The organism is Isoptericola hypogeus (genome assembly GCF_039531145.1).
Taxonomy (GTDB): Bacteria; Actinomycetota; Actinomycetes; order Actinomycetales; family Cellulomonadaceae; genus Isoptericola; species Isoptericola hypogeus.
This window is the reverse complement of sequence record NZ_BAAAPM010000003.1, coordinates 46,279-102,782: the sequence shown is the minus strand read 5'-3', so window position 1 is coordinate 102,782 and position 56,504 is coordinate 46,279. Positions and strand designations below refer to the sequence as shown.

Sequence of the window (56,504 nt, the reverse complement as noted above, 5' to 3'; positions counted from 1 at the left end):
TCGAAGGCCGCGCAGAACATGGCGACGACCTGTCTGGCCCACGAGCTCGCCCCGCAGGTACGGGTGTGGGCGGTACATCCGGGAAGGCTGGCGACGGGCATGGGCCGATCAGGCGCCGCAGGCGATCCCATCGACGCGGCGACGAAGCTCCTCGAGCTGGCCGGCTCCACCGAGACGCACAGCCCCCGGTTTCTCGAACTCGCGCACGGAGAGCTCGAGTGGTGACCGCGCGCTGCTCTGCTCGTCGAACCCGGCGAGTCCGTGAGCGAGGTCACAGCGGCGCGTGCGGGCGTCGAGGTTAGGCTCGCCTCACCATGACTGAATCGCCGAAGCCCGACACTGCCGGCGGGCCGCCGGCACGCAAGCGCACCCCCCGGCACGCGACGGTCACGGCCGTGCGCCGTCTGACCCCGCACATGGTCCGCGTGACGGTCGCGGGCCCGGAGCTCGCGGCGCTCGACCCGGGCGCGCACACCGACGCCTACGTCAAGCTCGTGCTCGGCGAGCTCGCCGACGGCCGCCCCCTGCTGCGCACGTACACCGTGCGCGCGGTGCGCGACGTCGCCGGGACCGTCGAGTGGGACCTCGACTTCGTCGTGCACGGCGACGCGGGCGTCGGCGGGCCGTGGGCCGACCGGGTCCGGCCGGGGGAGGCCGTGACCTTCATGGGCCCGGGCGGGGACTACGCACCGGACCCGACGGCGCCCTGGCACCTCCTGATCGGCGACGACTCGGCGCTGCCGGCGATCGCGGCGGCGGCGGAGCGGCTGCCCGCCGGCGCCGTCGTGCACGCGTTCGTCGAGGTCCACGGCCCGGAGGACGAGCAGGCGATCGACAGCCCGGCCGACCTGCGCCTGGCCTGGGTGCACCGCGGCTCCGGCACGCTCGAGGAGGCCGTGCGTGCCGCGCACGCCGCCGGGTCGTTCCCCGCGCAGGCCCCACAGGTGTTCCTGCACGGCGAGGCCGGGTGCGTGCGCGACCTGCGCCGCTGGGTGCGCACCGAGCTCGGCGTGCCACGGGAGCTGCTGTCCGCGTCCGGCTACTGGCGCCGTGGCACCGACGACGAGGGCTGGCGGGCCGCCAAGCGCGACTGGGTCGCCGCCGTCGAGCTGGACGACGCCGCGCTCGTCACCGGCTGAGCCGACCCGGGACCGATAGTCTCGTATTCCGACCGACTCTGTGGGATATGCTCCCGGTGCACCGGCCGCGGTGCACCGGATCGGCGACCGAGAGGATCCCGCATGCGTCTCGTCCTGGTGGGCGACATCGGCTGGAGCGACCTGTACCACCTCGGCGACGAGGCGATGACGGAGCGTGCGCTGGAGGCGCTCGCCGTGCGCGGCGTCCGGGACGTCACGCTGGTCGCCGGGAGCCCGGAGCACGCCGCGGCACGGTACGGCGTCCGCACCGTGCCGCGCCTCGGCTTCAAGGACCGGCGACGCCGCGGGTGGAACGTGGCCCGGCGGGACCAGGTCCTGCAGGAGGTGCGGACCCCCGGGGTGCTCCCGGCGTCCGACCCGGCCCATCAGGTGATCGAGGCCGTCCGCGCGGCGGACGCGGTGCTGGTCGCCGGCGGTGGCAACCTCACGACGTTCTTCGCCCAGCACGTCTTCGAGCGCACGACGCTCTTCGCGGTGGCGCGCGAGCTCGGCGTGCCGTTCGCGCTGACGAGCCAGACCGTGGGCCCGCTCCTGAGCCGCGCCGACATGGACGAGCTGCGCCCCATGCTCGCCGGCGCCGTCGCCGTGGGGGCCAGGGAAGGGGCGACCGCGGCGCTCGTCTCGCAGGTCACGTCGGGTTCGGCCACCGTCGTGCGCACGATGGACGACGCGTTCGGCCTGGCGCCGACCGCCGCCGACGAGGACGCGGTCGCGCGGCTGGGCCTCCCGTCCTGGTACCTGATCGCCAGCTTCACGCAGAACCCGTCCACGCCCCTCGTCGACCAGGACGCCTACCTCCGCCTGGCGGCGCGCACGACGTCCGAGCTCGCGCGCGTCCACGACGCCGACGTGCTCCTCGTCCCGCACGCCGGCAACCCCGGTGACGGGCCGGGCACCCGTGACCAGGTCACGAACGACCGGATCGCGCAGCTCGCCGACGACGTGCGGGTCCGGCCCACGCCCCTGCTCACGGCGCGGCAGGTCGCGGCCCTCACGGCGAGGGCGGGCCTCGTCGTCGGGACGCGCTACCACCCGGCGATCATCGCGGCGCGGTCCGCGGTCCCCGCCGTCGCGCTCGCACCGACCCTGTACTCGTCGGTGCGGATGCGCGGGGCGGCGGCGAACGTCGGGATGCCGCAGCACGTGCTCGGGCTCGACTCGTGGCGGTCGGGGGACCTCGTCCGTGCCGCGACCGAGCTCCGGGACGACGCCGTGGGGGTGCGCCAGCACCTGGAGCGGGTCGGGGCGGTGCGGCGGGCGGAGAGCGACGCCTGGTGGGACGCCCTCGTGGCGGCGCTGAGCACCGGCTCCCGGGTCGACGCGGCGGACCTCGCGGACGTCGAGCCCTATCTGTCGCCCGGGTCGTGGCCCGCTGCTGCTGGCCACCTCCTCGACGCGACCGAGCGGTTCGACCGCGAGCGGCTCCTCGCGGCCTGGGAGCGGGAACGCCTCACGGAGCGCATCGCCCGGCTGGAGGCGGCCCGCGCCGATACGCCGGCCGCGCCCACGGCGCCACGGTCGCCGGTCGAGCGGACCGGCGGGCGCGGGCTCGTCCGCGGGGCACTGCGCAGTCTCCGGCGCGAAGCGCCGGTGCCGTGACGCCTGGCGGCGGCGCGGTCTCGACAGGCTCGACCGGCGGCCGGCTCAGAGCCCGAGCGCGACCCGCAGGTCTGCCTTGACCCGGTCGAGCTTGGCGTGCGCGGCGACGCGCATCCGGCCGACGTCGTACGACGACGCGTCGGGCACGACCGGCTCCACGACCTCGAGGTAGCACTTGACCTTCGGCTCGGTGCCGCTGGGTCGCACGACGACGCGCGTGTCGTCGGCGGCCAGCAGCACCACACCGTCCGTGGGCGGCAGCCCGTCCACGCCCGCCGACAGGTCGAGGACCTGCGCGACGCCCGCCCCGCCGAGGGAGCGTGGCGGGGCCGACCGCAGCCGCGCCATCGTGTCGCCGATGCGCTCGAGGTCGTCGAAGCGGGCGGAGAGCTGGTCGGTGAGGAACAGGCCGTTCTCGCGCGCGACGTCGTCGAGGGCGTCGATCAGGGTGCGGCCGGCGGCCTTGAGCCGGTCCGCGAGCTGGGCCACCAGCACGGCGGCGCTGATGCCGTCCTTGTCCCGCACGCTGTCGGGGTCGACGCAGTAGCCGAGCGCCTCCTCGTACCCGAAGACGAGGCCCGGCGTGCGCGAGATCCACTTGAAGCCCGTGAGGGTGGTGGCATGCGCGGCGCCGTGGTGCGCCGCGATCGACGACAGCACCCGGGACGACACGACGGACGACGCCAGGACCGGCCGACCGCCGCCCGGGGCCGCCTTCCCCCTGCTCCGCATGACGATCTCCCGCCCGAGCAGCGCGCCGACCTCGTCGCCGTGCAGCATCCGCCACCCGTGCGAGCGGGCGGTCTCCGCGCCCTGGTAGGTGCCGGTCGTGGGGTCGATGACGGCGACGGCGCAGCGGTCGGCGTCGGGGTCGTTGGCGATGACGATGTCGGCCTGCTCGTCCGACGCGAGGCCGAGCGCCATGTCGATCGCGCCGGTCTCCTCCGGGTTGGGGAACCGTACCGTGGGGAAGTCGGGGTTCGGGTCGACCTGCTCCTCGACCGGCACGACGTGCGTGAACCCGGCGTCCGCGAGCGCGCGCGCCAGCACCCGGCCCCCGACCCCGTGCAGGGAGGTGGTGACGACGCGCAGCGTGCGCGGCGCGCCGTCGGACAGGGCGCGCACCGAACCGAGGTAGGCGTCCACGATCTCGCGGCCCAGCACCGTCCACCCGTCCTCGGCGCGCGGTACGTCGGCGGCCGGCCCGACGGCGGCGATCCGCTCGGCGATCCCGGCGTCGTGCGGCGGCACGATCTGTGCCCCCTGCCCGGCGTCCGTCACGACCCGCCCGCCCAGGTACACCTTGTAGCCGTTGTCGGCGGCGGGGTTGTGGCTCGCGGTCACCATGACGCCGGCGTCGGCCTGCAGGTGACGCACCGCGAACGCGAGCACGGGCGTGGGCAGCGGTGCGGGCAGCAGCAGCACGTCGGCCCCCGCGGCCGTCAGGACGGCCGCCGTGTCCGCGGCGAAGTCGGCCGACCGGTGGCGGGCGTCGTAGCCGACGGCCACGCGCGGCGTCGCGCCCCGGCCGAGCGCCGCCGCGAGGTAGGCGCCCAGCCCGGCGGCCGCCCTGGTCACCACGACGCGGTTCATCCGGTTCGGGCCCGCCGCCATCGTGCCGCGCAGGCCGGCGGTGCCGAACTGCAGCGGCCCCGCGAACCGGTCGCGCAGCTCGGCGACGGCGTGCTCGGCCGTGCTGTGCCGGTGGGAACCGGCGGCCTCCGCGAGGCGGGCGAGCTCCGCCTTGTCGCCCTCGTCGACGTCGTGGCGGATCCAGCTCTCCACCTGGTCGAGCAGCAGGTCCAGGGGGACGGTCGGCCCGTGGGGCCCCGCGTGCGGGTCGAACGCCGGGTCGTCGGTGTCCAGGCTCATGGCGGACGCTCCTTCGGGCCGCGCCGTGCGGCGGGGGACGGGGTGGGCGGTGGCAGGGGTCAGAGGGACTTCACGATGCGCGCGAGCAGGTCGCTGATGCGCGGGCCCGCCTTCTGCCCGGCCTCCAGCACCTCCTCGTGCGAGAGCGGCTGGGGGCTGATGCCGGCCGCGAGGTTGGTCACCAGCGAGATGCCGAGCACCTCCATACCGGCGTGCCGGGCGGCGATGGCCTCGAGCGTGGTCGACATCCCGACCAGGTCGGCGCCCATGAGGCCGGCCATCTTCACCTCGGCCGGCGTCTCGTAGTGCGGCCCGTGGAACTGCGCGTACACGCCTTCGGGCAGCTCGGGGTCCACCTGCCGGGCGACCGCGCGCAGGCGCGCGGAGTACAGGTCGGTGAGATCGACGAACGTCGCGCCCTCGAGCGTGGAGGTGCCCGTGAGGTTGATGTGGTCGGACAGCAGCACCGGCTGCCCCGGCCGCCACGAGATGTGCAGGCCGCCGCAGCCGTTGGTGAGCACGACCGTGTCGCAGCCCGTCGCGGCCGCGGTGCGCACGCCGTGGGCCACGCGACGCACGCCCTTGCCCTCGTACAGGTGGGTGCGCCCGCCGAGGACGAGCGCGTGCCGCACCGACCCGTCGGGACGCTCGACGCGCACCGACCGCGTGGTGGTGCCGTGCCCCACGACCGACGGCCGGGCGAAGCCGGGGATCTCGTGGGTGGGGATCTCCGCGACGACGTCGCCGACGAGCTCCGCCGCGCCGCCCCAGCCCGAACCGAGCACCAGCGCGACGTCGTGCCCGGGCACCCCGGTGGCCTCGGCGATGTGGTCCGCGGCGGCGCGGGCGACGTCGAACGGGTCGGCGGCCGGGTCGTCGAGGTCGGGCACGGGGCGCGTCGTGGTGCTCATGGACCCGAGAGTAGCCCGGCGCAGGGGCCCCCGCCGCGCTGGTTTCCACGGCCGGGAGCGGGGCCGTTCCGACCAGCACCGCGGGGCCTGACAGAATGGGCGCGTGCCCACCGTGAACACCCCTTCGAAGGACACCCCTGCCCCCGTCGCCGCACCCGGCGCACCGGTGGCGGACGCCCGGAGCCAGCGCGTCGTCGTCGTCGGCGGCGGCCCCGGCGGCTACGAGGCCGCCCTCGTCGCGCGCCGCCTCGGCGCCCGCGTGACGGTCGTCGAGCGGCAGGGCCTCGGCGGCGCCGCCGTGCTCACCGACGTCGTGCCCTCCAAGACGCTCATCGCCACCGCGGAGTGGCTGACCACCGCGGAGCAGGGGCCCGAGCTGGGCATCCGGTCCGAGGCGCTCGCGGAGGCCGAGCCCGGCGCCGAGGCGCAGGCGCGCAGCACCCGCGCCCGCCGCGAGCTGGTCGACCTCGAGGCCGTGAACGCTCGCGTGCTCGCGCTCGCCGAGGCGCAGTCGGCCGACATCCGTGCGCGGCTGGAGCGCGAGGGCGTCGAGATCCTCGCGGGCTCCGGGCGCCTGGACGGCCCGTCGAAGGTCGTGGTCGAGGGTGCCGACGGCGCCACGACGGCGCTCGGCGCGGACACGATCCTGCTCGCCCTCGGCGCGACGCCGCGGACGCTGCCCACGGCCGTCCCCGACGGGGAGCGCATCCTCACGTGGACGCAGCTGTACCGGCTCACCGAGCTGCCCGAGCGGCTGATCGTCGTCGGCTCCGGCGTCACCGGGGCGGAGTTCGCCGGGGCGTACCACGCCCTCGGCTCCGAGGTCGTGCTCGTCTCCTCGCGCGACCGCGTGCTGCCGGGGGAGGACATGGACGCCGCCGAGCTGCTCGAGGGCGTCTTCCGCGCCCGCGGGATGACGGTCATGTCGCGCTCGCGCGCCGCGTCCGCCGAGCGCACCGCGGAAGGCGTCGCCGTGACGCTGTCGGACGGGCGGGTCGTCGAGGGTTCGCACGTGCTCATCGCGGTCGGCGCCGTGCCCTCGACCGCCGGGCTCGGCCTCGAGGAGGCGGGCGTGCGGCTCACCGAGTCCGGTCACGTCGCCGTGGACAAGGTGTCGCGGACGGCGGTGCGCGGCATCTACGCCGCCGGGGACTGCACCGGGGTGCTGCCGCTGGCGTCGGTCGCCGCCATGCAGGGCCGCATCGCGATGTCGCACGCGCTCGGCGACGCCGTGGCGCCGCTGCGGCTCAAGCAGGTCGCGGCCAACATCTTCACCGCCCCGGAGATCGCGACGGTCGGGTACAGCGAGGCCAGGCTGCGCGAGCAGGGGTCGCGCTACGTCACGACGATGCTGCCGCTGGCGCGCAACCCGCGCGCCAAGATGCTCGGGATGCGCGACGGGTTCGTCAAGCTCTTCGCCCACCCGGAGGCCGGCGTCGTGCTCGGCGGCGTCGTCGTGGCCCCGCGCGCGAGCGAGCTGGTCTTCCCCATCACGCTCGCCGTGGCGCACCGGCTCACCGTGGACGACGTCGCAGACGCGTTCACCGTGTACCCGTCGCTGTCCGGGTCGATAGCCGAGGCCGCCCGCGTGCTGCACAGCCAGGTGCGCTGACCGGGCGCTACGCGGCGGGCGGCTCCAGCAGCGCGAGCAGGTCGGGCAGGGCCGCCCCGAACGCGGGCAGCAGCGGCAGCCGGCCCAGCTCGTCGAGCGCCACCCAGCGGACCTCGAGGCTCTCGGGGTCCGCCGCGAGCGGGGTGAACCGCGCCCCCGGGACGACGTCCGCGACGACCGTCGTGTAGGACCACGGGCCGTGGTCCAGCAGGTGCGTGCCGACGACGTGCACCGCTTCCGGCGGGATAGCCGCCTCCTCGCGCGACTCGCGCAGGGCGCCGTCGACCGCCGACTCCGCCGGGGCGAGCGCGCCCCCCGGAACGCCCCACGTGCCGCCCTGGTGGGACCACAGGGCCCGGTGCTGCAGGACGACGTCCGTCACGGGGCCGTGCGTTCCGCCGCTGCGCCCGCCGCCGGGCTCGCCGGCAGGCGCCGCCCGGCGGGCCAACAGCAGCCCGGCGGCGCCGTGCAGGCCCCAGTGCCGGTGGTCGCCGCAGGCCACCCACCCGTCGCCGGCGTGCCTGTGCAACGTGTCACGTCGGCCGTCGCTCGGGGGAAATGGGCTGGGCACGCGGTCAGGCTACCGGCGAGCATGGACGGGTGAACGATGCGACCGCCGATGAGTCCGACGCCGCCTACAGGTCTTCCGCTGACATGAGCACCGCCGAAGCCCAGACCCCGGGCGAGCAGCCCGCCGACACGGCTCCCGCCGACGAGATGCCCGGCTGGAAGCGGAACGTCACCGTCTTCCTCACCGGCCAGACCGTGTCGCTGCTCGGCTCGATGCTGGTGCAGTTCGCCGTGATGTGGCACCTGACGATCGTGACCGGCTCCGGAGCGGTGCTGATGTTCAGCATCGTCTTCGGCATGCTGCCGCAGGCGTTCGTGTCGATCTTCGGCGGGGTGTGGGCCGACCGGCACTCCCGCAAGCTCCTCATCATCGGCGCGGACACGTCGATCGCAGTCATCACCCTCGCGCTCGCGCTCCTCATGCTGTCGGGCGTCGACGACCTGTGGGTCATCTACGCGGCGCTCGCGGTCCGGTCCACGTTCGCCGGGATCCAGACGCCTGCGGTGAGCGCGATGCTCCCGCAGATCGTCCCGACGTCGCAGCTCATCCGCATCAACGGGATCAACCAGACGATCCAGTCGGGCATGATGCTGCTCGCGCCGGTGCTGGCCGCGGCGATCTACGCCAGCTTCGACATCGTCGCCGTGTTCTTCGTGGACGTCGTCACCGCGCTGATCGGCGTCGGCCTGCTGCTGCTCGTCACCGTCCCACGACTCGTCCGCTCCGACGCCGAGGAGCGCCCCAGCTACTTCGGCGACCTGGCCGCGGGCGTCCGGTACATCGCCGGGCACGGCCCCGTGAAGTGGCTCATGACCATCTTCGCCGTCGCGATGGTGCTCATTGGGGCGCCGTCGTACCTGACGCCGCTCATGGTGCGGCGGACGTTCGGCGACGAGGTCTGGAAGCTCACCGCGAACGAGCTGTTCTGGGCCGCCGGGATGCTGCTCGCTGGGCTGCTGATGGCGGTGATCGGCCCCCGGATCAGGAACAGGATCGCGCTCATCATGGGGGCGGTCACCGCCGCCGGCGCCCTCACGACCGGCCTCGGCCTGTCCACGAACATGTGGGTCTTCTTCGGGATCGGCTTCCTGGTGAGCGCGACGTTCGCCCTGATGTCCGCCCCGAGCGTGACGATCCTACAGGAGACGGTCGAGCCCGAGATGCTGGGCCGCGTCTTCGGGTTCGTGGGCATCGTCATGACCGTCGCGATGCCGCTGAGCATGGTGGTGTTCGGGCCGCTCGCCGACGTCTATTCGGTCGAGTCGCTCCTCGTCGTCGCCGGGTTGCTCCTGGTCGCGTTCGTGGCGGTGGTGTTCATGGTGCCGTCCGCGCGCCGCTCGCTCGCGGCGATCTCGCGTCCGGCGGCCGAACCGGCGGACGGAGCACCTGCCGAGGTGTGACCCGTCGGCACCTGCCCGCGCCGACGGTGCCGTCGAGTCGGTCAGAATGGCGGAGGGCGAGCCCGTCAGTCCAGGACCGGAGCGGAACCGGCGTGCCGAGCGAGCCAGTAGCGCGATCCGTCGGCCTCCCTGCCCAGCATCCCGAGATCCACGGCGAGCCGGCGTAGCCCGGACGGGTCGAAGAAGACCATGGCGAGGCGAGCGTTCAGCTCGACCTCGGTCATCCATCCGCGGCCCTCACCCAGGAACACGCGATCGACGACGGCCTGGGCGAGTCCCGGTCGATCCTGCTCGCGCGCGGGCCACTCGGAGATCGGGCCGTACGCCAGGAGCCCTGCCTCCGAGAGCAGGGTGCCGATCAGGGCGTGGTCGTCCGCCAGGAGGTCCAGGTCGACCTTGCCGTCGTCGAGCCACCGCAGCCTCTCGAGCTGGGGACTCGTGCCCTGCGGGCCCGGCTCGGCTCCGGAGAGCGCGGCCACCAGGTCCTGGCGCAGCTTCGGCGCGCGCATCACGCCGATCATCATCCGGCACCGCTTCAGGACGTCGCGGGCCCTCTCGTCGACGAGCAACGTCAGTCGACGATGTCGCAGATGGCGGCGCCGGCGGTCACGCCGGCGCCGGGCTCCAGGGCGAGCGAGCGGACCGTGCCGGAGCGGTGCGCCAGCAGCGGCTGCTCCATCTTCATGGCCTCCAGGACGACGACGAGGTCGCCCTCGGTCACCTGGTCGCCGTCGGCGACCGCGACCTTGACGATGGTGCCCTGCATCGGCGAGGCGAGCGTGTTGCCGCTCGCGCCGCCGGTGGCCTTCGCGGCGCTGCGGCGTGCCGGCCGCCGCGCCGCGTTGGCACGCCGTGCCCGGCCTGCGGCGACGCCGAGCCCGGCGGGCAGCACGACCTCGAGCCGCCGTCCGCCGACCTCGACGACGACGCGCTCCGCCAGCTCCTCGGGCTCCTCCGCCTCGTCGGCCACCGGCGCGGCGGCGGCGGGGCCGAGCGCGGCGACGGTGTCCGCGAAGTCGGTCTCGATCCAGCGCGTGTGCACGCGGAAGTCGCCCGCGTCGTCCGACGCCGGCACGAAGTCCTCGGCGTCGAGCACGGCGCGGTGGAACGGCACGACGGTCGGGATGCCCTGGATCTCGAGCTCGCGCAGCGCCCGCCGCGCACGCTGCGCGGCCTGCGTCCGGTCGGCCCCCGTGACGATCAGCTTCGCGATCATCGAGTCGAACGCGCCGGAGACGGCGTCGCCCTCGACGACGCCCGTGTCGACGCGCACTCCCGGGCCCGTGGGCCAGCGCAGCGTCGAGACGGTGCCCGGCGCCGGCAGGAAGCCGGCGGCCGGGTCCTCGCCGTTGATGCGGAACTCGAACGAGTGGCCCCGCACCTGCGCGGCGTCGTAGCCGAGCGGCTCGCCCGCGGCGATGCGCAGCTGCTCGCGGACCAGGTCGATGCCGGTGACCTCCTCGGTCACCGGGTGCTCGACCTGCAGGCGGGTGTTCACCTCGAGGAATGACAGCGTGCCGTCCACGCCGACGAGGAACTCGCACGTGCCCGCCCCGACGTACCCGGCCTCGCGCAGGATCGCCTTCGACGCGCGGTCGAGCTCGGCCTCCTGTGCCGCGGTGAGGAAGGGCGCCGGGGCCTCTTCGACCAGCTTCTGGTGCCGGCGCTGCAGCGAGCAGTCGCGGGTGGAGACCACCACGACGTTCCCGTGCGCGTCCGCGAGGCACTGCGTCTCCACGTGCCGCGGCCGGTCGAGGTACCGCTCGACGAAGCACTCGCCGCGCCCGAACGCCGCCGTGGCCTCGCGCACCGCCGACTCGTACAGCTCGTCGATCTCGTCGGCGCTGCGGGCGACCTTGAGGCCGCGGCCGCCACCGCCGAAGGCCGCCTTGATCGCGACCGGGAGCCCGTGATCGGCCGCGAAGGCGTGCACCTCCACTGCGCCCGTCACCGGGTCGGGGGTGCCCGGGACGAGCGGGGCGCCGGCGGCATGCGCGATGTGCCGCGCGCTCACCTTGTCGCCCAGCGCCTCGATGGCGGCGGGCGGCGGGCCCACCCACACCAGGCCCGCGTCGATGACGGCCTGGGCGAACCGCGCGTCCTCGGACAGGAAGCCGTACCCCGGGTGCACCGCGTCGGCGCCGGAGCGCCGCGCGACGTCGAGGAGCTTGTCGACGTCGAGGTAGGTCTCGGCGGCGCGCTGACCGTGCAGCGCGAACGCCTCGTCGGCGAGCCGCACGTGCAGCGAGTCCCGGTCGGGGTCGGCGTAGACGGCGACGGAGGCGAGGCCGGCGTCGGCGCACGCGCGGGCGATGCGGACGGCGATCTCACCGCGGTTGGCGACGAGGACCTTGCTGATGGTGGGCACGGCTCACGGTAACGCCTGCGTCTCGCGGCTCCGGCACTCGCGACGCCCCCTCGCCGAAGTCTGTGCCCGGTGCCAACGCCGTTCGGGGCCGTTTGGAGGGATCCGACATGGACCGTGCCGGTTGAGCCTGTCGGAAGGGCCTGTGGTTGAGGGTTTCGACAGGCTCAACCCGCGACGACAGGCTCAACCCGCGTCGACAGGCTCAATCCGCGTCGACAGGCTCAACCCGCGTCGACAGGCTCAACCCGCGTCGACAGGCTCAACCCGCGTCGCGCAGTGCGCGCCAGGGGACGTCGAGCTCGCCGAGCAGCTCGCGCAGCAGCGGCAGGCTCAAGCCCACGACGCCGTGGTGGTCACCCTCGATCCGCTCGACGTACGGGCCGCCGAGGCCGTCGATCGTGAACGCGCCCGCGACGTGCAGCGGCTCGCCCGTGGCCACGTAGGCGTCGATCTCCGCGTCGTCGACGTCGGCGAAGTGCACCGTGGTGGACGACGTCGCGCCGAGGGTCGCGCCGGTGCCACCGTCGTCGGCTTCGCGGGCGTCCACGAGCCAGTGCCCGGAGTGCAGCACCGCCGCCCGCCCGCGCATCGCCCGCCAGCGGGCGCGTGCCTCGTCGGCGTCGGCGGGCTTGCCCACGACCTCGCCGTCGATCTCCAGCATGGAGTCGCAGCCGACGACGAGCGCGGAGACGCCGCTCTCCTCGACCTGGCGCGTCACCGCCTCGGCCTTGGCCTGGGCCAGCGCGAGCACGGCGTCGACCGGCTCGAGCGGGGTGCCGAGCGCGGCGGCTCGTTCGCGGGCGCCCGCGAGGACGGCGGGCTCGTCGACGTCGGACACCACGACGGTGGGAGTCACGCCCGCGGCGGCGAGGGTCGCGAGACGGGCGGGGGACCTCGAGCCGAGGACCAGGTGGACGGACGGGTGGACGGACGCGGGGTCTGACGTGTGCGGCACGGTCCGAACCCTAGCCACCGTGCAGCAGCAGCGTCGCGACGACGAGCACCACGGGGGAGGCGAGCGTCGTGACGAGGATGGTGTCGCGCGCCAGCAGCTCGGCGGTACGGAAGCGGGCCGCGTAGTTGTACACGTTCTGCGCGGTCGGCAGCGCGGCGAGCGTCACGGCCGTCACGACGCCCGCCTGGTCCAGCCCCGCGGCGTACCGGGCGAGGACGAAGGCCAGCACCGGCATCGCCACGGCCTTGAGGACGGCGGCCACCAGGGCGGCGCGCCGGGAGGTGCCCGGGGCCAGCGGACGCGACCCGTGCAGCGACATCCCGAACGCAAGCAGGATCATCGGGATCGCCGCGCCGCCGAGGATCTCCAGCGGAGCCATCACCACGTCCGGCGGCGTCCAGCCGGCGAGCGAGACCACCGCGCCCGCGAGGGAGCCCAGGATGATCGGGTTGCGCACCGGCTGGGCCAGCACGAACCGCACCGAGACCTTGCCCGTGGTCAGGGCGTCCAGCAGGAGCAGGACCACCGGAGCGAGCACCAGCAGCTGCAGCAGGATGACCGGCACCACGACGGTCGGGTCGTCGAGCACGTACACCGCCACCGGCAGGCCGATGTTGTTCGCGTTGACGTACCCCGCCCCGGCCGCGCCGACCGTCGCCTCCGCTGCCGGGCGCCGCAGCCACAGGGCGTTGACGACGACGAACAGGGCGGCCGTCCCGACGGCCGCCCCGGCCTGCACCAGCAGCGGCGCCTGGAACAGCTCGGTCACGTCGGCGCGGGCGACGACGGTGAACAGCAGCGCGGGGCTGGCCACGAAGAACCCGATGCGGTTGAGGGTCGCGCGGGCGTCGGGGCCGCCGAGCCGCAGCCGCGCGGCGAGGTAGCCGACCGCGACGACGACCCCGATGATCGCGAAGCCGGTGAGGATCCCGCTCATGCTGCGTGCACGCCCGGCCGGCCGCCCCCCGACCCGGGCGTGCCTCCGGTCACCGCGCTCAGACCAGCGCCCCGCGCAGCACGTCCAGACCCACGGACCCGAGGGAGAGCGCGCGGGCGTGGAAGGCCTTGAGGTCGAAGTCCTCGCCGCCCGCCTGCGCGGCCGACCGGGCGTCGTCGCGCGCCTGCTCCCACAGCCGCTGGCCCACCTTGTACGACGGCGCCTGACCGGGCCAGCCGAGGTACCGGTTGAGCTCGAAGCGCACGAACGACTCCGGCATGTTGACGTTCGCCAGCAGGAACGGCCACGCCTTCGTCGCGTCCCACACGCCGCCGCCCCACTCCTCGGGTGCCCGCTTGCCGAGGTGCACGCCGATGTCGAGGACGACGCGCGCGGCGCGCATCCGCTGCGCGTCGAGCATGCCGAACCGGTCGCCCGGGTCGTCGAGGTAGCCGAGGTCGGCCATGAGCCGCTCGGCGTACAGGGCCCAGCCCTCGCCGTGCCCGGAGACCCAGCACATGAGCCGGCGCCAGGAGTTGAGGGTGTCGCGGGCGACGACCGCGGCCGCGCACTGCAGGTGGTGGCCCGGGACGCCCTCGTGGTAGACCGTCGTCTTCTCGCGCCAGGTGTTGAACTCGGTGACGTCCGCGGGCACGGACCACCACATGCGGCCCGGGCGGGAGAAGTCGTCGCTCGGCGGGGTGTAGTAGATGCCGCCGGTCTGCGTGGGGGCGATGCGGCACTCGATCGTGCGCACCGGCCCGGCGATGTCGAAGTGCGTGCCGCCCAGGTCGGTGATCGCCGCCTCGGCGGTCTCCTGCATCCAGCGGCGCAGCGCGTCGGTGCCGTGCAGCGTGCGGGCCGGGTCGGCGTCCAGCGCGGCGACCGCGTCGGCGACGCTCGCGCCCGGGCCCGCGATCTGGCGGGCGACGGCCTCCTGCTCCGCGACGATCCGCGCGAGCTCGTCAAGCCCCCACTCGTACGTCTCGTCGAGGTCCACCTCGGCGCCGAGGAACTCGCGCGAGAAGAGCGCGTACCGCTCCCGCCCAACGGCGTCCCGCTCGGGTGCGCGGGGAGCCAGGTCGCGCTCCAGGAAGTCGGCGAGCCGCGCGTACGCCGAGCGCGCGGCGTCGGAGCCGCGCTCCAGCTCGGCGCGCACCAGGCTGCACGCGGACGACTCGTCGAGGACGGCCTCGGCGTCCTCGCTGCGGGCGAGGCCGCGGAAGAAGGAGTCCTCGCCGGCGAGCTCCCGCGCCTGGGCGACGCCCTCGCGGACCTGGCGGACCGCCGCGACGTTGCCGCGTCGTGCCGCCTCCGTGAGCGAGGCGATGTAGCCCTCCACGGCCTCCGGGATCGCGGTGAGGCGCGACGCCACGTTCTCCCACGCCTCGACCGAGCCGGTCGGCATGAGGTCGAAGACGTCGCGCAGCTGCTGCACCGGCGACTCGATGTTGTTGAGGCTGGCGAGCGGCTCGCCGGCCTCGTGCAGCTCCAGCGCGAGGCCCAGCCGCTCGCGCATCGCGGCCAGCGTGACGCGGTCGACGTCGTCCACCGGGCCGCGCCCGTCGCGCTCCAGCGCGTCGAGCTCGCGCAGCGTCGCGTGGTCGGCCGCCGCGCGTTCCTCGTGCCCGGCGGGGGACAGGTCCGTCATGCGGTGGTCGTACCCCGGGACGCCGATCGCGGTCGCCGTCATCGGGTCGAGGTCGGCGGCGCGCAGGACGTAGGCGTCGGCGACGGCGTCGATGGCGGTGGGCGTGCGGGGCGCGGCGAGGTCGTCACGTGCGGTGTGCTGAGTCACACGCCGCAGCGTAGACCCCGGGTCGGGAACCGGTCAGACCGGCGGCGGCGTGCGGTCGTCGTACCGCTCGACACGGTGGCTGGTGTGCGCGCGCTGGCGGTTCTGGACGAGCCCGAGAACCAGGGCGAGGATGCCGGCGCCGATGCAGATGTAGCCGACGATGTTGAGGTCGACGACCTCCCACGCGTCCGGAGCGATCGCGAACGCAAGGATGGCGCCGACGACGATGAGGAAGATGCCCAGTCCGATACCCACGGTCGTGCCTCCGTCCGGAGGCGTACGGTCGCGCCTCCTTCTTCGATCCTCACCACCCGGTCGGATGCTCGCAGGTCGCGCGAGCTCGCGAGACGGCCGCGCCGGGGTCCGCCGGAGTCGCTAGCCTCGTCCTCCGTGCACGACGACGTGAAGAACCCAGACCCGCGACCGCTGCGCGTGGTCGTCGCCCCCGACTCGTTCAAGGGCTCCGCGAGCGCCACGCAGGTGGCGCACGCGCTGGCCGCCGGCGCCCGGTCGGCCCTGGGCGAGGCCGCCACGATCCGCGCGATCCCGTTCGCCGACGGCGGCGAGGGGACGCTCGACGCGGTGCTCGACGCCTGGGGCGTCGTGCCCGGCACGGCCGCCACGACCGACGCGCTGGGGCGTGCCGTGACCGCCCGGTACGGCGTCTCGCCCGACGGCCGCACCGTCCTCGTCGAGGCGGCCGAGGCCTACGGCCTGCCGCTCGTCGCCGACGGCCTGCGGCCGCTGGAGGCCACCAGCCACGGCGTCGGCACCCTCGTGCTCGCGGCCCTGGACGGCGCGCCGACGGCCGAGGAGGTGGTGCTCTTCGTCGGTGGCTCGGCCACGACCGACGGCGGCGCGGGCCTCCTCGAGGCGCTGGGTGCGCGGTTCCTCGACGGCGCGGGCTCGCCGGTGCCGCCGGGCGGCGGGGGCCTGCGCGAGCTGGCCCGCGTCGACGCCTCCAGGCTGCACACCCGAGCCCGCGACCTGCGCTGGCGCATCGCGTGCGACGTCGACAACCCGCTGCTCGGCGCGCGCGGCGCCGCCGCCGTCTTCGGGCCGCAGAAGGGTGCGACATCCGGCGACGTGGCGGCGCTGGAGGCGGGCCTCGCCCGGTTCGCCGACGCGCTGGCCGCCGCCACCGGCAGCGACGTGCGCGACCTGCCCGGGGCGGGGGCCTCCGGCGGCCTGCCGGCCGGGCTGTCCGCCGTCCTCGGCGCCGAGCTGGTGCCCGGCGGCATCCTCGTCGCGGAGGCCGTCGGCCTCGACGCGGCGCTCGCGGACGTCGACCTGGTGCTCACCGGGGAGGGCCGGCTCGACGAGCAGTCGCTGCACGGCAAGGTGGTCGACACCGTCGTGCGGCTCGCCGGGCCGGGTGCGATCGTCGTCGTCGTGGCCGGCGGGGTCGAGCTCAGCCCCGCTCAGGTCGCGGCCGCCGGCATCGCCGCCGCGTTCTCCATCGCCCCCGGCCCGCGGACGCTCGCGGAGCTGAGCCGGGACGCCCTGGTCGAGCTGGAGCACACCGCGGCCCACGCCTGCCGGCTGGTCGCCGCGGCCCGCGGCTGACGGTCAGCGGCCCTTCGCCCGGCGGCGCACCGCGTCGGCCCAGTCGCGCTGGTAGCGCACGACGACGGTGTCGGTACCCGGCGCCCACCACACGGCGACGGGGTCGCCGTCGCGCGGCGGCTCGGGCGCGTCGTCGTCGCGGGCGGCCAACATCATCGAGAACGTGTCCTCGGCGGTGCCGTCGTCGGTCGGGTACGTGACGAGGCCGGAGACCAGCCGCCCGGAGGCGGTGGAGCGCTCGCGGACGAGCACCGACCCGGTGACCGACCGGGCGCCGGTGCCGAAGGCGGCCGCGGCGCGGGCCTCGGCGGCGGAGCGCTGGTCGTCGCGATAGCGCACCAGCGCGGCGACGGCGGTGACCATGAGGGCGGCGAGCATGCCCATGAACAGCCACAGCTCCACCTCGCCGGACGGGTCGTCCAGCGTCCGCCGCGCGACGTACAGGCCCGCGGCCGCGACGAGAGCCGGCGCCCAGAGCCACCGACGCACCCAGCCGGGCCGGGCGGGGGTGGGGAGCTCGCCGAGCGGGGCCTCGACGTCGTCCGCGCGGTCGACCTGCTGCCAGAGGACGCTCACGAGTGCAGGCTCCAGCGCCACGCGTCCGCGTGGTGCCGCCCCCACCGGCCGCCGAAGCTCTTCGCCGTGACGCCCGCGCCGTTGCCGCGCACCGTGCGGGCGCGGTTGGTCCACTCCTCGACGGGCGCGTCGTCGTCGGGCAGCCCGCCCGCGGAGGCCACGGCGGCCAGCCCGGCCACCAGCGCGGCCACCTCGACGTCGTCGGGCTCGCCGCGCACCACGCGCACCTCGGGGCTCACCGGTCCTCCTGCTGGTCGGTCGGGCCGTCGTCGTCGGTGCCCGAGAGGTCGTCGAAGCCGTCGTCCTCGTCCGCGTCGTCGCCGAAGTCGACGGCCGCGCCGCGCGACGTCGCCCACTCGGCGACCTCGTAGCCGCCGTCGAACAGGCGCTGGGCCACGTCCGTGCCCGCCTCGTCGAGCAGCTCGATCACGCCGTCGAGCGTCATGCTGGCGCCGGGCACCGGGTCGGCGACGACGAACCCGAGGTAGAAGACCTCCGCCGGCACCGCGCCCTCGGGGGCGTCGTGCGCGTCCTCGGGCTCCTCGCCCTCCTGCGGCTCCCAGACCGAGCTCGTGAGGTCCGGGTGCATGCCCAGGGAGTCGTGCAGCGCGTCGAAGACGGCGGCGTTGAGCTGCCCGACGCGGTTCTCCAGCGCGAGCACCCGCGGGTCCTCGTCCGCCTCGGCCGCGCCGAACTCGGCGCGCACGCCGACCGCGGTCTGCACGTACTGGTGCAGCGCCTCGGCCAGCGCGTCGACGGCACGGTGCATCGGCTCCGGTTCGACCGACCCGAGCGGGGCAGGTCCGTGGGTGGCGTCCTCGTGGCTCATCGGGTCATTCTCTCCCTCAGTTCCTGAGCCTGTCGAAGGGCCGCGGGTCTCGACCCTCCCACGGGCTTAGGAGGGCTCAGGGGGGCGCAGGCTCGGCCGGCGGCCGTCACAGGGGGATGTTGCCGTGCTTCTTCGGGGGCAGGCTCGCCCGCTTGCTGCGCAGCGCCCGCAGCGCGCGCACGACCTGCACGCGCGTCTCCGAGGGGCGGATGACGGCGTCCACGTACCCCCGCTCGGCGGCGTCCCACGGGTTGACGATGGCCTCGGTGTACTCGTCGGTCAGCCGCTGGCGCTCTGCCTCGACGTCGCCGCCGGAGTCCGCGACCTCCTTGAGCGCCGAGCGCTGCAGGATGTTCACTGCGCCGCTCGCGCCCATGACCGCGACCTGCGCCGTCGGCCACGCGAGGTTGACGTCGGCGCCGAGCTGCTTGGAGCCCATGACGATGTAGGCGCCGCCGTACGCCTTGCGCGTGATGACCGTGACCAGCGGGACGGTCGCCTCGGCGTACGCGTAGATGAGCTTGGCGCCGCGGCGGATGATGCCCTGGTGCTCCTGGCCGACGCCGGGCAGGAAGCCGGGCACGTCGACGAACGTCAGCACGGGGAGGTTGAAGGCGTCGCAGGTGCGCACGAACCGCGCCGCCTTCTCGGCGGCGTCGATGTCGAGGGTGCCCGCCATCGACAGCGGCTGGTTGGCGACGACGCCCACCGACCGCCCCTCGACGTGCCCGAAGCCCACCATGACGTTCTGCGCGAACAGCGGCTGTACCTCGAGGAACGACTCGGGGTCGAGCACCGCCTCGACGACCGCGCGCATGTCGTACGGCTGGTTGTCGCTGTCTGGGACGATGGCGTCGAGCGCCTCGTCGTCGGCGGTCACCTCGAGCGGCAGGTCGTCCTCGGGCGGGAACGACGGCGCGTCGCCGAGGTTGTTCTGCGGCAGGTAGCCGATGAGGTGCCGCACGTAGTCGATGGCGTCGTCCTCGTCGGCGCCCAGGTAGTGCGCGACGCCGGACGTGCTGTTGTGGGTGCGCGCGCCGCCGAGCGTCTCGAAGTCGACGTCCTCGCCGGTGACGGTGCGGATCACGTCCGGGCCGGTGATGAACATGTTCGACGTGCCGTCGGCCATGACGATGAAGTCCGTCAGGGCGGGGGAGTACACGGCGCCGCCCGCGCTGGGCCCCAGGATCAGCGAGATCTGCGGGATCACGCCCGACGCCGCGACGTTGCGCCGGAACATCTCCGCGAACTGGGTGAGCGCCGCGACGCCCTCCTGGATGCGCGCGCCGCCGCCGTCGGAGATGCCGATGATCGGCACCCCGGTGCGCAGCGCGAGGTCCTGGACCTTCGCGATCTTCTGCCCGTGCACCTCGCCGAGCGACCCGCCGAAGACGGTGAAGTCCTGGCTGAACACGCACACCTGGCGGCCGTCGACCGTGCCGTGGCCGACCACGACGCCGTCGCCCGCGACCCGTCGCTTGTCGAGCCCGAAGTTGCGGCTGCGGTGCTTGGCGAGCGCGTCGAGCTCGACGAAGCTGCCGTCGTCGAGCAGGGCCTCGATCCGCTCGCGCGCCGTCTTCTTGCCGCGCGCGTGCTGCCGGGACCGGGCGTTCTCCTCGGCCTGCGTCGTGGCCTCGGCCCGGCGCCGCTCGAGGTCGGCGAGCTTGGCGGCGGTGCCGGCGAGCCGGGTCGGCTCGAGGGCGTCGGTCGGGGCCGTGGTCGCGTCGTTCACCCGATCGACCCTAGATGGTGGGATGCCACCGATCGATGGGCGACAGGCCGCCGCCGGGCGCCGAAGTCTTGGAGGTTCCCCACAACTGCGCTGCCTTCGGTCCGCGTGCGGGCCGCCGTGCGGGAGGATCGGGGGGTGGACCGATCCCCGCTCGACGTCGCCACGTTGCGCCGTGCGCTCCTCGCGCCGGCCGGTCCGCTGGGCCGGCTCGACGTCGTGGGCGCGTCGCCGTCGACGAACACCGCGCTCGTCGATGCCGCCCGCCGCGACCCTGAGGCCTGGCCGGCGCCCGCGCTCCTGGTCGCCGAGCACCAGGTCGCGGGCCGCGGTCGCGCCGGCCGGTCGTGGGAGACGCCGCCGCGGGCCGCGCTCACGGCCTCGGTGCTGCTGCGGCCCGACGTGCCGGCCGGAGCGCTCGGCTGGCTGCCGCTGCTCGCCGGCGTCGCCGTCGTCCGCGCCCTGGATCCGCTGCTGGGGCCGGTCGGCGTCGAGGCGTGCCTCAAGTGGCCCAACGACGTGCTGCTGCCCGCCGCCGGGGCCGTGCCCGGGTTCGGCGCGTACCGCAAGGTGGCGGGGATCCTCGCCGAGGTCGTGCCGCACGTCCCGCGGGCGACGGCGCCCGACGGCTCGCCGGCCGTGCGCCCGTCCGTCGTCGTCGGCGTGGGGCTCAACGTCTCGCAGGCGGCCGCCGAGCTCCCGGTGCCCACCGCGACGTCGCTCGCGCTCGCGGGCGGCGCGCGGGCAGGCCAGACGGGCGACGACCGCACCGCGCTGCTCGCGGCGCTGGTCGGGGAGCTGGTGGCCGCCGTCGGGCGCCTCGAGGCCGCCGGCGGCGACGCGGCGGCGGCCGGGCTGGCGGGCGAGTACGCGGCCCGCTCGGCGACCCTCGGCACGCGGGTGCGGGCGGAGCTGGCGGGCGGGTCCGGGGTGGTCGAGGGCGAGGCGGTGCGGGTCGCGTGCGACGGGTCGCTGGTCGTCGCGGCGCCCGGCGGCGAGCGCGTCGTCACGGCGGGCGACGTGCACCACCTGCGGGCGACGGGCTCCCAGCCGCCGCCCAGGTGACGCGCACTACAGTTGTCGCGTGACGAGCGACACCACCACCGGGAACCCCACCGACGACGGCGCGCCGGAGGTGCCGGGCGCTCCGTCGGCGGGGCCGGGGGGCGTCCGTCCGGGCGACACGGCCGCCCGGCTCGACGAGGAGATCCTGGGCGGCCCGCGGCGGTACTCGCTGACGGACCTCGTGACCGGGACCGGCCTGTCCCGCGAGTTCATCGAGAACTACTGGCGCTGGCTCGGCCTGCCCGTCACCCACCCCACGGAGGTGTGGTTCACCGACGCGGACATGCTGGCGCTGCGCGAGATCGGCCGGCTCGTCGACACCGAGCAGCTCGACGAGCAGGCTCAGATGACGTTCATCCGTTCCCTGGGGCACACCACCGACCGGCTCGCGCTCTGGCACGTCGAGGCGCTCGTCGAGCTGATCCAGCGCCGGCACGGCCTGGACGACGTGAGCGCGCGGCTCGCGGCCCTGGACCGCGTGCCGGAGCTCGCGGACCTGATGTCGCGGCAGCTCGAGCACGCCTGGCGGCGCCAGCTCGCCGCGCTCACGGGGCGCCTCGCCACGGAGTTCGGCGGCGCCCACGGCGCCGCGGCCGCCGGCGCCGTGGACGAGCTGCCGCTGCGCCGGGCCGTCGGCTTCGCCGACATCGTCTCGTTCACCAAGCGCACGGCCGGCCTGGGCTCCCAGGAGCTGGCCGAGTTCGTGCAGCTCTTCGAGTCCCGGGCACGTGACGTCATCACCGAGGCGGGCGGCCGCGTGGTCAAGACCATCGGCGACGCCGTGCTGTTCGTCGCCGACGACGTGACGACGGGCGCCGAGGTCGCCCTCGGCCTGGCCGCGCCGCATGCCGCCGACGACGAGATCCCCGTGCGCGTGGGCTTCGTCTGGGGCCGCGTGCTGTCGCGGTTCGGCGACGTCTTCGGCCCCGACGTGAACCTCGCGTCGCGGATCACGGAGCTGGCCGAGCCGACGTCGGTGCTGGTCGACCCGCCGACTGCCAAGCTGCTCGCGTCGTCGGCCCGCTACGCCCTCACGGCGCAGGCGCCCCAGGAGGTCCAGGGGATCGGGGAGATCACCCCGGTGCGGCTGCAGCGGGCGTACACCGGGGGCTGACCGTCCCTCAGGCCCCGCCCGTGGCGACCACGTCCGGGTCCCGCGGGTCGGGGTCGGGCTCGATGAGCGAGGGCCGGTTGTTCTGCACCGAGCCGACCGCGTCGCCGACGGGGACCGTGGCCATGCCGACCTGCGGGCCGGTGACGACGGCCATCGCCTCGTCGGCCCCGACGGCCGGATCGAGCCAGGCGTCCCAGGCGGCGCGGGGGAGGACCACCGGCATCCGGTCGTGGATGCGCTCGAGGTCGTCGGACGCCGCGGTGGTGATCACCGTGGCCGAGACGAGCCACCGGTCGGGGTCGTCGTCGGCCTTGGACCGGTCGCGCCAGAACTCGTACAGGCCCGCGAGCGCCGCGACGTCGCCGTCGTCCGGGTGGATCCAGTACGGCTGCTTCGGCACCTTCGCCTTCGCGGGGGCTCCCGGCGGCAGCTCGAGCTTGCGCCACTCGAAGTAGCCGTCGGCCGGCAGCAGGCACCGCCGGACGCCGAGCGGCTTGGCGAACGCCGACTTCTCCAGGAGCGACTCCGACCGCGCGTTGATCATCCGCGCCCCGACGCCCGGGTCCTTCGCCCACGACGGGACGAGGCCCCAGCGCGCGACCCGCAGCGAGCGCGTGATCTCGCCGGTGTTCTTCCCGTCGATGCGCCGCGGCCGCTCCACCACGATCCGCACGGGGTCCGTGGGGGCGACGTTCCACGACGGCGGCAGCAGGCGCGCGTCGTCGGCGATGTCGGCGACGGCGAGGTCGTCGGCGAGGTCCTGGGCGTCGCGGAACGACGCGTAGCGGCCGCACATGGGTCCATCGTCGCGCACGCCGCCGACAGCGGGCCAGGCGTGCAGGGTGAGAGGGCTCACCACGTGGCCCCGGAGATTTCCCGTGCCTCGGTCGTATCGTTTCGATAGGATGGCGGCCATGCCCGCCGACTCTCCCGCGACACCCGTGCGCGCCCGTTCGCCGTACCGCTGGGTGCTCATGCTCGGGGCGCTCGCCGCGCTGCCCGCCTTCACCGTCGACATGTACCTGCCGTCCCTGCCGGAGGTGGCGGCGGACCTCGGCTCCACCGCCTCGTTCGCCCAGCTCTCCGTCTCCGTCATGCTCATCGGCGGCGCCGCGGGGCAGCTCGTCATCGGCCCGCTGTCCGACCGCTACGGTCGCCGCGCCCCGCTGCTGTGGGGCCTGGGCCTGCACGTCGTCACCTCGCTGCTGTGCGCGTTCGCCCCCAACATGACCGTCCTCATCGGGCTGCGCCTGCTGCAGGGCTTCTTCAACGCGGCGTGCGGCGTGGCCGCGATGGCGGTGGTGCGCGACCGCTTCGTCGGCTCCGAGGCGGCCCGCATCCTGTCCCGCCTCATGCTCGTCATCGGCGTCGCGCCGATGCTCGCGCCGACGTTCGGGTCCGCCGTCGCCGCGGCGGCCGGATGGCGGTGGGTCTTCGCGGTGCTCGCCCTCGCGGGCGTCGCGATGGCGGTCGTCGTGTGGCGGCTCATGCCCGAGACGCTGCCCGAGCCCCGGCGGCAGCGGGGCGGCATGAGCAGCGTCTTCGCCGGGTACCGGGTGCTCCTGCGCGACCGGCGCTTCATGGCGCTCGCGGTCATCCCCGGCCTCGGCCAGGCCGTGCTCATGAGCTACGTCGTCGGTTCGCCGTTCGTGTTCCAGGAGGGCTACGGGCTCTCCCACTCGCAGTTCGCCCTGCTCTTCGCGCTCAACGGCCTCGGGCTGGTGGTCTCGGCCCAGATCAACGCCGCGCTGGTCCGGCGGGTGGCGCCCATCCGCCTGCTGCGCGCCGCCCTGGCGATCCAGGGGGTGTTCGCGGTCGGGCTGCTCGTCGTCGCACTCACGGAGGCCGGCGGGCTGATCGGCCTGCTGGTCCTGCTGTGGATCGTGCTCGCCTTCCAGGGCCTCATCCCCGCGAACGCGTCCGCCATCGCGCTGTCCCGGCACGGCGAGCGGGCGGGCACCGCCGCCGCCGTCATCGGGGCGGTGCAGTCGGGCATCGCCGGCGTGGTCTCGCCGCTGGTCGGCGTCCTCGGCGGCGGATCCGTCGCGATGGCGTCCGTCATGCTGGCCGCCCTGTGCTGCGCCCTGCTGGTGCTCGCCCTCGCCACCCCGGCCTACCGTCGCGACGGCTGGGTGGAGCTCGCGCACTGAGGACGGCGTCGCCGTTCACCCAGCCGACGCCGGGACGCCACGCTCAGTTCTTGCGAGCGTCGCCGGGCCTCGGTGGGATCGGTCCATGAGACGCTCACCGCTGCTCCGCACCGCCGCGGCCGGTACCGCCGCGGCCCTCCTGCTCACCACCGCGGGCTCGGCCGCCGCCGTCGCCGGCGGGCGGCCGGGCGACCGGCACGACCCCGGCCCGCAGGCCGGGAGCTCCTGGCACCTGGAGCCCACCCTCGAGGGGCGGGCGACCCTGTCCGCCGACTTCCTCGCCGAGGGGCCGGCGTCGGGCGCGCAGGCGTCCGCCGCCAACGGGCGCCAGGGCCCGTGGGACGGGCAGGTGATCCCCGGCTTCTCGGCCATGATCGACAACGGCGACGGCACGTTCTGGGCCCAGCCTGACAACGGGTTCGGGTCGAAGGGCAACTCCGCCGACTTCCTGCTGCGCAGCTACCTCGTGGAGCCGGACTGGGACACCGGCGGGGGTCGCGACGGCTCGGGCGAGATCGAGGTCCTCGACCACGTCTCGTACGACGACGCGAACGACGTCCTGGACTTCGACATCGTCCACGAGGGCTCGGACGAGCGGCTGCTCACCGGCGCCGACTTCGACATCGAGTCCGTGGTCCGGGCCGACGACGGCACGCTCTGGGTGGGCGAGGAGTTCGGCCCGTTCCTGCTGCACTTCGACGCCGAGGGGACGCTGCTCGAGAAGCCGTTCCCGCTGCCGGGCGGGCTGAAGTCCCCGCAGAACCCGTATCTCGACGACGGCGAGGAGCCGACGGTGCGCGCGAGCCGCGGCTTCGAGGCGATGGCACCCGCCCGCGGCGGCCGCTACCTGTACCCCGTGCTCGAGGGCGCGCTGCCGGGCGACGACGACCAGCGCCGCCGCGTGATCCGCGAGTTCGACACCCGCCGCGGCGAGTACACCGGCCGCACCTGGGACTACCAGGCGGACCAGGAGGGCAACGTCCTCGGCGACGCCTTCGCCGTCGGGAAGGACTCGTTCTGGATCGTGGAGCGGGACGACCTCGAGGGTCCGGCGTCGGTCACGAAGCGCGTCTACGAGATCGACCTGAGCGAGACGGACAGGGACACCCCCCGCGGTGAGGGGTACGTGCGCAAGGAGCTCGTGCTCGACGCGCTGCGGGTCGAGAACCCGCGCGGCATCGACGCGGGCGAGGGGTACGGCCTCGGCGAGACCTACGCCCTGCCGGTGCAGTCGTTCGAGACGGTGCTGCGGCTGCGCGACGGTCGCATCCTCGTCGGGAACGACAACAACTACCCGGGCAACGCGGCGCGCAACCCCGGGACGCCGGACGACACCGAGATGGTCGTCATCGACCTGGAGCGCGAGCGCACCCGCGACGACGGCATCACCGTCGTCGGGCACCGCGGCGCCTCCGGGTACCGGCCCGAGCACACGCTCGCCGCCTACGAGCAGGCCATCCTGCAGTGTGCCGACTACATCGAGCCCGACGTCGTGCCCACGTCCGACGGCGTGCTCGTGGCCCGGCACGAGAACGAGATCAGCGGCACGACCGACGTCGCGGACCACACCGAGTTCGCCGACCGCCGCACCACGAAGACGATCGACGGCACGGCGGTGACCGGCTGGTTCACCGAGGACTTCACGCTCGCCGAGCTGCGCACGCTGCGCGCGGTCGAGCGGCTGCCGCAGGTGCGGCCCGGCAACACCGCGTTCGACGGGCTCTACCAGGTCCCGACCCTCGACGAGGTGCTCGACCTCGCCCGGCACTCGGAGACCTGCGACGGCGAGCCCGTCGGCGTGTACCCCGAGACGAAGCACCCGACGTACTTCGACTCGGTGGGCCTGTCGCTCGAGGCGCCGCTCGTCGAGCAGCTCGACGCGAACGGCTTCGACTCGCGCCGCGACCCGGTGATCGTGCAGTCCTTCGAAACCGGCAACCTGCGCGAGCTCGACGACGCGACCGACGTGCGCCTCGCCCAGCTCGTCTCCTCCAGCGGCGCACCGTACGACCTGGTCGCCGCCGGCGACCCGCGCACGTACGCCGACCTGGTCACGCGCTCCGGGCTGCGAGAGATCGCGCGCTACGCCGACGGCGTCGGGCTGGAGAAGAACGTCATGATCCCGCGCGAGGCGGACGGCACGCTGGGCGAGCCCACCCCGGTGATCCGCGACGCGCACCGGACCGGCCTGGAGGTGCACGGCTGGACGTTCCGGGCGGAGAACCAGTTCCTGCCGGCGGAGTTCCGCTCGTCGGCCGATCCGGCCGCCCACGGCGACCTGGCCGGCGAGCTCGACGCGTTCCTCGACGCCGGGATGGACGGGGCCTTCTCCGACCACCCGGACGTCGCGGTCGCGGCGATCGAGGCGCGCCGCTGAACCCGTCGGTCGAGCCTGTCGAGACCCCGGCCCCGGCAGGCTCGACCAGCGGGTGAACTGGCCTCCCCTCGCGCGAACGCGCTGCTCACGGCCTAGGCTCGCGGTGTGCAGCGGACCCCACCGCGCCACGCGCACGCCCTCGTGACGCACGGCGTGATCCGGACGACCGCGCTCGTCGCCACCGGGCTGGTCGCCCTCGTCGGGGTGGCCGCGGTCGCGTCGTTCGTCGACCTGCGGTCCCAGATCGGGGTGTCCGACGTCGAGCCGCTGCTCGGCGACGACACCGACCGGCCGCCCGCGGTGGCGGCCGAGCAGGACCCGAGCGACCCGTTCGCGGGCAAGGCCCTCAACATCCTCGTCATGGGCACCGACTTCCGCGACGAGGCGAACGCCGAGATCGCGGGGGCGGGCGACGAGTTCCACTCCGACACGACGCTGCTGGTGCACGTCTCGGGCGACCGCAGCCGCATCGAGGCCGTGTCGATCCCGCGTGACTCCCTCGTCGACATCCCGTCGTGCAGGCTGCCGGGCGGGGGGCAGACGGCGGCGCAGCCCGGCGCCATGTTCAACACCGCCTTCACGCTCGGCGGCGGGGCCGACAAGGACGTCACCGGCGCTGCGGCCTGCACCATCCGCACCGTCGAGAGCCTCACGGACGTGCGCGTCACCGACCACGTCGTCGTCGAGATGACCGGGGTCATCGGGGTCGTCGACGCCATCGGTGGCGTGACGATGTGCCTGCCCGAGCCGGTCGTCGGGCGCAAGGTGGACCTCGACCTCGACAAGGGGAAGCAGAAGCTCGACGGGTACACGGCGATCAACTTCCTGCGTGCCCGCCAGGGCGAGGGCATGGGGCTGGAGATCGGCAGCGACCTCAAGCGCATCGAGCGGCAGCAGGCGTTCTTCGACGCGACGATGCGCGAGATCCTGTCGCAGAACGTCATCACCGACTCGCCGCGGCTGTACCGGATGGTGCGCGAGATCCTCGGCTCCATCTCGACCAGCCCTGACCTCGCCAGCCCGGCGGCGCTCGCCGGCCTCGCGTGGAGCGTGCGCGACCTCGAGCCGGGGCGGATCGTGTTCACGTCCGTGCCCGTCGTCGAGGCGCCGACCGACCCGAACCGCGTGGTCTGGACGTCCGAGGCCGACGAGATCTGGGAGCGGATCCGCGCCGACGAGGCGCCGCCCGGCAGCCCGGCCGTCCAGGCGGGCGAGAAGGGCCCCGCGTCCACCGGAGCGACCACGGTCGACGACGACGTCACGTCACCCGGCACGGACGACACGGGCGCCGTCGGCGGCGAGGACGGCGACGGCGGAGCCCGCGGAGGCGGCGGCGGCAAGGCCACGCCGAGCCCGTCGCTGCTCCCCGGCGTCTGCGCCTGACGCTCGCTGGTTGAGCCTGTCGAAACCACCGGCTCGGGTCTCGACGAGCTCGACCGGCGAGGGACGACCTCAGCGCTGCGGGAGCACCCGGGCGGCCTCGGCGACCAGGGCGTCCGAGACCCGGTCCAGCACGTCCGAGCGCAGCTTCCACTGCTGCAGGTAGATCGGGACGTCGACGACGGCGTCGTCGTCGAGCAGCAGCACGCCGCCGGGGTCCGACGGTGCGTCGTCCGGCCCGCCGTCGAGCAGCGCGAAGCGCCCCCCGGGCCCCGGCAGGGGGCCCCACATGCCCCACCCGAGGCCGCGCCGGATCGCGTCGACGTACTCGGACGTGCTGGGGACGTGGTGCCGGGGCGGGTCCGGGACCTGGGCCCCGGCGGCCGCAGCGCGCTCGCGCAGCCACGCGTCCTGCAGGTCGTCGGCGCGGTTGAACACGAGCATCGGGGCGCGGCCGAGGGCGTCGACCGTGGCGCCGTCCGGGAACCACCTCTCGATCACGGACCGCGCCGCCGCCGGCCGGTACCGGGTGACGCCGAGCGGCACCGACGTGCACCCCTGCACGGGCTCGCGCTGCGAGGTGATGGCGGCCATCACGACGCCCGCGGGGAGCAGGTCCACGGTGCGGTCCTGGTCCTCGCGGTACAGGTCGAAGCACACGCCCTCCACCCGCGCCAGCGCCGGGACGACCCACGTGGCCAGCGAGTCGGCGTTGACGGCGAGCGGGATGGTCACGGGGCGCCGGTCCGCCGCGTCGCCACCGCCGGCGTCGCCCGCCCCCGGGCCGAGCGCGCGGCTGGCCTCGGCGCCCAGCAGCTCCACCTGGCGGGCGAGCCGCAGCAGGGTGCGGCCGGGCTCGGTGGGCGCGACGGGACGGGTGCGACGCACCAGCACCGACCCGGCCGCGTTCTCCAGGGCGCGCACCCGCTGGCTCACGGCGGAGGGCGTGACGTGCAGGGCGTGGGCCGCGGCCTCGAAGGTGCCCTCGGTGATGACGGCGGCGAGCGCCTCGAGCTGTCGGGAGTCCCATCGCATGGGCCGAGCCTAGATGAGGCAGTGCTTCATCGGATGAAGAAACTGCAGATGGACTTCATCGCCGGGCGTGCCTACCGTCGAGGGGTGCTCACGTTCCTCGCCGGCCTCGGGTTCGGCCTGTCCCTCATCGTCGCCATCGGCGCGCAGAACGCCTTCGTGCTGCGCCAGGGCGTGCGACGCGAGCACGTGGGCGTCGTCGTGGCGGTGTGCGCGGCGTCCGACCTGGTCCTCTACTTCGCGGGCACGGCGGGGCTGGGCGCGCTCGTCGTGAGCCACCCCGCGGTGGTCGAGGTCGCGCGGTGGGCGGGCGCCGCGGTCGTGCTCGGCTACGGCGCGCTGGCCGCGCGGCGGGCATGGCGCGGCGACGAGTCCGGCCTGGCGGCGGCGTCCGACGGCGCGGTGGTCGACGCGGGCCGGCGGCTGCGCCCGGTGCTGCTCACGGCGCTCGCGCTCACCTGGCTCAACCCGCACGTGTACCTGGACACGATCGTGCTGCAGGGGTCGCTCGCGGCGTCGCACGGCGACCTGCGCTGGGCGTTCACGGCGGGCGCGGCCGTCTCCAGCGTCCTGTGGTTCGTCGCGCTGGGCTACGGCGCGCGGCTGCTCGCGCCCGTGCTGGCGCGCCCCGGCGCGTGGCGGGTCGTGGACGGCGTCGTCGCGGGGATCATGCTGGTCGTCGCGGTGACCCTGGTCGCGCCGGCCCTGTAGGCCGCCAGGCCGCCGGGCTACCGCGCGGGCTACCGCGCCAGGCGGGCGAGCCGCCCGACGGCGTCGCGCAGCACGTCCTCGCGCTTGACGAACGTGAACCGGACGCGCGAGCGGAGCGCGTCGGACGTCGCGGAGCCCGCGCGGCAGAACGCCGACACGGGGACGGCGACGACGCCCGCGAGCTCCGGCAGGCGGTAGCACAGGTCGTGGCCGTCGTCGAACCCGAGCCGGGCGCCGTCGGCGATGACGAAGTAGGTGCCCTGCGGGACGACGACGTCGAAGCCGGCGGCCGCCAGCCCGTCGCACAGCAGGTCGCGGCGGGACGCGAGCGAGGCGGCCAGGGCGCGCGGGGTCTCGTCGTCGGCCAGCGCGGCGGCGATCGCCGGCTGGAACGGCGCGCCCGAGCTGTAGCTGAGGAACTGCTTGACGGTGCGCACCGCCGTGACGAGGTGCGCGGGCCCGTGCACCCAGCCGACCTTCCACCCCGTGAGGCTGAACGTCTTCCCGCTGGAGGAGACGGTGAGCGTGCGGTCGGCCATGCCCGGCAGCGTGGCGAGCGGGACGTGCGCGGCGTCGTCGAAGACCAGGTGCTCGTACACCTCGTCGGTGAGGACGATCGCGTCGGCCTCGCGCGCGACGGCCGCGACCTGCTCGAGCTCGGCGCGGGTCAGCACGGTCCCCGTCGGGTTGTGTGGCGTGTTGACGACGATCATCCGCGTGCGGGGCGAGACGGCGGCGCGCAGGGCGTCGGCGTCCAGGCGCAGGTCGTCGGTGGTGAGTGGCACCGGGACGTGCGTGGCGCCGGACATCGCGACCGCCGCGGCGTGCGAATCGTAGAACGGCTCGAGCGTGATCACCTCGTCGCCGGGGCCGGCGAGGGCGAGGATCGACGCGGTCAGGGCCTCGGTGGCGCCCGTCGTGACCAGCACCTCGGTGTCCGGGTCGACGTCCAGGCCGTAGTGCCGGCGCTGGTGGTCGGCGACCGCGCGGCGCAGCTCGGGCACACCGTCGCCGGGGGCGTACTGGTTGCGGCCCGCGTCGATCGCGGCCTTCGCGGCCTCCTTGACGTAGCCCGGGCCGTCGACGTCGGGGAAGCCCTGGCCGAGGTTGATCGCGCCCGAGCGGACGGCGAGCGCCGTCATCTCGGCGAAGATCGTCTGCGCCACGGAGCCGTCGGGGGCGAGGAGGCCCGTCGCGCGGGCGACGTCGTGCCAGCGGCCGGGCGGGGGAGTCGTCGGCATGGGCCGACCCTAGCCGCACCGGCCTCGGGTCTCTCGGCGCGGTCGCGAGCCGGGCGACACGCCCGCCGGAGCGTGAGGTGCGTCACATCCTGTTCGTCGGCGTCGGCCGGACGAAACGGGCGGACGGAAGGCGCGGAACCGCGGGACCTGCGGGTTCGGACGGGCTCCGCGCGAACCCGGACGGGCGGCCCGACGCGGTTGTCCACAGGGTGGCGCCGCACGGTTGCCCGGGTCCCCTACTCTGGGCCGCCTTCGAGCAGGCCGCCGTGGCCGCACGACGAGAGGGAGATCAGTGCCGATCGAGACGTTGGCGACCCGCGACGCCACCGCCATCCTCGAGCACGAGGTGCGCGAGCTCGTCCGCCGCCGGGCGATCGACCCGGTCCGCGACCGGTCGGGCCTCGACCGGCTCGTCGCCGAGGCCGTCGCCGACTACTCCGACCGCGCCACCCTCGGCGTCGTCCCCGCGCTGCCCGACCCGCGCGACGCCGCCCGGTCCGTCACCGACGCCCTCGGGGGGCTGGGGCCGTTGCAGAAGTACCTCGACGACCCCGAGGTCGAAGAGGTCTGGATCAACAGCCCGGCCCAGGTCTTCGTGGCACGCCGCGGCGTGCCCGAGCTGACCACGACGATCCTCACGGACGCGCAGGTGCGCGACCTCGTCGAGCGCATGCTCAAGGCGTCCGGCCGCAGGCTCGACCTCAGCTCGCCCTTCGTGGACGCCTCGCTGCCGGGGGGAGAACGGCTGCACGTCGTCATCCCTGACATCACGCGCCGGCACTTCGCGGTCAACATCCGCAAGCACATCGTGCGGGCCAGCCACCTCGACCACCTGGTCCGGCTCGGCTCGCTCACGGCCCACGCGGCGGCCTTTCTCGACGCCGCCGTCCGCGCCGGCCTCAACGTGCTGGTCAGCGGGGCCACCCAGGCGGGCAAGACGACCATGCTCAACGCCCTGGCCGGCTCGATCCCGGTGGGGCAGCGGGTGATCTCCTGCGAGGAGGTCTTCGAGGTGCGGCTCGCGGCGCGCGACCACGTCGCGATGCAGTGCCGGCAGCCGAGCCTCGAGGGCACGGGCGAGATCCCGCTGCGCCGGCTGGTCAAGGAGGCGCTGCGGATGCGCCCTGACCGCATCGTCATCGGCGAGGTCCGGGAGGCCGAGAGCTTCGACATGCTCGTCGCGCTCAACGCCGGCATCCCGGGGATGTGCACCGTGCACGCCAACTCCGCCCGCGAGGCCGTCACCAAGATGTGCACGCTCCCGCTGCTCGCGGGGGAGAACGTCTCGGACCGGTTCGTGGTCCCCACCGTCGCGTCCGCGATCGACCTCGTCGTCCACCTCGACGTGGCGCCCGACGGGGCTCGGCAGGTCCGCGAGATCGTCGCGGTGACCGGCCGGGTCGAGGGCGACCGGGTCGAGACGGCGGGCCTGTTCCACCGGCTGCCGGCCGACGCCGGCGGTGACCTGGTGCGCGGCGACGGCTTCCCGCCCGGCGAGGAGCGGTTCGCCCGCGCGGGCGTCGACGTGCGGGCCCTGCTCGTCGGGGCGCGCTGATGGGCGTGGTCGTCGGCCTGCTGCTCGGGGCCGGCCTGCTGTGCGTCTGGCTGTCCTGCTGGGAGCCGGCCGCGCGGCGTGGGCGCCGCGGGGCCCGCGGCGCCGTCGTCCAGGACCTGCTCGTCCAGGCGGGCGCGCCTTCGGTCACGCCGCGGGCGCTGTGGTCGTTCAGCGCCGCGACCGGGGTCGTGGTGCTGCTGGCCGGCGTCGCGGTCACGCGGTCGCCCGCGATCGCCGTCTGCTTCGCGGTCATGGCGGCGCTCGCGCCCGAGGTGCTGGTGCGCGCCCGGGCACGCAAGCGGCGGCGGGACCTGCGGGAGGTCTGGCCGGAGGTCGTCGACCACCTGGCCTCCGGCGTGCGCGCGGGCCTGTCGCTGCCCGAGTCCGTGGCCCAGCTCGGCGAGCGGGGCCCGGCCGAGCTGCGCGAGCCGTTCGCCCGGTTCGCCGCCGACTACCGCGCGACCGGCCGGTTCGGCGAGTGCCTGGACCTGCTCAAGGCGCGGCTCGCCGACCCTGTGGCAGACCGCATCGTCGAGGCCCTGCGCCTCACCCGGGAGGTGGGCGGCACCGACCTCGGGCGCCTGCTGCGCACGCTCTCGTCGTTCCTGCGCGAGGACGCCCGCACGCGCGGCGAGCTCGAGGCCCGCCAGTCCTGGACCGTGAACGGGGCGCGGCTCGCCGCGGCGGGGCCGTGGGTTGTGCTGGCGTTCCTCGCGACCCGGCCCGAGACCGCGCAGGCCTACGACTCCGCCGCCGGGGTCGCGGTGCTCGCCGCCGGCGCCGTGGTCTCCCTGGTCGCGTACCGGCTGATGATGCGGATCGGCCGGCTGCCCGAGGAGGGGCGGGTGCTGCGGTGAGCGGCGGCTGGGTCTCCCTGCCCGGAGCGATGATCGGACTGGTTGGTGGCCTCGGCATCCTGCTCGTGGTCTCGCGCCTGCGGGCGCGCCGGATCACGCTGGACGAGCGGCTCGGTCCGTCGCTGCGGCCCCGCGACGCGACGTCGGGCCTGCTGCGCGAGCACGAGGTGCGCACCCCGTTCGGCGTGGTCGAGCGGTTGCTCGCGCCGTGGGTGGCCGACGCCGCGCACTGGTTCGAACGGCTCGGGTCGCCCCGCGCGGAGCTGCGGCGCCGCCTCGACCGGGCGGGTCTGGTGCAGAGCGTCGAGTCGTTCCGCGCGCGCCAGGTGGTGTGGGCGGCGCTGGGGCTCGCCGCCGGGCTGGCGCTCGCCCTGCTGCTCGCCGCGGCTCGCGGCTCGTCACCGGTCCCGCTCGTCGCGCTGGTGGTCCTGTCGGGGGCGGTCGGCTTCGTCCTGTGCGACCAGCAGCTCGGCCGCGCCGTGCGCCGCCGCGAGGAGCGGATGCTCGCGGAGTTCCCGACGATCGCGGAGCTCCTGGCGCTCGCCGTGACGGCCGGCGAAGGGCCGGTGCCGGCGCTCGAGCGCGTCGCCTCCACGGCGCGGGGCGAGCTGTCGGGCGAGATCTCCGCGATGCTCGCCGACGTGCGCGCGGGCGCGCCGATCGCCGTCGCGCTGACCGCCATGGCGGACCGCACCGGCCTGCCCTCGCTGACCCGCTTCGCCGAGGGGGTGGCCGTGGCCCTGGAGCGCGGCACCCCGCTGGCGGAGGTCCTGCGCGCCCAGGCGCAGGACGTGCGCGAGTCCGGACGGCGCGCGCTCATGGAGGCGGGCGGCAAGAAGGAGGTCGCCATGCTCGTGCCGGTGGTCTTCCTCATCCTGCCGATCACCGTCGTCTTCGCCGTCTTCCCCTCCCTCGCGACCCTGCGCATCGGGTTGTGAGCCCGATGCCGCACCTCAGACCGGCCGCACGACCGCGGCACCACCCGAAAGGAACGACCATGCAGCACGACGAGACGCAGCCCCGGGACCTGGAGACGCAGCATCCCGACCTGCCCGCCGCCGACGACCCGGAGCGCGGCGACGTCCCGGGCTGGGTGCTCGTCACTCTGATGACGGCAGGACTTGTCGTCGCGCTCTGGGCCGTCGCCGGCCCGCTGCTCGAGGACGCGTTCACCCAGGCGATCTCGAGCGTCACGGGTCGCTGACGTGCCCTCCGCCGTCGGCAGGCTCCACCACCTGGTGGTCGACTGCCCCGAGCCGCGTGCGCTGGCGTCGTTCTGGTCGGCCGTCCTCGGCCAGGACATCACCTACGCCGACGACGACTTCGTCGTGGTCGCGCCCGACGACAGGCACTCCGGCCTCGCGTTCCAGCGCGCGCAGGACCACCGGCCGCCGGAGTGGGGCGACCCGGCCCGTCCGCAGCAGATGCACCTCGACGTGATGGTCGACGACGTCGCCGACGCGCACGCCCGGGTGCTCGCGCTCGGCGCCCGGCGACTCACCCGGGCCGCGGCGGGATCGGGGCACGGCGACGTCTACGCCGACCCGGCCGGGCACCCCTTCTGCCTGGTGCCGCGCCCGGTGTGGGCGCCGCCGATCGACGGCGGGGCGCCGTGACGTCCGGGCGTTCCGGCGAGGCCCGCCCGGGGCGACCCGGTGTCGGTGCCGACCCGGAGCGCGGGTCCGCGGTCGCGGAGTTCGTCATGGTCGCGGCGCTCGTGCTCGCGCTGTTCCTGGCGGTCGTGCAGGTGGCGCTCGCGATGCACGTGCGCGCGCTCGCCATCGACGCCGCGGCGGAGGGCGCGCGGATCGCGGCCCGGGCCGACCGTGACCTCTCCAGCGGCGCCGTCCGGACGCAGGAGCTGCTGGCGTCGTCGCTCGGGCAGCGCTACGCGGACGACGTGTCCGTCCGGCAGGCCACCGTCGACGGCCTGGACGTCGTCGAGGTCACGGTGCGGGTGCCGCTGCCGGTGGTGGGGCTGATCGGGCCGTCCGGGGTGCTGACGCTCCAGGGTCACGCGCTGGAGGAGGCATGAGCGCGCGGACGGCGGACGCCGCGGTCGGCACTTTGCCCGGTCCGGCGCTCGGTCCGGCGCTCGGTCCGGCGGACGGGCAGGGCCCCGACGGTGCATCCGACGGCGAGAGCGGAGCGGCGCTGGTGGAGTTCCTCGGCACGGCGGTGCTGCTGCTGGTGCCGCTGGTGTACCTCGTGCTGACGCTCGCGCAGGTGCAGGCCGGGACGTTCGCGGTCCAGGGGGCGGCGCGCGAGGCGGGCCGCGCGATGGTCACGGCCGACTCGTCCGCCGAGGGCCTGGCCGCCGCCCGGGCGGCCGCCGGGATCGCGCTGGCCGACCAGGGGTTCGACGACGCGCCGACCGACGACGTGCTGACCCTCGACTGCTCCGCCGACCCGTGCCTGACGCCCGGGGCGACCGTGGGCGTGCGGGCGCGCCTCGAGGTCGCGCTGCCCTTCGTGCCGGCCGCGCTGGGGGACCGGCTGCCGCTGGCCGTCGCGGTCGAGGCGACGCACGTCGCGACCGTGGACGAGTACGGGCAGGTGCGGCCGTGACCCGGCGTGCGACCGGGCGCTCCCGGCCCGGCGCGCCGTCCTCCCGGGTCGGCGCCCGGGAGGACGGCCGCATCATGCTGCTCACGGCGGGGGTCGTGGCGGTGGCGCTGATGATCGTGGGGATGGTCGCGTCGGCGACGGCGGTGCACCTGGACCGCAAGCGCCTGTACGACGTCGCCGACGCGCTCGCGGCCGACGCGGCCGACGCGATGCCGCCCGAACGCTTCTACGCCGGGCGGGCACCTGCTCCGGACGAGACGGCGACGCCCACCCTCGCGGACGCCGACGTCGAGGAGTCGGTGCTCGACCACCTCGCCGCGCACCCGGGAACGGCGGCGGGGCTGGACGGGCTGCGGCTGGTGGAGGCGACCTCGCCGGACGGGCGGACGGCGCGCGTCGGCGTGGTCGCGACCTCCCACCCGCCCCTGGTGCGGTGGTTCACGGACGCGTTCGGCGGCGGGTTCGAGATCGCCGCGACGTCCTCCGCCCGGGCCGGCTGACCGGGCACCGACGCCGCCGGGTCGTCGCGGCGCACGGCGGCGCCGTCACTCGCGCCCCGAGACCCGGGCGAACAGGCCCGGGTAGTCGACGACGAACCCGTCGTCGTCGACGGTGATCTCCCGCCGGAAGTCGCCGTCGAGCGACTCGTAGAGGTACCGGTCTGCGGCGAGGCGGGTGTACCGCTGCGGGTCCGGTCCGACGTCGAGCGAGGGGGCGGCCACGTACGCCGCGACGATCTCGGCCGACGCGCCGACCGCCAGGTCGAGCCGCCGGATCGGCAGCGTGTTCGTGAACGGGCTGAACGCCAGGTCGACGTCGACGGCGCCCGCCAGCGCCGGAAGCGCCTCGCCGTCGACCCGCCAGGCGCCGTCGGCGTCGCGGCTGACGTCGACCTCGTTCCCGGCCGACGACCACACGCGCAGCGCGCGGAACGTCCAGTCGGCGCCGAGGTCCATCGCGTACTCGACGCGCTCCGGGCCGAGGTCGACGACGGAACGCGCGCGCAGCCGGTCGTCACGGATCCCGAGGTCGAGGTGCTCCACGCTGTCCGCCTCGAGCCCCCGCCACACGTACGTCGTCACGACCGACCACCCCCAACCCTCAGCATCGCGGAGGTCGACGCCACGCGCCCGGGTAGATTCGCCCGCATGAGCGACGACCGGCCCGCAGACAAGCTCCCCGTCGACCTGGACCAGATGTTCGACCTCGCCCGCGCGGGCGCGGACCTGCTGCTGGAGTTCGTGGACGCGGGCGTCCCGGCCGACCACGCCGACGCCGCCGGCAACACGCTGCTGATGCTCGCCGCCTACCACGGGCACGCGGACCTCGTGCGGGGCCTGGCGGAGCGCGGCGCCGACGTCGACCGCGCCAACGCCCGTGGCCAGACGCCGCTGGCCGGTGCCGTCTTCAAGGGTTCCGACGACGTGGTCGCGGCGCTGCTCGCGGCCGGCGCCGACCGCGACGCCGGGACGCCCAGCGCCCGCGACACCGCGCAGATGTTCGGTCGCGCGCTGCCCGAGCCGTCGTAGGCGTCCCCGCCGGGAGCACCGGGGCGTGGGGAGCCCGGCCCGCGACGGGTAACCTTGAGGATCGTGGCCACCATCGACTTCCCCGCAGAGATCAAGGCGCTGCGCGCCACCCTCGAGTCCATCGAGGCCGTGAGCGACCCCACCGCCCTGCAGGCGAAGATCGCCACCCTCTCGGAGGAGGCCTCGGCCCCCGACCTGTGGGACGACCCCGAGAAGGCGCAGAAGGTCACGTCCGCGCTGTCGCAGACGCAGGCCGAGCTCGACCGCGTGAGCCGGCTCGGGCAGCGCATCGACGACGTCGAGACGCTCGTCGAGCTGGGCCAGGAGATGGACGACGAGGACTCGCTGACCGAGGCGGAGGCCGAGGTCGCCGGCATCCGCAAGGACCTCGACGCGCTCGAGATCCGCACGCTGCTGGCGGGCGAGTACGACGCCCGCGACGCCGTCGTCACGATCCGCGCGGGCGCCGGCGGCGTCGACGCCGCCGACTTCGCCGAGATGCTGATGCGCATGTATCTGCGCTGGGCGGAGCGGCACGGCTACGCGACCAAGGTGATGGACACGTCCTACGCCGAGGAGGCGGGCCTGAAGTCCGCGACCTTCGAGGTGAACGCCCCCTACGCCTTCGGCAACCTGTCGGTGGAGGCGGGCACGCACCGCCTCGTGCGCATCTCGCCCTTCGACAACCAGGGCCGCCGCCAGACGTCGTTCGCCGCCGTCGAGGTCGTCCCGCTCATCGAGCAGACCGACTCCGTGGAGATCCCCGAGTCGGACCTCAAGATCGACGTCTTCCGGTCGTCCGGCCCGGGCGGCCAGTCCGTGAACACCACGGACTCCGCGGTGCGCATGACCCACCTCCCGACCGGGACCGTCGTGTCGATGCAGAACGAGAAGTCGCAGATCCAGAACCGTGCCGCCGCCCTGCGCGTCATGCAGTCGCGCCTGCTGCTGATCCGCCAGCAGGAGGAGGCCGCGAAGAAGAAGGAGCTCGCCGGCGACATCAAGGCGAGCTGGGGCGACCAGATGCGCTCCTACGTGCTGCAGCCGTACCAGATGGTCAAGGACCTGCGCACCGAGCACGAGTCGGGCAACACCCAGGCCGTCTTCGACGGCGCCATCGACGACTTCATCGAGGCCGGGATCCGCTGGCGCCGCTCCGGCGGCGCCGACGCCGCCTGACCCGCGCCGTCCCCGGCGCACCGCCCGGCGGCCGGCCCTCGCCGCCCGCGATCCGTTCTCCCGGGCAACCGCCTGACCGGCGACACACCGGCGTGTCCTTCCCGTGACCCGACCGCCACGGTGTCACTCTCGGACGCGGACGACCGCGGCTCCCGGCCGTCGTCGTGCCGTCGACAGGGCAGGGGAGGGCGCGTCGTGATCCGGTTCGAGAACGTCTCGAAGGTGTATGCCCGCGGGGCGAGACCGGCGCTCGACGACGTCACGGTGGACGTCTCCCGCGGGGAGTTCGTCTTCCTCGTGGGGGCCTCCGGCTCGGGCAAGAGCACGTTCCTGCGGCTGGTGCTGCGCGAGGAGCGCCCCACCGCCGGCCGCGTCTACGTGGCGGGCCGTGACCTGTCCCGGCTCTCGAGCTGGAAGGTGCCGTCCCTGCGGCGCAGCATCGGCGTCGTCTTCCAGGACTTCCGGCTGCTGCCGAACAAGACCGTGCACGAGAACGTCGCCTTCGCGCTGCAGGTCATCGGCAAGCCGCGGCATGTGATCCGCACGACCGTCCCCGAGGTCCTGGAGATGGTCGGCCTGGACGGCAAGGAGAAGCGGCTGCCGCACGAGCTCTCCGGCGGCGAGCAGCAGCGCGTCGCCATCGCGCGCGCGTTCGTCAACCGGCCGCAGATCCTGCTGGCCGACGAGCCCACGGGCAACCTCGACCCCACGACGTCGCTCGGCATCATGCGGCTGCTGGACCGCATCAACCGCACCGGCACGACCGTCGTCATGGCCACCCACGACGACGAGATCGTCAACGAGATGCGCAAGCGCGTGGTCGAGCTCTCGACGGGTTCGGTGGTGCGCGACGAGGTCGACGCCGTCTACGGCCACCGCGAGTCGATCCTGCCGGCGGTCGGGCAGACGCCGGTGCTCGACGCGCCCGGCCGGGGCGCGCCCGCCGTGGTCCCCGGGCCTCTTCGCGTGCAGGTCACCCCCGAGCCCGCCGACGTCGAGGCCGAGCGCGCCGCCGAGGCCGCGGCCGCCCGCGCGGCGGCCGCCGAGGACGACGCGTCCGACGACGCGCCCACCGATGCGCCCGCCGACGCCCCGGTCGACGTCCCCGCCGCCGTCCCGGCCGCCCGGGTGGTGGAGCACCGCCCCGCCCCGGACGCCGGCGGACCCGCCTCGGCGGACGACGTCGTGCAGCAGGTCCTGCGCGAGCACGAGCGCGTCCGCGCGGGACGGGAGGCCTGAGGTGCGGCTGCAGTTCGTCCTCACCGAGGTCCTCAGCGGCCTGCGGCGCAACCTCTCGATGGTGGTGTCCGTCGTCCTGGTGACGTTCGTGTCCCTGACGTTCGTCGGCGCGGCCGCGCTGCTGCAGGCGCAGGTCGACAAGCTCAAGGGCGACTGGTACGACCTGGTCGAGGTCTCGGTCTTCCTGTGCCCCGAGGGTTCGACGGCCCCGACGTGCGCGGAGGGCGAGACGACGCCGGAGCAGGTCGACGAGCTCGAGCAGGTCATCGACACCGAGCTGGCCGACGTCGTCGAGGAGACGTACTTCGAGTCCAAGGCCGACGCGTTCGAGGCCTTCACCGAGCTCTACCCGGACGGCTACCAGGGCACGCAGCTCACCGAGGGCGACATGCAGGCGTCGTTCCGTCTCAAGCTGGACGACCCCGAGCAGTACCAGGTGGTCGACGACGTGCTCGAGGGCCGGGCGGGCGTGGAGGTCGTCGAGGACCAGCGGGCCGTCTTCGAGCCGCTCTTCCAGGCGCTCGGCCGGGCGTCGATGCTGGCGGCGGGCCTCGCGGGCGTCATGCTGCTGGCCGCCGTCCTGCTCATCACGACGACGATCCGGCTCTCCGCCGTGTCGAGACGCCGCGAGACGGGCATCATGCGTCTGGTGGGTGCGTCGAACCTGTTCGTGCAGCTGCCGTTCATGCTGGAGGGCGCGATCGCCGCGCTCGTGGGCGCGCTGCTCGCGGTCGGGGGGCTGTGGCTGGCCGTGCAGTACCTGGTGATGGACTGGCTGCAGGACTCCGTCGACTGGGTCGCCTACGTGGACGTGGGGGACGTGCTCGCGGTCGCCCCGCTGCTGATCGGCATCGCGGTGCTGCTGGCGGTGGTGTCCTCGGTCGTGACGCTGAACCGGTACACGAGGGTGTGAGAGGGCTGATGACGACGACGGGTGGCGTCGGACGACGCGCGCTGGGCGGCCTCGTGGCCGCCGTCCTGGTGCTGGGCGGCGCGACGACGTCGGCGACCGTGACGGCGGGTGTCGCGGCACGCTCGGCTGCCGCGGACGACATCGACGACCAGCGTGCCGCGGCGGAGGCGAAGCAGCGGCAGAAGGAGCGCGAGCGCGACGAGCTCAGCCACGAGCTCGAGGACACCAACGCGCGGTACCGCCAGGCGGTGCTCGACCTCAACAAGGTCGAGGGCCGCCTGCCGGTGGCGCAGGCCGAGCTGGCGGCGGCGCAGGCCGCGCTCGAGGAGGCGCGCCGCAAGGCCGCGATCCTCGCCCAGCGGCTCGCCGACGCCGAGGCCGAGGAGTCCGCCGTCGCGCAGCAGATCGAGGCGGGGACGGGCAAGGTGGCCTCGGCGCGCGCGGACGTCGCCGAGATGGCCCGGCAGGCCTACCGCAGCGGCGACGACGCCAGCACGATCGGCATCGTCACCGGGGCGCAGTCCACCGAGGAGTTCCTCGAGGAGTTCGCGGTCTCGTCGTCGGCGGCGCGCAGCCAGGCGCGCACGCTCACCGAGCTCCAGGACGCCGAGGCGGTCGCACGCAACCAGCAGGCGCGGCTGGACGCCATCCGGGAGACGATCGCGGCGCTCAAGCGCGAGGCCGACGCCAACGTGGTCGTGGCCGAGAAGGCCGAGCGGGAGGCGCAGGACCGCAAGGCCGAGGTCGAGCGGCTCATCGCCCAGCAGCGCAGGCTCAAGGCGTCGATCGCGGCGCAGCGGGAGAACGCCCTCGCCGAGCTCAAGGCGAACGAGCAGGCGCAGGCGAACCTCGAGTCGCAGATCAAGGAGATCATCGTCAAGCAGAAGGCGCGCGACGCGCGCCTGGAGGAGCAGCGGCGCAAGGCCGAGGCGGAGGCTCGTCGTCGGGCCGCCGCGGAGGCCGCCGAGAGTACCGGCGGGGGCTCCGGCGGGGGCGGGGGCGGCGGTGGTTCCGACGGGGGCGGCGGCGGTTCCGGCGGCGGTGGTGGCGGCGGCGGCTCCTCCTCGTCCGGGTCGTTCTTCGGCTGGCCGACCGACTACCACGTCGTCACCAGCTCCTACGGGATGCGGTTCCACCCGACCCTGCACTACTGGCGGCTGCACGCCGGCACGGACATCCGCACCTACTGCGGCACGCCGATCTACGCGGCGCAGAGCGGGTACGTCGAGCAGGCGTACTACGGCAGCGGGCCGGGCAACAACGTGCTCGTCAACCACGGCGGGCACCAGGGCGACAACGTGATGTCGAGGTATCTCCACCTGTCCTACGACACCGTGAGCGTGGGGGAGTACGTCGACAAGGGCGAGGTCATCGGCTACTCGGGCTCCACGGGGAGCTCGTCGGCCTGCCACCTGCACTTCGAGGTGTACGTCAACGGGAGCACGACCGACCCGATGGGCGGCTGGCTGAACTGACCGGGCGCTCCGCTGCGTCGGCGGGGTGTTCTCCTGCCGCGGAAATGCCCTGGCTACCCGGCCCTCCTCCCGTATCCTGGGAAGTCGCGTGACCGCGAACCCGGGAGGAGGAGACCGTGTCCAACAAGGCCAAGGGCGCCAAGAAGAAGCAGGGCGACCCCCGCACGATCGTGGCGAACAACAAGAAGGCCCGCCACGACTACGTGATCGAGGACGTCGTGGAGGCCGGGCTCGTCCTGTCGGGCACGGAGGTCAAGGCGCTGCGCATGGGGCGCGCGTCGCTGATCGACGGGTACGCGGCGATCGACCACGGCGAGGCCTGGCTCGAGAACGTGCACATCCCGGAGTACTTCCAGGGCACCTGGAACAACCACTCCCCGCGCCGCCGGCGCAAGCTGCTGCTGCACCGTGACGAGATCACGCGCCTGCAGTCCAAGGCGCAGGAGAAGGGGCACACCCTGATCCCGCTGAGCCTGTACTTCCTCGACGGCCGGGCCAAGGTCGAGATCGCCCTGGCACGGGGCAAGAAGGAGTACGACAAGCGGCAGACCCTGCGCGAGAAGCAGGACATGCGCGAGGCGCAGCGGGCCATGCGGCAGCAGGAGTTGCTCACCTGAGGCCCAGGTGCGGCGCCGGCGGCGGTCGAGGAATAGGTTCGCCGCCGGGCGGGTTGACGCACTAGGATGGAGACGTCCGGCCCCAGGGTCGGGCGGTTGACAACACCACAGGGGCTGATCGGTTTCGACGGTGGTCGTGCTTCGATGAGAAGCGGGCCGAGGATGCAGGCTCATCTCGTAAACGACTTGCCTGCACACTTATAGGTGCCGATAACAAGCGCACCGACTTCGCCCTCGCCGCCTGAGCGAGTTCTGAAGTCCGTCGGCCCGGGGATGCTCTCGCCCCGGTCGCCGGCGTCGACTAGAGAGCCACTGCTCGTCGCCCACGTCATCGGGGCTACGGGGACTCTTAGATGACTGGGCCCGTCCGCACCTTGTCTGCGTGAGTGCGGGGGCCGAGAAAAGCACAGCAGACTGCGCCCGGAGAAGTCCTCGAAAAGCGCCACCGGACCCGGGTTCGATTCCCGGCAGCTCCACCCCTGCGACCACGGCCCGCCCGGCCTTGCCGGGCGGGCCGTCGTCGTTGCCCGGCGCCGCCCTGCGGGCCGCCGCCCGACGGCACGGGCAGCGGCTCCCGGAGTTCGTTAGGGTACCTTCCGTGTCGGAGATCACACCGCTCGGCCTGCTCCCTGCCCCCGCGCGATCGACGCGTCTCGACGGCGCCGTCGTGCTCGCCGACCGTTGCACCCTCGCCGCACCGCCGGGCCTCGCGCCGGCGGCACGCTGGTGGCGGCGCGTCACCGAGGAGGCGTTCGGCATCGACGTGGTCCCGGTGCGCGTCGACGGGGTGCTGGACGACGCGGCGGACGTGGCGTTCGTCGTCGACGGCTCCCTGCCGCCGGGTGGGTACCGCCTCGCCGTGGGCGAGCCGGCCGGTCGCGTGCGGGTGGCGTCCGCGGACCTCGACGGCGCGCATGCGGCGGCGCAGGCCCTGCGTCAGCTCGCCGGCCCGCCGGCGTACCGCCGGGCGGCCGCCGGCGCGCGCCCCGTGCTCCCGGCGTGCACCGTCGAGGACGCTCCGGGCGCGCCGTGGCGGGGCGTCCTGCTCGACGTCGCGCGGCACTTCCTGCCGAAGGCCGACGTGCTCCGGTTCGTGGACCTCGCCGCGGCCCACCGCCTCTCCGTGGTGCAGCTGCACCTCACCGACGACCAGGGCTGGCGGTTCGAGTCCCGCCGGTACCCGCTGCTGACGCAGGTGGGTGCCTGGCGTGCGGAGTCGACCGTGGGCACGTGGCGGACCGGCACCCGGGACGGGCGGCCCCACGGCGGGTTCTACACGGCCGACGACCTGCGCGAGGTCGTCGCCTACGCGCGGGAGCGCGGCGTGACCGTGGTGCCGGAGATCGACGTCCCCGGGCACGTGCAGTCGGCGCTCGCGGCCTACCCGCACCTCGCCGCGCGACCCGGACCCCACGAGGTCCGCACCACCTGGGGGATCAGCGACGACGTGCTCGCCCCCACCGACGAGGCGGTGGCGTTCTTCCGCGACGTGCTCGACGAGGTGTGCGACGTCTTCGACGCGCCGTTCGTCGGGCTCGGCGGCGACGAGGCGCCGACGACGGCGTGGCAGGAGCGCCCGGACCTGGTCGAGCGGGCCGCCGCGCTGGGCTACCGGACCGCCGACGGGACCGGCGACGTCGCCCGGCTGCACGGCTGGTTCCTCGCCCGGCTGGCCGAGCACCTGCGCGGGCGGGGGCGGCGCGCCGTCGTGTGGGACGAGGGGTTCGGCCCCGACCTGCCGCGCGACGCCGTCGTCACCTGCTGGCGCGGCTGGTCGGTGGCCGCCGACGCGCTCGCGGCGGGGCACGACGTGGTGCTGGCCCCGGAGCAGGTCACGTACCTCGACCACCGCGCCGGCGACGGCCCCGACGAGCCGGTCCCGGTGGGGTTCTGTCGCACGGTGGAGGACGTGTACGCGTTCGAGCCCCTGCCCGCCGCGTTCCGCGCGACGCGCCCGGACCTCGACGGACCGACGGCCGGCCGCGTCCTCGGCGCGCAGGCCCAGGTCTGGACCGAGCACCTGGACTCGGGGCGTCGCGTCGACTACGCCACCTACCCGCGCCTCGCGGCGTTCGCCGAAGCGGTCTGGTCCGCGACCGGGGACGGCGGGCGGGAGCCCGGCGGCGCGGCGTCCCGCGAGTTCCTGGACCGCCTGGCCGCGGCGCACCTGCCGCGGCTGGACGCCTACGGCGTCGAGTACCGGCCGACGGGCGGCCCGCACCCGTGGCAGCGCCGCCCCGGGGTCGCCGGGCACCCGCGGGACCTCGCCGCCGAGCGGGCCGCCGGCGGGTGGGCCGGGGTCGGCGGCTGAGTCGCCGGGCGCGTGGGCGCGGATCCCGCGGGGTCCTAGCCGCCGGCCGTCTCGGTCGCGGGCTCGGCGGGGGGCGGCGTCCCGGCCTCCCGCGAGCGGCGCCACCACCGGTACCCGAGGTAGCCCAGCGCAGCCAGCGCGAGCCAGGGCAGGAGCACGCCGAGCACGAGGACCACCGTCGAGGCGGTGGTGACCAGGGCGTCCCAGCCGGAGGCGAGGCCGCCGAGGAACCCGCCCCGCGACTCGGCGACCGCGACCGGCTCCGCCGCGAGGTCGACCACCAGGGTCGACATCGCCACCTGGTCCGCGAGGCGCTGGCGCTGCGCGGTGAGCGAGTCCAGCTCGGCCTGGCGCTCGGAGAGCTCCTGCTCCACGTCCAGGAGGTCCTTGGTGCTCGCGGCGTCCCCCATGAGCACGCGGAGCCGGTCCGTGGACGTGGTCAGCGCGGCGATCCGGGCGTCGAGGTCCTGGGCCTGACCGGTGACGTCCTCGGTGTCGACCTGCACGTCCTCGACCTCACCCAGGCCGGAGAGGGCCTCGACGGCGCTGGTCATCCGGTCGGCGGGCAGCCGCACGGTGAGGGACGCGGAACCGGGGTCCTCGTCGGTGCCCGCCGTCTCGCTGCGCCGCTCGACCCGGCCGCCCGCCTCCTCGACGAGGTGGGCGAGCTCGGCCGCCGCGGCGGCGGGGTCGTCCGCGACGACGGTCGCGTGGCCCGTGGTGATGATCTCCCGGTCGACGACGGACGCCGCCGCCTCGTCGCCCTCGGCGAGCGCGGCGGCCGGGTCCGCCGCGGCCTCGCCGCCGGTGTCCTCGACCGACGCGCCGGAGTCGGAGAACGACTCGGAGCCGGCGTCGCCGCCCCCGGACCCCGTGCAGGCCGCCAGCACGAGCACCAGCGCGGCGGTGAGCCACGCGAGGACGGTGACGCGGCGCGCCTGCGGGGGGCGGGGGGAGGTCGGCATGGGAAGAGCGTAGGGTCCGGCCGTGTCGCCGCAGGTCAGGGGCGCCCGATCGTGACCGGACCGTGCCGAGACCGTGACCTTGCGGCTCGGTCGCCGCGGGCAGTCGCCCGGCGCCCTACCCGCTCGGCGCCGGTCGCGCACGGCGGGCGGGGGCCGGGACGATCACGATCCCGTCACGATGGCCGGGGGCGATTGGACATTCGTCAGTTAAGACGCTGTACTAACAAACATGTCCACGCCGACGACGCGCACCGCACGACGGGGTCTGGGTGCCGGCCAGCGAGCCACCTCGAAGGTGCTGCCCGAGCACGCCCGGGCGCACAACCGCGCGCTCGTGCTCCAGCACCTCTTCCACGAGGGGCCCACGTCCCGCGCCGACCTGGCCCGCTCCACGTCGCTGACCCGCGTCACGATCTCCGACCTCATCAACGTGCTGCTCGCCGAGGGGCTCGTGGAGGAGCTCGGGGTGCAGCCGGGCCGCCGGGTGGGCAAGCCCGCCATCCTCGTCGGGATGCGCACGGACTCGTACCAGATCGTCGCCGTCGACCTGTCGGACGACGCCGTCATGCGCGGGGCCGTCATGACGCTCACCGGCGAGGCCGTCGTCCGTCGCTCCCTGCCCGTCGACGGCAGGGTCGGCGACGAGCTCGTCGGCCTGCTCACCCGGTTCGCCCGCACGCTGGTGTCCGCCGCGACCAGCCCCGTCATCGGGGTCGGGGTCGGGTCGCCCGGCGTCGTGGACGAGTCCGGCACCGTGATCGAGGCGCCCAACCGGCAGTGGTCCGACCTGCCGCTGGCCGAGATGCTCACTGAGCGGCTGGCCCTGCCCGTGCACGTCGCGAACGACGCGAACTCCGCGGCGCTCGGCGAGTACACCTACGGCGCGGCGGCCGGCTCCATGCTCGTCCTCACGATCGGGCAGGGCGTCGGCGCCGGCGTGATGGTCGACGGCGCCCGCGTCCACGGGTCCGCCTTCGCCGCCGGGGAGCTCGGGCACGTCACCGTCGTCGACGACGGTGAGCTCTGCGCCTGCGGCCGGCGCGGCTGCCTCGAGACGGTGCTCGCGGCCCCGGCGCTGCGGCGCGCCGTGGCCGGCCTCGACCCGGCCGCCGCCGACGCGGCCCTCGCGGCGGTCGGGCGCACGCTCGGCGTGGCGCTCGCGCCGGTCGTCGGCGCGCTCAACCTGGCCGAGGTGCTGCTCAGCGGCCCGCCCGAGCTGCTCGACGGCGCCCTGCGCACGGCGGCGCTGCAGACCCTCACCGAGCGCACGATGCCGGCCACCGCGGCCGACCTGCGCCTGCGGATGGCCACGCTCGACGAGGACGTCGTCCTCGCCGGTGCGGCGGTGCTGGTCCTGGACGCCCAGCTCGGCGTGTCCTGACCCGCCGGGCCGGCTCCGCCAGGCCCCCCTACGACCTCACACCCGACGGCGTCGAACGGACGCCGTCGTGCTCAACAGCGAGAGGAAACACCCCGATGAAGAGGACCCGTTCCATCGCCACGGGCGTGGCGACGAGCATCACGCTCGCGCTCGCGCTCGCGGCCTGCGGCTCCGCCGACGACGGCGGCTCGGACGACGGCGCCGCCGGCGGCACCCCCGAGGCTGCGGACATCACCCTGTGGCTCAACGGCGCGGACACGCCCGAGGAGCTGCGCACGTACCTCGTGGACACGTTCGCGGAGGAGAACCCCGGCTCCACGCTGACGATCGAGGAGCAGGACTGGGAGGACGTCGTCACGAAGCTGACGACCGCCCTGCCGGACGCCCAGAACACCCCCGACGTCGTCGAGATCGGCAACACGCAGGCCGCGACCTTCACGTACGCGGGCGCGTTCGCCGAGATCTCCCCCGAGCTCTACGAGGAGCTGGGCGGCGACGCGCTGCTGCAGTCCTTCGTCGAGGCCGGCGCGATCGACGACACCAAGTACGCGCTGCCGTACTACTTCGGCTCGCGCTACATGTTCTACCGCGCGGACGCCTGGAAGAAGGCGGGCGTCGAGGTCCCGACGACCCTCGCCGAGTTCGGCGACGCGGTCAAGGAGCTGCGCACGGACAAGCAGTCCGGGTTCGCGCTCGGCGGCCAGGACTGGCGCAACGGCATCTCGTGGGTCTTCGCGAACGACGGCGAGCTGGCCGTCAAGGACGGCGAGGAGTGGACCTCGACGCTGTCCGACCCGAACACGGTCAAGGGCCTCGAGCAGTGGCAGGACGTCTACGCCACCGCGTCGAACCTGCCCGCGACGCACACCGACGAGGCGTACTGGGAGTACCTCAACGACCCCGAGGACGGCGGCGCGCCCGAGGGCGCGACCATCATGGCGCCGAGCTGGGCCCGCTGGTCGCTCGGTGACCTGACCAAGAACGACGCCGGCGACGAGGTCCGCGACGGCATGGCGGACGCCAAGAAGTTCGACATCTTCGCCCTGCCGGGCGTCGACGGCGGCGTCGCCCCGGTGTTCGCCGGCGGCTCGAACCTCGCGGTGTCGGCGAAGTCCCAGCACCCGGAGCTCGCCGAGAACCTGCTGCGCATCATCTACTCGGACGACTACCAGACGATGCTGGCGAAGAACGGCCTCGGCCCGGCCAACACCGAGTTCAACTCGGTCATGGCCACCGACAAGTTCGGCGAGACGGCCGTCGCGGCCGCCGAGGCCTCGAAGCTCACCCCGGCCGCGCCGGGCTGGGCCGCCGTCGAGGGCGCCAAGGTCTACGAGGAGCTGTTCCAGAAGATCGCAGAGGGCGGCGACGTGACGGCTCTCGCCGCCGAGTACGACGAGAAGCTCACGCCCATGCTCAACGGCCAGGCCGGCTGACCCCCAGCCACCGACCCGGCGGGCGGGGCGGCGCGTCACCACCGACGCCGCCCCGCCCGCCGGTCACGACCCGGGAAGGAGGACCGCATGACCCGCACCGAGACGTCCGGCATCGCGATCCGCCGTCGGCGCCGGCCGGCCACCCCCTACGTCCTGCTGATCCCCGCCGTCGCGGTCCTGCTCGTCGGGCTCGGCTACCCCGTGTACTGGCAGGTGATCACCTCCCTGCAGGAATTCGGGATGATGCAGCAGTTCGGCGCCCCGCCGGCCTTCGTCGGGCTCGACAACTACGCGCGCATCCTCGCCGACGACCGGCTGGTACCGGTCGTCGTGCGGTCCCTCGCCTTCTGCCTCGTCAACGCGTTCCTCACGGTCGGCATCGGCCTGGGGCTCGCGATGCTCATGCGCTCCGTGCTCGGCTGGGTGCGGATCGTCATGCAGGTCGTGCTGCTGCTCGCCTGGGCGACGCCGATGGTGGCGGCCGTGACCGTCTTCCGCTGGCTGTTCGACTACCGCACCGGCGTCGTGAACTGGCTGCTGGTCCAGCTCGGGTTCGACCAGGCCGACGGCTTCGCCTGGCTCGCGCAGCCGCTCACGTTCTTCACCGTGGCGACGTTCGTCATCGTGTGGATGTCGGTGCCGTTCGTGGCGATGTCGATCTACGCCGGGCTCACCCAGGTGTCCGAAGAGGTGCTGGAGGCGGCGCGGCTGGACGGCGCGAACGGCACGCAGATCCTCTGGCGGATCCTGCTCCCGCTCGTGAAGCCCGTGCTCGCCATCGTGCTGCTGCTGCAGATCATCTGGGACCTGCGCGTGTTCGCGCAGATCCGGCTGCTTCAGGACGGCGGCGCGCCGATCTCCGAGACCAACCTCCTCGGCAACTTCATCTACGAGCTCGGCATCGGCAGCCAGGACTTCTCCGGCGCCGCCGCCGTCTCGATCTTCGTCCTGCTGCTCACCGTGGCCCTGTCGGCCCCGTACGTGCGCAGCCTCATGAAGGAGGACGCCGCATGAGCGCCGTGACCGAGGCTCCCGCGACCGAGGTGCGGGCGCCCGTCGTCGCGCCGGCGCCCGCGCGCCGCCGCCCGCGGGCGGGCAAGATCCTGCTGAGCGTGCTCGGGCTGGCCATGTCGCTCGTGTGGGTGTTCCCCGTCTACTGGATGGTCCTGTCGGCGGTCACGCCGAACGCCCGGCTCCGGTCGGAGACCCCGAGCTTCCTGCCCGTGCACTTCACGCTCGGGAACTTCTCGAGCGTCCTGTCCGACTCCGGCTTCGTGGGCGCGCTGAAGATGAGCCTCATGATCACCGTGGTGACCATCGTGATCGTCCTGGCGTTCGCCTTCCTCGCCGCGCTGGCGATCAGCCGGTGGCGCTTCCGGGGCCGCACGAGCTTCGTGCTCGCCGTCCTGTTCATCCAGATGCTGCCCGCCGAGGGCCTCTTCATCGCCCAGTACAAGATGCTCTCGTCGTGGGGCGAGACCGCCCCCGTCCTCGGGCTGAACTCGGTGCTCGGCGTCTCGCTCCTCTACGCGGCGATGCTCGTGCCGTTCACCATCTGGATGCTGCGGGGCTTCGTCGCGGGCGTCCCGGCGGAGCTCGAGGAGGCGGCGATGGTCGACGGGCTGTCCCGCACCCGGGCGTTCCTGCGGATCACGTTCCCGCTCCTCGCCCCGGGCCTGGTCGCGTCCGGCGTGTACGCGTTCCTGCAGGCGTGGAACGAGTTCACCACCGCGCTGGTGGTGCTCCCGGCCGAGTCGCGACAGACTCTGCCGGTGTGGCTGCGCAGCTTCCTCTCGGCATCGGCGAACCGGGGCATCGACTGGGCCGAGGTCATGGCCGCGTCGACGCTCATCGCGGTACCGGTGATCGTCTTCTTCCTGTTCGTGCAGGGGCGGATGACCTCCGGCCTCGTCGCCGGGGCGGTGAAGGGCTGACGTGGACGACGCACGCATGCGCGAGGTCCTGGCGGGCCCCTCGCTCGACGGGCCCGCGGTCGGGCTCGACATCGGCGGGACGAAGACGCTGGCCGTGCTGCTCGACGGCGCCGGCGAGGTCGTCGCGCAGGCACGGCTCGCCACCGAGCGCGGTCCGCGCGGCGTCGTGGCCGGGGCCGCCCGCGCCGTCCGCGGGGTCACGCGGCAGGCGGGGCTGTCGCCGGCCGACCTGGTCGGCGTGGGCGTCGGCATGCCCGGACTGGTGGACCCCGCGGCGGGCACCGTCCGGCACGCGGTCAACGTGGGGGTCGACGGCGCCCCGCTGTCGCTGGCCAGGCTCCTGTCCGACGAGCTCGGCGGCCTGCCCGTGGGCGTGGAGAACGACCTCAACGTCGCCGCGCTCGGCGCCGCGCACCTGATCGTCACGGACGCCGGGGGCGCTCCGGGCGGCCCGCCGGTGGACCCGACGGGAGCCGGCGTGGACCTGGCCTTCCTCGCCCTCGGTACCGGGCTGGCGGCGGGCCTGGTCCTCGACGGCCGGCTGCGCCGGGGCGTCGGCGGCGCGGCGGGAGAGATCGGGCACGTCCCGGTGGACCCCGCCGGGCCGGTGTGCCCGTGCGGGCAGCGGGGCTGCCTGGAGCTGTACGCGTCCGGCACGGCCGTCGCCGCGCTCTGGCCCGCCCGCACCGGGCGCCCCGCGCCGGTCGAGCTCTTCGAGGCGGCCGCGGCCGGCGTGCCCGGCGCGGTCGAGGCCCGCGAGCGCTACGCGTCCGCCGTGGCCGCCGCGGTGCGGATGCTCGTGCTGGCCGTCGACGTGCCCCTCGTCGTGCTGGGCGGCGGCGTCGCCCAGCTGGGCGAGCCGCTGCTCGAGGCCGTCCGCGACGCCCTCGCGCAGGAGTCCGCGACGTCGGGCTTCCTGTCGTCGCTGCACCTGCCGGAGCGGGTCCGGCTCGCGCCGGGCCGCGTGCCGGTGGGCGCGGTGGGCGCCGCCGTCGTCGGCCGCCGGGTGGCGGGCACCCGGGCCCCCGCAACCCCGCTCGCGGAGTCGGCCCTCGACGCCGCGCGCGCGGACCACCAGCCGGCCTGACGGCCGGCGGAGCACCACCGGCCGGGCGCACGGTGCGCCCGCCGCAGCGAGAGGACGAAGAACGATGCATGCGAGCCGACGCACCGCCGTCGCGGTGTCGGTCGCGAGCGCCGCGGCGCTGACCCTGGGCGGCTGCGGCGTCCTCGGGGACGACCCCGAGGCCGCGGCCCCCGACAACGACCTCGTCATGTGGCTGGTCGGCGCCGACACGGGCCCCGAGCTGCGCGAGCACCTCGTGCGGACCTTCGAGGCCGAGCACCCCGGCGCCACGCTCACGATCGAGGAGCAGGGCTGGGAGGACGTGGTGCAGCGGCTCGACGAGACGCTCACGGACCCGGAGCTCACGCCGGACGTCGTGGAGGTGGGCAACACGCAGTCGCCGGCGTTCACGACGTCGGGCGTGCTCCGCGAGATCTCGCCCGACCTGTACGAGGAGCTTGGCGGCGACGACCTGCTGCAGTCCTTCGTCGACGCCGGGTCGGTCGACGGGACGCACTACGCGCTGCCGTACTACTTCGGCTCGCGGTACGTCTTCTACCGCAAGGATCTCTGGTCGGAGGCGGGCCTCGAGGTGCCGTCGACGCTGTCCGAGTTCTCGGAGTCCGTGCAGTCGCTCACCGACGACGTCCGGGCCGGGTTCGCGATGGGCGGCCAGGACTGGCGCAACGGGATCTCCTGGGTGTTCGCCAACGGCGGCGAGCTCGCCGTCAAGGAGGGCGAGGAGTGGACGTCGACGCTTTCCGACCCGGCGACGGTCGAGGGCCTCGAGATGTGGCAGGACGTGTACGAGAACGCGTCGTACCTGCCGTCGACGGAGAAGGACGTCGAGTACTGGGACTTCCTCAACGACGGGGTGGACGGCGGGCCGCCGGCCGCCGCCACGATCATGGCCCCGGCGTGGGCGCGGTGGTCGATCGGGGACATGACGCGCGCCGACTCCGGCGAGCAGGTCCGTGACGGCATGGCCGACACGTCCAGGTTCGGCGTCTTCGCCCTCCCGGGGGTGGACGGCGGGATCGCGCCGGTGTTCGCCGGAGGGTCGAACATCGCGATCTCCGCGGCGTCGCCGAGCCCGGCGCTGGCCGAGGACGTGCTGCGCGTCGTGTTCTCCGACGACTACCAGACGATGCTCGCCGAGGCGGGGCTCGGCCCGGCCCGCGGCGAGTTCACCGACCTCATGAAGGACGACGTGTTCGGGCGGACGCTCGTGCGGACCGCCGCTGCCTCGAAGCTCACCCCGGCCGCGCCGGGCTGGGCGGCCGTCGAGGCGGCGGGCGTGTACGAGGAGCTGTTCGGCCGGATCGCCGACGGGGAGGACGTCGCGGCCCTGGCGGCCGAGTTCGACGCCCGCCTCACCCCGATGCTCAACCGGCCCGCCGAGGTCGGGCAGGATTGAGGAACCGAGAGACTGGAGCCTGCGCATGGAAGTTGTGATCGCCCCCGCCGAGGAGCTGGCCGTGCTGGCCGCCGACGCGATCGAGGCGCTGCTGCGCCGCGAGCCCGCCACGGTGCTCGGCCTGGCCACCGGGTCGAGCCCGCTGAAGGTGTACGACGAGCTCGCCCGCCGGCACGAGCAGGAGGGGCTGTCGTTCGCCCGCGCCCGCGGCTTCATGCTCGACGAGTACGTCGGCCTGGCCGCCGACCACCCGGAGCGGTACCGCAACGTCATCGACACGGAGATCGCGTCGCGCGTCGACTTCGCGCCGGGCGCCGTCCAGGGCCCGGACGGGCTCGCGGACGACCTGCCCGCGGCGTGCGCCGCCTACGAGCGGGCGATCGCGGGCGCCGGCGGGGTGGACGTGCAGCTGCTCGGCATCGGCACCGACGGGCACATCGCGTTCAACGAGCCCGGCTCCTCCCTGGCGTCGCGCACGCGGATCAAGACGCTGACCCGCCAGACCCGCGTGGACAACGCGCGATTCTTCGACGACGACGTGGACCAGGTGCCCACGCACTGCCTCACCCAGGGGCTGGGCACGATCATGGACGCCCGGCACCTGGTGCTGCTCGCGACCGGCCGGCACAAGGCCGAGGCCGTGCACCAGCTCGTCGAGGGCCCGATCTCCGCGATGTGGCCCGCCACCGTCATGCAGATGCACCCGCACGCGACCGTCCTCGTCGACGACGCCGCGGCCTCGCGCCTGCAGCTCGGGGACTACTACCGGCAGACGTTCGAGAGCAAGCCGGGCTGGCAGGGCCTGTGACGAGGTTCTCTCTCGCGTCGCGTGCCGCGGCTGCGTCGGGGGTGCGTCGTAGACTTCCCGGCATGAGTGATCCCCTCTCCGCACCTCCCGCCGACCCGTCGCAGGACACCGGCTCGGGGACCAGCCTCCTGGAGCGCCCGGAGACCCGTGAGCAGGCCGCGGAGCCGGGCGACCACGAGCGGTTCGCGCACTACGTGCGCAAGGAGAAGATCATGGAGTCGGCCCTGTCGGGCAAGCCCGTGATCGCGCTGTGCGGCAAGGTGTGGGTCCCCGGCCGCGACCCGTCGAAGTTCCCCGTCTGCCCCGTGTGCAAGGAGATCTACGACGGGCTCCGGGAGCCGCAGGACGGCGAGGGCGACTCCGGCAAGTGACCGCGCAGCCCCTGCCCGAGTCCTCGTCCGAGTCCGAACCCGTCGACATCGATCTTTTCGCGGCCGTCGCCGAGCCTGCCGCCAAGCCGTTGCCCCAGTCGCCGTCGTCCGCGGCGGCGTCCCACCTGAGCCCGGCGTTCCCGCGCCGGGCCCCGTGGGGCACCGCCTCGAACCTGCGCGCCTGGCAGGCCGAGGCGCTGGAGCTGTACCATGCCCGGTCGCCCCGCGACTTCCTCGCGGTCGCGACGCCGGGCGCGGGCAAGACGACGTTCGCGCTGCGCGTCGCCACCGAGCTGCTGGAGGCCGGGGTGGTGCGGCGCGTGACCGTCGTCGCGCCCACCGAGCACCTCAAGCACCAGTGGGCCGACGCCGCCGCGCGCGTCGGCATCCGCATCGACCCGTCGTTCAAGAACAGCCAGGGCCGGCACGGCTCCCACTACGACGGCGTGGCCCTCACGTACGCCCAGGTGGCTGCCAAGCCGGCGCTGCACCGAGCCCGGACCGAGGCGGCGCGCACGCTCGTCATCCTCGACGAGGTGCACCACGGCGGCGACGCGCTGAGCTGGGGCGACGCCGTGCGCGAGGCGTTCGAGGACGCCACTCGCCGGCTCGCGCTCACCGGCACGCCGTTCCGCTCCGACACCGCGCCCATCCCGTTCGTCACGTACGAGCAGGACCGGGAGGGCATCCGCCGGTCCAAGGCCGACTACACCTACGGCTACGGCGACGCGCTGCGCGACCACGTCGTGCGGCCCGTGCTCTTCATGACGTACTCGGGGGAGATGCGCTGGCGCACCCGCGCGGGCGACGAGGTCAGCGCCCGCCTGGGCGAGGCGATGACCAAGGACATGCACGGCCAGGCGTGGCGCACCGCCCTCGACCCGAACGGCGAGTGGATCCCGTCGGTGCTCGCCGGCGCGGACAAGCGGCTCACCGAGATGCGCCGCACCGTGCCGGACGCCGGCGGGCTGGTCATCGCCTCCGACCAGACCGACGCCCGCGCGTACGCCGGGCACCTGGCGCGGATCACGGGGACCAGCCCCACGGTGGTGCTCTCGGACGACGACGGGGCGAGCGCCCGCATCGACGAGTTCGCCGCGAGCGACTCCCGGTGGATGGTCGCCGTGCGCATGGTCTCCGAGGGCGTCGACGTGCCCCGCCTGGCCGTCGGTGTCTACGCCACGAGCACGTCGACCCCGCTGTTCTTCGCGCAGGCGGTCGGCCGGTTCGTGCGGGCCCGCAAGCGCGGCGAGACGGCGTCCGTCTTCCTGCCCAGCGTGCCGCTGCTGCTCGAGCTCGCGAACGGGATGGAGATCGAGCGCGACCACGCGCTCGACCGGCCCGCCACGGCCGAGGAGCAGGGCATCGAGTACGACCCGGAGGCGGCGCTGCTCGCGGCGGCCAACCGGGAGGAGAAGGCGTCGGGCGAGCTCCTCGGGTCGTTCGAGGCGCTGGAGGCCCAGGCGTCGTTCGACCGCGTGCTCTTCGACGGCGGCGAGTTCGGCACGGGCGGCGAGCTCGGCTCCGCGGAGGAGCTCGACTTCCTCGGCCTGCCGGGCCTGCTCGACGCCGACCAGGTGACGACGCTGCTGCGTCAGCGCCAGGCCGAGCACCAGCGCGGGCGGGGCTCCGGCGGGGCCGCGGGGGCCACCGCGAGCGAGGCCGCGCTCGAGCGGTCGGAGGCCGAGCACCGGCGCGCGGCCGAGCTGCGCAAGGAGCTGTCCAAGCTGGTCTCGGCGTGGGCCCGCAAGTCGGGCCGGCCGCACGGGACGGTGCACACCGAGCTGCGGCGCCGCTGCGGCGGTCCCGAGGTGCCGCTGGCCACGGCCGACCAGCTCACCGAGCGTGTGGAGATGGTGCGCGGCTGGTTCGTCGGCAAGAAGTAGCAGCCGTCGGTCGAGCCCGTCGGACCCGGTGTGGTCTCGACAGGCTC

The 56,504-nt window shown here is 74.6% G+C and carries 53 protein-coding genes, 1 other RNA gene and 1 pseudogene (1 of these 55 running past the window's edge); 37 read left to right on the top strand and 18 right to left on the bottom strand.

Going from position 1 to position 56,504, the window contains the following annotated elements; translation table 11 throughout:
• The 3 genes from ABD254_RS02800 to ABD254_RS02790 form a co-directional block, all read left to right on the top strand.
• Positions 1-225: the 3' portion of an SDR family NAD(P)-dependent oxidoreductase gene (locus tag ABD254_RS02800; protein ID WP_344245442.1), read on the top strand. 462 nt of this gene lie to the left of the window's left edge; only the last 225 of its 687 coding nucleotides appear in the window; its start codon lies off the left edge, out of view; it ends in the stop codon at positions 223-225.
• Between the two features lie 89 nt (positions 226-314).
• Entirely contained in the window at positions 315-1,139 is an 825-nt protein-coding gene (locus ABD254_RS02795; RefSeq protein ID WP_344245440.1) for a siderophore-interacting protein, read from the top strand.
• A 102-nt stretch (positions 1,140-1,241) separates the two neighbouring features.
• Positions 1,242-2,759, top strand: a complete 1,518-nt coding sequence (locus ABD254_RS02790; RefSeq protein ID WP_344245438.1) for a polysaccharide pyruvyl transferase family protein — start codon at positions 1,242-1,244, stop codon at positions 2,757-2,759.
• Between the two features lie 45 nt (positions 2,760-2,804).
• Here the strand turns inward: ABD254_RS02790 and ABD254_RS02785 are convergent, their stop codons facing one another.
• Positions 2,805-4,631, bottom strand: coding sequence for a phospho-sugar mutase (locus ABD254_RS02785; RefSeq protein WP_344245436.1), 1,827 nt, complete (start codon positions 4,629-4,631; stop codon positions 2,805-2,807).
• Between the two features lie 59 nt (positions 4,632-4,690).
• Complete coding sequence (locus ABD254_RS02780; RefSeq protein WP_344245434.1) at positions 4,691-5,542, bottom strand: purine-nucleoside phosphorylase; 852 nt, start codon at positions 5,540-5,542, stop codon at positions 4,691-4,693.
• 103 nt (positions 5,543-5,645) lie between these two features.
• On the opposite strand from ABD254_RS02780, the gene ABD254_RS02775 reads away from it, so the two are divergent.
• A complete protein-coding gene (locus ABD254_RS02775; RefSeq protein ID WP_425553625.1) occupies positions 5,646-7,154 on the top strand; it encodes an NAD(P)H-quinone dehydrogenase in 1,509 nt (502 codons plus the stop codon).
• Positions 7,155-7,161: 7 nt separating this feature from the next.
• Here the strand turns inward: ABD254_RS02775 and ABD254_RS02770 are convergent, their stop codons facing one another.
• Positions 7,162-7,725 carry an NUDIX domain-containing protein gene (locus ABD254_RS02770; RefSeq protein ID WP_344245432.1) on the bottom strand — a complete coding sequence of 188 codons (564 nt, stop codon included), beginning with the start codon at positions 7,723-7,725 and terminating at the stop codon, positions 7,162-7,164.
• An 83-nt stretch (positions 7,726-7,808) separates the two neighbouring features.
• On the opposite strand from ABD254_RS02770, the gene ABD254_RS02765 reads away from it, so the two are divergent.
• Entirely contained in the window at positions 7,809-9,125 is a 1,317-nt protein-coding gene (locus tag ABD254_RS02765; RefSeq protein ID WP_344245430.1) for an MFS transporter, read from the top strand.
• A gap of 65 nt (positions 9,126-9,190) precedes the next feature.
• Here the strand turns inward: ABD254_RS02765 and ABD254_RS02760 are convergent, their stop codons facing one another.
• The 6 genes from ABD254_RS02760 to ABD254_RS02735 all read right to left on the bottom strand — a co-directional run bounded on the left by ABD254_RS02760 (position 9,191) and on the right by ABD254_RS02735 (position 15,438).
• Positions 9,191-9,634: a DUF2087 domain-containing protein gene (locus ABD254_RS02760; protein WP_344245428.1), complete on the bottom strand. Its 444-nt coding sequence runs from the start codon at positions 9,632-9,634 to the stop codon at positions 9,191-9,193.
• Positions 9,635-9,696: 62 nt separating this feature from the next.
• On the bottom strand, positions 9,697-11,493 hold the full coding sequence (locus ABD254_RS02755) for an acetyl/propionyl/methylcrotonyl-CoA carboxylase subunit alpha (RefSeq protein WP_344245427.1): 1,797 nt from the start codon (positions 11,491-11,493) through the stop codon (positions 9,697-9,699).
• A gap of 259 nt (positions 11,494-11,752) precedes the next feature.
• Complete coding sequence (locus ABD254_RS02750; RefSeq protein ID WP_344245425.1) at positions 11,753-12,448, bottom strand: Maf family protein; 696 nt, start codon at positions 12,446-12,448, stop codon at positions 11,753-11,755.
• 10 nt (positions 12,449-12,458) lie between these two features.
• Positions 12,459-13,385, bottom strand: a complete 927-nt coding sequence (locus ABD254_RS02745; protein ID WP_344245423.1) for an AEC family transporter — start codon at positions 13,383-13,385, stop codon at positions 12,459-12,461.
• 58 nt (positions 13,386-13,443) lie between these two features.
• Positions 13,444-15,183: a DUF885 domain-containing protein gene (locus ABD254_RS02740; protein WP_344245421.1), complete on the bottom strand. Its 1,740-nt coding sequence runs from the start codon at positions 15,181-15,183 to the stop codon at positions 13,444-13,446.
• A gap of 33 nt (positions 15,184-15,216) precedes the next feature.
• Positions 15,217-15,438 carry a DUF6458 family protein gene (locus ABD254_RS02735; protein WP_344245419.1) on the bottom strand — a complete coding sequence of 74 codons (222 nt, stop codon included), beginning with the start codon at positions 15,436-15,438 and terminating at the stop codon, positions 15,217-15,219.
• A gap of 135 nt (positions 15,439-15,573) precedes the next feature.
• On the opposite strand from ABD254_RS02735, the gene ABD254_RS02730 reads away from it, so the two are divergent.
• Complete coding sequence (locus ABD254_RS02730; protein ID WP_344245417.1) at positions 15,574-16,749, top strand: glycerate kinase; 1,176 nt, start codon at positions 15,574-15,576, stop codon at positions 16,747-16,749.
• Between the two features lie 3 nt (positions 16,750-16,752).
• Here ABD254_RS02730 and ABD254_RS02725 read toward each other — a convergent pair whose 3' ends face one another.
• The 4 genes from ABD254_RS02725 to ABD254_RS02710 form a co-directional block, all read right to left on the bottom strand.
• Complete coding sequence (locus ABD254_RS02725; RefSeq protein WP_344245415.1) at positions 16,753-17,325, bottom strand: hypothetical protein; 573 nt, start codon at positions 17,323-17,325, stop codon at positions 16,753-16,755.
• The gene (locus tag ABD254_RS02720; RefSeq protein ID WP_344245413.1) at positions 17,322-17,564 is read right to left on the bottom strand and encodes an acyl-CoA carboxylase epsilon subunit; all 243 of its coding nucleotides are present in this window, start codon (positions 17,562-17,564) and stop codon (positions 17,322-17,324) included. The genes ABD254_RS02725 and ABD254_RS02720 overlap by 4 nt, the downstream gene beginning before the upstream one ends.
• Complete coding sequence (locus tag ABD254_RS02715) at positions 17,561-18,154, bottom strand: hypothetical protein (protein WP_344245411.1); 594 nt, start codon at positions 18,152-18,154, stop codon at positions 17,561-17,563. The genes ABD254_RS02720 and ABD254_RS02715 overlap by 4 nt, the downstream gene beginning before the upstream one ends.
• Before the next feature lie 106 nt (positions 18,155-18,260).
• Complete coding sequence (locus ABD254_RS02710; protein WP_344245409.1) at positions 18,261-19,886, bottom strand: acyl-CoA carboxylase subunit beta; 1,626 nt, start codon at positions 19,884-19,886, stop codon at positions 18,261-18,263.
• Between the two features lie 135 nt (positions 19,887-20,021).
• Here ABD254_RS02710 and ABD254_RS02705 point away from each other — a divergent pair, with 135 nt between their 5' ends.
• Positions 20,022-20,948, top strand: coding sequence for a biotin--[acetyl-CoA-carboxylase] ligase (locus ABD254_RS02705; RefSeq protein WP_344245407.1), 927 nt, complete (start codon positions 20,022-20,024; stop codon positions 20,946-20,948).
• A gap of 19 nt (positions 20,949-20,967) precedes the next feature.
• Positions 20,968-22,062, top strand: coding sequence for an adenylate/guanylate cyclase domain-containing protein (locus ABD254_RS02700; RefSeq protein ID WP_344245405.1), 1,095 nt, complete (start codon positions 20,968-20,970; stop codon positions 22,060-22,062).
• A 7-nt stretch (positions 22,063-22,069) separates the two neighbouring features.
• On the opposite strand, the gene ABD254_RS02695 is transcribed toward ABD254_RS02700, so the two are convergent.
• Positions 22,070-22,858 (bottom strand): SOS response-associated peptidase, encoded by a 789-nt coding sequence (locus tag ABD254_RS02695; protein WP_344245403.1) that lies wholly within the window; start codon positions 22,856-22,858, stop codon positions 22,070-22,072.
• A gap of 118 nt (positions 22,859-22,976) precedes the next feature.
• Between ABD254_RS02695 and ABD254_RS02690 the strand changes: the two genes are divergently transcribed.
• The 3 genes from ABD254_RS02690 (at position 22,977) to ABD254_RS02680 (ending at position 27,972) form a co-directional block, all read left to right on the top strand.
• Entirely contained in the window at positions 22,977-24,212 is a 1,236-nt protein-coding gene (locus ABD254_RS02690) for a multidrug effflux MFS transporter (RefSeq protein WP_344245401.1), read from the top strand.
• Positions 24,213-24,297: 85 nt separating this feature from the next.
• The gene (locus ABD254_RS02685; protein WP_344245399.1) at positions 24,298-26,589 is read left to right on the top strand and encodes an esterase-like activity of phytase family protein; all 2,292 of its coding nucleotides are present in this window, start codon (positions 24,298-24,300) and stop codon (positions 26,587-26,589) included.
• 105 nt (positions 26,590-26,694) lie between these two features.
• On the top strand, positions 26,695-27,972 hold the full coding sequence (locus tag ABD254_RS02680) for an LCP family protein (protein ID WP_344245397.1): 1,278 nt from the start codon (positions 26,695-26,697) through the stop codon (positions 27,970-27,972).
• 69 nt (positions 27,973-28,041) lie between these two features.
• Here ABD254_RS02680 and ABD254_RS02675 read toward each other — a convergent pair whose 3' ends face one another.
• Entirely contained in the window at positions 28,042-29,004 is a 963-nt protein-coding gene (locus tag ABD254_RS02675) for a LysR family transcriptional regulator ArgP (RefSeq protein ID WP_344245395.1), read from the bottom strand.
• A gap of 48 nt (positions 29,005-29,052) precedes the next feature.
• On the opposite strand from ABD254_RS02675, the gene ABD254_RS02670 reads away from it, so the two are divergent.
• Positions 29,053-29,712: a LysE/ArgO family amino acid transporter gene (locus ABD254_RS02670; protein ID WP_425553721.1), complete on the top strand. Its 660-nt coding sequence runs from the start codon at positions 29,053-29,055 to the stop codon at positions 29,710-29,712.
• Positions 29,713-29,741: 29 nt separating this feature from the next.
• Here the strand turns inward: ABD254_RS02670 and ABD254_RS02665 are convergent, their stop codons facing one another.
• The gene (locus ABD254_RS02665; RefSeq protein WP_344245391.1) at positions 29,742-30,953 is read right to left on the bottom strand and encodes a pyridoxal phosphate-dependent aminotransferase; all 1,212 of its coding nucleotides are present in this window, start codon (positions 30,951-30,953) and stop codon (positions 29,742-29,744) included.
• Between the two features lie 292 nt (positions 30,954-31,245).
• Here ABD254_RS02665 and ABD254_RS02660 point away from each other — a divergent pair, with 292 nt between their 5' ends.
• Genes ABD254_RS02660 through ABD254_RS02625 form a run of 8 tightly spaced genes read left to right on the top strand, consistent with a single transcriptional unit; the run spans position 31,246 to position 36,433 of the window.
• Positions 31,246-32,508, top strand: coding sequence for a TadA family conjugal transfer-associated ATPase (locus ABD254_RS02660; protein WP_344245389.1), 1,263 nt, complete (start codon positions 31,246-31,248; stop codon positions 32,506-32,508).
• Positions 32,508-33,365 (top strand): type II secretion system F family protein, encoded by an 858-nt coding sequence (locus tag ABD254_RS02655; RefSeq protein ID WP_344245387.1) that lies wholly within the window; start codon positions 32,508-32,510, stop codon positions 33,363-33,365. Before ABD254_RS02660 ends, ABD254_RS02655 begins: the two co-directional genes overlap by 1 nt.
• Before the next feature lie 29 nt (positions 33,366-33,394).
• A complete protein-coding gene (locus ABD254_RS02650; protein WP_344248471.1) occupies positions 33,395-34,303 on the top strand; it encodes a type II secretion system F family protein in 909 nt (302 codons plus the stop codon).
• A gap of 59 nt (positions 34,304-34,362) precedes the next feature.
• On the top strand, positions 34,363-34,569 hold the full coding sequence (locus ABD254_RS02645; RefSeq protein WP_344245385.1) for a hypothetical protein: 207 nt from the start codon (positions 34,363-34,365) through the stop codon (positions 34,567-34,569).
• Position 34,570: 1 nt separating this feature from the next.
• Complete coding sequence (locus tag ABD254_RS02640) at positions 34,571-34,981, top strand: VOC family protein (protein WP_344245383.1); 411 nt, start codon at positions 34,571-34,573, stop codon at positions 34,979-34,981.
• The gene (locus ABD254_RS02635; protein WP_344245381.1) at positions 34,978-35,400 is read left to right on the top strand and encodes a TadE/TadG family type IV pilus assembly protein; all 423 of its coding nucleotides are present in this window, start codon (positions 34,978-34,980) and stop codon (positions 35,398-35,400) included. The genes ABD254_RS02640 and ABD254_RS02635 overlap by 4 nt, the downstream gene beginning before the upstream one ends.
• Positions 35,397-35,933: a pilus assembly protein gene (locus ABD254_RS02630; RefSeq protein ID WP_344245379.1), complete on the top strand. Its 537-nt coding sequence runs from the start codon at positions 35,397-35,399 to the stop codon at positions 35,931-35,933. The genes ABD254_RS02635 and ABD254_RS02630 overlap by 4 nt, the downstream gene beginning before the upstream one ends.
• The gene (locus tag ABD254_RS02625; RefSeq protein ID WP_344245377.1) at positions 35,930-36,433 is read left to right on the top strand and encodes a hypothetical protein; all 504 of its coding nucleotides are present in this window, start codon (positions 35,930-35,932) and stop codon (positions 36,431-36,433) included. The genes ABD254_RS02630 and ABD254_RS02625 overlap by 4 nt, the downstream gene beginning before the upstream one ends.
• Positions 36,434-36,478: 45 nt before the next feature.
• On the opposite strand, the gene ABD254_RS02620 is transcribed toward ABD254_RS02625, so the two are convergent.
• Positions 36,479-37,015: a putative glycolipid-binding domain-containing protein gene (locus ABD254_RS02620; protein WP_344245375.1), complete on the bottom strand. Its 537-nt coding sequence runs from the start codon at positions 37,013-37,015 to the stop codon at positions 36,479-36,481.
• A gap of 66 nt (positions 37,016-37,081) precedes the next feature.
• Between ABD254_RS02620 and ABD254_RS02615 the strand changes: the two genes are divergently transcribed.
• From ABD254_RS02615 to ABD254_RS02580, 8 genes and pseudogenes are all read left to right on the top strand, one after another.
• Positions 37,082-37,462, top strand: a complete 381-nt coding sequence (locus ABD254_RS02615) for an ankyrin repeat domain-containing protein (RefSeq protein WP_344245373.1) — start codon at positions 37,082-37,084, stop codon at positions 37,460-37,462.
• 63 nt (positions 37,463-37,525) lie between these two features.
• Positions 37,526-38,641: a peptide chain release factor 2 gene (prfB, locus tag ABD254_RS02610; RefSeq protein ID WP_344245371.1), complete on the top strand. Its 1,116-nt coding sequence runs from the start codon at positions 37,526-37,528 to the stop codon at positions 38,639-38,641.
• Between the two features lie 195 nt (positions 38,642-38,836).
• Positions 38,837-39,514, top strand: a pseudogene (gene ftsE / locus ABD254_RS21420) (cell division ATP-binding protein FtsE); the annotation flags it as partial.
• Between the two features lie 367 nt (positions 39,515-39,881).
• The gene (gene ftsX, locus ABD254_RS02600) at positions 39,882-40,793 is read left to right on the top strand and encodes a permease-like cell division protein FtsX (RefSeq protein WP_344245367.1); all 912 of its coding nucleotides are present in this window, start codon (positions 39,882-39,884) and stop codon (positions 40,791-40,793) included.
• Positions 40,794-40,801: 8 nt separating this feature from the next.
• A complete protein-coding gene (locus ABD254_RS02595) occupies positions 40,802-42,268 on the top strand; it encodes a peptidoglycan DD-metalloendopeptidase family protein (RefSeq protein ID WP_344245365.1) in 1,467 nt (488 codons plus the stop codon).
• A 116-nt stretch (positions 42,269-42,384) separates the two neighbouring features.
• The gene (gene smpB, locus ABD254_RS02590; RefSeq protein ID WP_344245363.1) at positions 42,385-42,885 is read left to right on the top strand and encodes an SsrA-binding protein SmpB; all 501 of its coding nucleotides are present in this window, start codon (positions 42,385-42,387) and stop codon (positions 42,883-42,885) included.
• Between the two features lie 110 nt (positions 42,886-42,995).
• Positions 42,996-43,364, top strand: a transfer-messenger RNA (tmRNA) gene (gene ssrA, locus ABD254_RS02585).
• Between the two features lie 119 nt (positions 43,365-43,483).
• The gene (locus tag ABD254_RS02580; protein WP_344245361.1) at positions 43,484-45,196 is read left to right on the top strand and encodes a beta-N-acetylhexosaminidase; all 1,713 of its coding nucleotides are present in this window, start codon (positions 43,484-43,486) and stop codon (positions 45,194-45,196) included.
• 35 nt (positions 45,197-45,231) lie between these two features.
• Here ABD254_RS02580 and ABD254_RS02575 read toward each other — a convergent pair whose 3' ends face one another.
• A complete protein-coding gene (locus ABD254_RS02575; protein ID WP_344245359.1) occupies positions 45,232-46,161 on the bottom strand; it encodes a DUF4349 domain-containing protein in 930 nt (309 codons plus the stop codon).
• A gap of 229 nt (positions 46,162-46,390) precedes the next feature.
• Here ABD254_RS02575 and ABD254_RS02570 point away from each other — a divergent pair, with 229 nt between their 5' ends.
• The 9 genes from ABD254_RS02570 to ABD254_RS02530 all read left to right on the top strand — a co-directional run bounded on the left by ABD254_RS02570 (position 46,391) and on the right by ABD254_RS02530 (position 56,457).
• Positions 46,391-47,542, top strand: a complete 1,152-nt coding sequence (locus tag ABD254_RS02570; RefSeq protein WP_344245357.1) for an ROK family transcriptional regulator — start codon at positions 46,391-46,393, stop codon at positions 47,540-47,542.
• A 95-nt stretch (positions 47,543-47,637) separates the two neighbouring features.
• Positions 47,638-48,975, top strand: a complete 1,338-nt coding sequence (locus ABD254_RS02565) for an extracellular solute-binding protein (RefSeq protein WP_344245355.1) — start codon at positions 47,638-47,640, stop codon at positions 48,973-48,975.
• Between the two features lie 87 nt (positions 48,976-49,062).
• A complete protein-coding gene (locus tag ABD254_RS02560; protein WP_344245353.1) occupies positions 49,063-49,989 on the top strand; it encodes a carbohydrate ABC transporter permease in 927 nt (308 codons plus the stop codon).
• A complete protein-coding gene (locus ABD254_RS02555; RefSeq protein WP_344245351.1) occupies positions 49,986-50,909 on the top strand; it encodes a carbohydrate ABC transporter permease in 924 nt (307 codons plus the stop codon). Before ABD254_RS02560 ends, ABD254_RS02555 begins: the two co-directional genes overlap by 4 nt.
• Before the next feature lies 1 nt (position 50,910).
• Positions 50,911-51,996, top strand: a complete 1,086-nt coding sequence (locus tag ABD254_RS02550; protein WP_425553622.1) for an ROK family protein — start codon at positions 50,911-50,913, stop codon at positions 51,994-51,996.
• 64 nt (positions 51,997-52,060) lie between these two features.
• A complete protein-coding gene (locus ABD254_RS02545) occupies positions 52,061-53,392 on the top strand; it encodes an extracellular solute-binding protein (RefSeq protein ID WP_344245349.1) in 1,332 nt (443 codons plus the stop codon).
• A 25-nt stretch (positions 53,393-53,417) separates the two neighbouring features.
• Positions 53,418-54,200: a glucosamine-6-phosphate deaminase gene (gene nagB / locus ABD254_RS02540; RefSeq protein ID WP_344245347.1), complete on the top strand. Its 783-nt coding sequence runs from the start codon at positions 53,418-53,420 to the stop codon at positions 54,198-54,200.
• Between the two features lie 62 nt (positions 54,201-54,262).
• Complete coding sequence (locus tag ABD254_RS02535) at positions 54,263-54,571, top strand: DUF3039 domain-containing protein (protein WP_344245345.1); 309 nt, start codon at positions 54,263-54,265, stop codon at positions 54,569-54,571.
• Positions 54,572-54,618: 47 nt separating this feature from the next.
• Positions 54,619-56,457, top strand: a complete 1,839-nt coding sequence (locus ABD254_RS02530) for a DEAD/DEAH box helicase (RefSeq protein WP_344248469.1) — start codon at positions 54,619-54,621, stop codon at positions 56,455-56,457.
• Positions 56,458-56,504: the final 47 nt, after the last annotated feature.

Coding starts and splice junctions, on each gene's coding strand:
- ABD254_RS02685 (WP_344245399.1), top strand. CDS start 24,298: ATGAGACGCTCACCGCTGCTCCGCACCGCCGCGGCCGGTACCGCCGCG.
- ABD254_RS02690 (WP_344245401.1), top strand. CDS start 22,977: ATGCCCGCCGACTCTCCCGCGACACCCGTGCGCGCCCGTTCGCCGTAC.
- ABD254_RS02715 (WP_344245411.1), bottom strand. CDS start 18,154: ATGAGCCACGAGGACGCCACCCACGGACCTGCCCCGCTCGGGTCGGTC.
- ABD254_RS02535 (WP_344245345.1), top strand. CDS start 54,263: ATGAGTGATCCCCTCTCCGCACCTCCCGCCGACCCGTCGCAGGACACC.
- ABD254_RS02760 (WP_344245428.1), bottom strand. CDS start 9,634: ATGCGCGCGCCGAAGCTGCGCCAGGACCTGGTGGCCGCGCTCTCCGGA.
- ABD254_RS02575 (WP_344245359.1), bottom strand. CDS start 46,161: ATGCCGACCTCCCCCCGCCCCCCGCAGGCGCGCCGCGTCACCGTCCTC.
- ABD254_RS02675 (WP_344245395.1), bottom strand. CDS start 29,004: ATGCGATGGGACTCCCGACAGCTCGAGGCGCTCGCCGCCGTCATCACC.
- ABD254_RS02695 (WP_344245403.1), bottom strand. CDS start 22,858: ATGTGCGGCCGCTACGCGTCGTTCCGCGACGCCCAGGACCTCGCCGAC.
- ABD254_RS02665 (WP_344245391.1), bottom strand. CDS start 30,953: ATGCCGACGACTCCCCCGCCCGGCCGCTGGCACGACGTCGCCCGCGCG.
- ABD254_RS02670 (WP_425553721.1), top strand. CDS start 29,053: ATGGACTTCATCGCCGGGCGTGCCTACCGTCGAGGGGTGCTCACGTTC.
- ABD254_RS02655 (WP_344245387.1), top strand. CDS start 32,508: ATGGGCGTGGTCGTCGGCCTGCTGCTCGGGGCCGGCCTGCTGTGCGTC.
- ABD254_RS02645 (WP_344245385.1), top strand. CDS start 34,363: ATGCAGCACGACGAGACGCAGCCCCGGGACCTGGAGACGCAGCATCCC.
- nagB (WP_344245347.1), top strand. CDS start 53,418: ATGGAAGTTGTGATCGCCCCCGCCGAGGAGCTGGCCGTGCTGGCCGCC.
- ABD254_RS02615 (WP_344245373.1), top strand. CDS start 37,082: ATGAGCGACGACCGGCCCGCAGACAAGCTCCCCGTCGACCTGGACCAG.
- ABD254_RS02780 (WP_344245434.1), bottom strand. CDS start 5,542: ATGAGCACCACGACGCGCCCCGTGCCCGACCTCGACGACCCGGCCGCC.
- ABD254_RS02785 (WP_344245436.1), bottom strand. CDS start 4,631: ATGAGCCTGGACACCGACGACCCGGCGTTCGACCCGCACGCGGGGCCC.
- ABD254_RS02595 (WP_344245365.1), top strand. CDS start 40,802: ATGACGACGACGGGTGGCGTCGGACGACGCGCGCTGGGCGGCCTCGTG.
- ABD254_RS02570 (WP_344245357.1), top strand. CDS start 46,391: ATGTCCACGCCGACGACGCGCACCGCACGACGGGGTCTGGGTGCCGGC.
- ABD254_RS02745 (WP_344245423.1), bottom strand. CDS start 13,385: ATGAGCGGGATCCTCACCGGCTTCGCGATCATCGGGGTCGTCGTCGCG.
- ABD254_RS02630 (WP_344245379.1), top strand. CDS start 35,397: ATGAGCGCGCGGACGGCGGACGCCGCGGTCGGCACTTTGCCCGGTCCG.
- ABD254_RS02765 (WP_344245430.1), top strand. CDS start 7,809: ATGAGCACCGCCGAAGCCCAGACCCCGGGCGAGCAGCCCGCCGACACG.
- ABD254_RS02650 (WP_344248471.1), top strand. CDS start 33,395: ATGATCGGACTGGTTGGTGGCCTCGGCATCCTGCTCGTGGTCTCGCGC.
- ABD254_RS02555 (WP_344245351.1), top strand. CDS start 49,986: ATGAGCGCCGTGACCGAGGCTCCCGCGACCGAGGTGCGGGCGCCCGTC.
- ABD254_RS02795 (WP_344245440.1), top strand. CDS start 315: ATGACTGAATCGCCGAAGCCCGACACTGCCGGCGGGCCGCCGGCACGC.
- ABD254_RS02560 (WP_344245353.1), top strand. CDS start 49,063: ATGACCCGCACCGAGACGTCCGGCATCGCGATCCGCCGTCGGCGCCGG.
- ABD254_RS02545 (WP_344245349.1), top strand. CDS start 52,061: ATGCATGCGAGCCGACGCACCGCCGTCGCGGTGTCGGTCGCGAGCGCC.
- ABD254_RS02790 (WP_344245438.1), top strand. CDS start 1,242: ATGCGTCTCGTCCTGGTGGGCGACATCGGCTGGAGCGACCTGTACCAC.
- ABD254_RS02565 (WP_344245355.1), top strand. CDS start 47,638: ATGAAGAGGACCCGTTCCATCGCCACGGGCGTGGCGACGAGCATCACG.